This is a genomic window from Pseudoalteromonas sp. SR43-5 (assembly GCF_014163835.1).
Lineage (GTDB): Bacteria > Pseudomonadota > Gammaproteobacteria > Enterobacterales > Alteromonadaceae > Pseudoalteromonas > Pseudoalteromonas distincta.
Genome location: NZ_JACJEA010000029.1, coordinates 1 through 56,127, shown reverse-complemented (window position 1 = coordinate 56,127; position 56,127 = coordinate 1). Strand labels below are relative to the sequence as shown.

Below are 56,127 nucleotides of genomic sequence, written 5' to 3'. Positions count from 1 at the left end.
CGGTAGAGATGTTTTCTCTACCGCCTTTTTATTTGTCCTGTTACAATACCCACCGTTTAAAATTAGCGATTAATTAGCTAAGGCGCTTTTAAATGAGAAACCCAACCTCTATAGCGCAAACTGAATTCTTCTGGCTAGGCCAGCACTGCGATGCCCATTAATTTGCGCTTCGCTCAAAACCTCTTAAGTGAGATGATCAAGATATGAGTAGAACTAAAAAGTCACGCAAAAGCCCAGCAAACGGACCTGTTCGTTTAAGCCAAGATAAGCTTAAAGAAATGCGCGCATTAAAAGAGCAGCGAGTTAAAAAAACCAAAGGCGCAAAGCCCGGTTCTCGTAATGCGCCAGATTTACTAGATAGCGAAAGCCAAAATAGTAATCACGCGCCTAAAGATAAGCGTGTAGGCAGTAAAAAGCCTGTGCCGTTAATCGCAACCGCGCCAGAGCCTAAAGTTGAAATGAAACGCAACTTAAAGCCAACTATTGAGCTGAAAAAAGTAATCGAACCTGAATTTACACCTGAACAAGAGCTAGAAGCACTTGAGAATGATGAACGTTTACTTAAATTAGTAGAGCGTCATGAAAAAGGTGAAATGCTAACAGGTAAAGATGCTAAGTACTTTAATAGTCGCATTGCCCGTCATCAGGCGTTATGTGAAATTCTTGGTATTGAAGATGAGGACGAAGACGAGTTTGAAGATGACCTTGAAAGCCAAGGCAATTCTGATTTCGATCAATACTTATCTGATGATTTAGCCAACGAATGGTTAGATGAAGACGACAAATAGTAAGGATAAATAATGAGTACCTCGGTAATTTTAGCCTTACTTTTAGGCGCTGCTATCATAGCTGGTTTGGCATTTTATGCGGGTCAGTTGCTGTATAAGTTAAATGCGCAAAAAAAGTTAATTGCTAAAACGCAGGCTGAACAAAAGCAAAAGCTTGAAAAGTCGCGTTTAAAGCGAAACGCAAAACTAGCCGATAGTATTCATTTAATCGCACGTGCAATGAATGAAGAGCAGTGTGAGTTTTCTGAAGGCTGTTTACGTATTTGGGTACTTATGTCTCAGTATGCCTTTGAAAGCGAGCGTGATTTAACGACGCAGTATCCTGGTATTTATAAAATGTATCAGGTAGTTAAAGAAATGCCGACGCACGATGCACGTAAAAAATACTCTAAAAAAGAGATTTTTAAGCTAGATAAGGCTCGCTGGCAAGCTGAAAAAACACTTAAAGATGAAGTTAAAGCGGATTGCGCTAAAATTATTATCGAGTTTAAAGCCGCTCCAGGTAGCGATAAAGTCGTTTTTAATTAAAGCTACAACTTAAATACAAAAAGCAGACCTAGGTCTGCTTTTTTTGTGCCGATGTATTTATTATCCAGAGTTCAGGCTAAATCACCCTTGAAAAGCGCGTTGCGTTAATTTGTTTTTGTAAGTGAGCATCGAAGCACATACAAATAATACGAATGAATAAGTTCCCGCTTGGTGTTACGCTAATTTTATTATCAATTATAGTGACTAGTTCATCTTTTATAAGTGGCGCCAGCGCTACTAATGCATCCTCAAAGTAGTCATTAAATATAAGCGCGTGTTTTTCACTAAAGTCTTGTATATCTAATTCAAATTGGCAAATGAGCTGTTTAATTGCATCAGCACGAATTACATCATCATGTGTTAAGTGCATTCCTTTATTAAGAGCACTACCGCTTTGTGTTTCTACGTTGTGGTAATAATGTTTTAATTCTTTTTGATCTTGTAAAATGGCGGTGCCAACTTGTGAAATTGATGACACGCCTAAACCTAATAAATCACAATTTCCATGGGTTGTATAACCTTGAAAGTTACGATGTAACTTGCCTTCATTTTGCGCAACAGCTAGTTCATTATCAGTTTTTGCAAAATGGTCCATACCAATAAATTGATAGCCTGCTTGCGTCATCTGCTCCAGCGTATTTTTAAACATGGTGAGCTTATTATGAGCACTGGGTAAATCTGCATCTTTAATCTTACGCTGTGCAGCAAAGCGCTCTGGTAAATGCGCGTAGTTAAACACTGATACTCTGTCAGGGCTTAACTCAATAAGTTGCTCTATAGTTTTCTTAAAGCTCTCTGGCGTTTGCAGAGGTAGCCCGTAAATCATATCTGCATTAATAGATTGAAATCCTAGCTCGCGAGCTTGTGTAATTAATTGCTTAACGGTATCTGCATTTTGCGGGCGATTAACAGCAAGTTGCACGTCGTCGTTAAAGTCTTGAATCCCAAACGAGACACGGTTAAAGCCAAGCATTCTTAAATCAACAAGCATATTATCGGCAAGTGAGCGTGGGTCTATTTCAATACCGCGCTCTGTTGTGCGTGTAAAATTAAAGTGCTGTTCTAAAAGCTTAATTAAACGGGTCATTTGTTTTGCGGTTAAAAAGGTGGGAGTACCGCCACCTAAATGCAATTGCTCAACCGTGTAGCTTTTAAATAAAGGCGCTTGGGCAGTAATTTCTTTTGCTAAAAAGTCGAGATACGTATCTGCCTTAGATTGATGACGGGTAATTATTTTATTACAGCCACAGTAGTAGCAAAGCTGACTACAAAACGGGATGTGAATATATAAAGAAAGAGAGCGACTTGTTGACGATTCTATAGCGCTTAGTAGGTCTTGTTGCTGATATCCGTCACGCAGTGATAAAGCCGTGGGATAAGAGGTATAACGCGGACCAGACACATTATATTTGTTTATTAGGGTTTCATCCCATTGTGGAAGTTTAATCATCACGCACACCTAAGTATTTATTTATTGGGGATTATAAAAAAGTACTCAGGAAGGCGGTTTGATCTATAACAAAAAAGGTGCCGAAGCACCTTTTTTAATAAAATATAACTTAATACGACCTAATTAATACGTAATAGTATGAGCATCTTTAAGGTATTGAAATAATTCTTTATAACCTTTACCTGGCTTTTCAGCTTTCGCTTCTTTTGCCGCATTACGAACTAATTGGCGCATTTGTTGACGATCAAGAGACGGAAACTGCTCAATAGTCTCATTGATAAGGTCATCACCTTGTTCAATTAAATCTGAACGTAATTGCTCAATTTTTTTGACCAATACTTCAGCTTGGTTATTTTTATTAAGCATCACATCGATAATCGCTTTAATATCATCAATGTTTTCTACAGTACGCAGTGTTTTAGCGATGTAATTTAAGTGGCGGCGGTACGCGTCGCTTTTGTTACTTATTTTATCAGCAACAACCATCGCTTCTTTTAAATCGTCATTTAATGGCAGGCGTTCGCGCTGTTTTTTACCCATTTTGGCAATTTCAGTACCTAACTGATGAAACTCTTGCGCTTCGCGTTTAAGCTCCGTTCTTGATACATATTCAATTTCTTCTTCAATTTCAGCAGGCTTGCCTTTTTTCTTTGCCATGGGGTGCTCTTAAATAAAAATAACTTTTGCCATTATACATGAATATGATACTTAGGAATATTAGCTGATGTGATGCATTGAGTGTGTTAGCATTTAAATATAAGAAATGCGTGCATTATGCCTCTAAGGCTCAGGACTTAATTTATGAAAAGCCAACAAAACGATCCAATTTATTCTCAAATATCGCAAGTTAAAGATGCGGTAGCAGAAGTACTCGAACATGCTAAAAAATTAGGCGCTACAGCTGCAGAAGCTGCGATGTCTAGCACGTCTGGTTTATCGGTTAGTACACGAATGGGTGAAGTAGAAACCATTGAGTTCAACCAAGACGGCGGCTTAGGCATTAGTGTATATGTTGGTAATAATAAAGGCTCGGCGTCAACTGCTGACTTAAATCCAAAAACATTGCGCACGGTAGTCGAAAAAGCGATTGATATAGCCAAATTTACATCTGATGATCCATTTAACGGCGTTGCTGATAAAGAGTTACTTGAATTTAATCCTAAAGATTTAGATTTATATCATCCTTGGGATGTAAGTCCTGAGGAAGGCATTGAGCTTTGTCATGCTGCTGAGCAAGCTGCATTAAATGCGGATGAGCGTATTGTTAACTCTGATGGTGCGAGTTTTTCATCGCATCAGGGATTACGTGTTTATGGTAACAGCCACGGTTTAATTGCAGGTTTTCCGCGCACTCGTCATAGTATTAGTACTATGGTAATAGGTAAAGATGGCGAACACATGCAGCGCGACTCTGCTTATACAGTTGCTCGCGATCAGGCTGGTTTAAATGATGCTGCGGCAGTGGGTCTTGAAGCGGCAGCTGAAACCTTAGCTAAATTAAACAGCCAAAAGTTAGGCACAATGAAAGTGCCTGTTATTTTTAGAGCAGATATTGCAAATTCATTGTTTGGTCACTTGGTGTCGGCAATTGGTGGTGGCGCGCTTTATCGTAAATCAAGTTTTTTACTTGATAGCTTAGGCACTCAGGTATTTAGTAATTGTGTGAATATTGCTGAGCGCCCACATATTTTAAAAGGGTTGGCATCGTCACCGTTTGATAGCGAAGGTGTTAAAACATTCGATAGAGAAATAATTCAAGGCGGCGAGTTACAAACTTATTTATTAGCAAGTTATGCTGCGCGTAAAATGAACATGATGCCAACAGGACATGCTGGCGGTATACATAACTGGCTCGTTGAGCAAACTCATAACGATTTAACTGCACTATTAAAAACCATGGGTACTGGCTTATTAGTTACAGAGCTAATGGGGCAGGGCGTAAATACCGTAACGGGTGACTACTCTCGTGGTGCTGCAGGTTTTTGGGTTGAAAATGGTGAAATTCAATATCCGGTAAGTGAAATTACTATTGCTGGTAATTTAAAAGACATGTTTAAAGGTATTTCTGCCATTGGTGGTGATATAGAACGCCGTGGTGGTATTCAAACAGGCTCAGTACTAATAGAGCAAATGCAAATAGCCGGCGCGTAGTATTAATACGCAGTGTATACTTAGACCCAGAGTATTATCTCTGGGTCTAAGTGAGTTTTTACGAGGTGTAAAATGGCTAAAGATAGATATGCACCAAAACCGCTAACCGATATTATGGCGGGGTTAAATAATCGTTTATCGGCTTATGCAGGCAAAAGCCAAGCACTTGATACACAGCAAACCTTATTAAAAGATTTTTTAGGCCCTAAATTAGGTGATAAATGCCGAGTTAGTAATTACCGAGACGGCACGCTAATGATAGAGGCTGTGTCTGCGCCTATCGCGCTTAGGCTTAATTATTTAAAAATGGATATGCTTTCACACTTTAGAGCAGCTGGAATGGCAGAGCTCGGGCAAATAAAAATAACTGCAAATCCTCAAGCAACTCAGCGATTAAGTACCGCGAATAAATCGGGTAGCCCTACAGTTACCAACTCTCGGAAAATGAGTGAGCAAACCGCTAATTACTTAAATGCGATTGCGGCTTCTGCCCCCCCTTCATTAAAAGAAAAACTAGAGCGTTTAGCGCTCCACGGGAAGAATAAAAGTTAGCCTTAGCCACCCACTATATTGTTATTGGTAGGGCTATTTTTGCAGCTCACCGCATTCAAAATACTTTGTTACATATTCCATTTTATTGTTGGTCTAATGAGGTTTATGATACTGCGTGGTGTGCTTTATTATTTAAAGCTCCCTTGATACCCATTCCATTAAGTAAAAGCGTACAGGCAGTGCTATTTTTACTCCTGCTATATTCAAGAATTTAATGGAGTTGGTATGTGATACCAACCTGCATAAATCTTTGATCAATTTAACGAATTAAATTGCACTATAACGTCGTTAAAAATTTTTTATTTAGAACAACTAGATACAAAAACTTTTGCCTAGTTCTAGCGTAATTTTCTTAACGTTAATTAGACCCCATACATAAGCAGATTGGTATGATTTAATTCTAACTAACAAACGGAATCATTATGAATAAAGTAACAATGGCCGCTGCGAGCATAGCGCTTGCACTTGGTCTAGTAGGTTGTGGTGAAAAACAACAAGAAGCTAAAGTAACCGATACTCCTGTAGTAACAGCACCCGCTGAAAAGCCACTAGAGCTTGGTATTGAACTAGCGAATATGGATAGTTCAGTACGCGCACAAGACGATTTTTATTATCATGTAAATGGACAGTGGTTAGCAAAAACTGAAATACCAGGTGATAAGTCTAACTACGGTTCTTTTTCGCAGCTATATGATGAGTCACAAAAAGCGATGAAAATTGCCCTTGAAAACGCAGCCGCGAATAAGGCCGCTAAAAAAGGCAGTGATGAGTATAAAATTGGCGCATTTTATAAAAGCTACATGAATCAATCTGCGCGTAATGAGCTAGGTATTACGCCATTACAACCGTCATTAGATACGATTGATAGCGTTAAATCTAAAGCTGACTTAGTGGGTTTAATGGCTAAAATTCAAAAACAAGGCGGTACTTTACCGTTTGGTTGGTTTGTAAATAACGATGCTAAAAACTCGAGCGAGTATGCATTGTATTTATCTCAGTCGGGTCTTGGTTTACCAGATCGTGATTATTACTTAAATGATGACGAAAAATTCACTAAAATTCGTGCTTCTTACGAGCAATACATCACAGATGTTTTAGCAAAATCAGGCGTTAAAAATGCAGCAGAAGCTGCCAAGAGCGTACTTGCATTTGAAAATACACTAGCTGATGCTCAGTGGAGCCGTGTGCAAAGCCGTGATGCAACTAAATCTTATAACAAGATGACAGTAGCAGACGCAAGCAAGTTGATGGGCGACCTTGATTTAGCTGCATTCTTTAAAGATGCAGGTGTGAGTGCAAGTGATATTATTGTACGTCAACCAAGCTACTTAGAAGCACTTGCTACTATTTATAAAGATACTGATTTAGCGACGTGGAAAAACTACTTAAAATTTCATTTTGTAAGTGGTTATGCAGAGCTACTTAGCGAAGATTTAGTTAACCTTAACTTTGACTTTTACAGCACAACACTTCGTGGCGTAGAAGAACAAGCACCTCTTTGGAAGCAAGCGGTTGATGCATCTAACAGTGTACTTGGTGAAATTTTAGGTAAGGTATACGTTAAAGATAACTTCCCGCCAGAAGCTAAAGCACGCATGGAGGAGTTAGTTGATAACGTAATTAAAGGTTATGGCGTTGCTATCGAAAATCTTGAGTGGATGAGCCCTGAAACAAAACTTGCAGCGAAAGAAAAATTAGACAAATTTACGCCTAAGATTGGTTACCCAGACACGTGGAAAGATTACTCAGAGCTAGAGATTAACTCAGACGAGCTAGTAGGTAATTACATTCGTTATAGCGAATGGGCATACGCAGATATGATTGCTAAATTGGGTAAACCTGTTGATCGCTCTGAGTGGCACATGACTCCGCAAACGGTAAATGCGTATTACAACCCAGTAAACAATGAAATTGTATTTCCAGCCGCTATATTACAACCACCATTCTTTAATTTAGAAGCGGATGATGCTGTAAACTACGGCGCAATTGGCGCGGTAATTGGGCATGAGCTTGGCCACGGTTTTGACGACCAAGGTGCTAAATACGACGGTGACGGTAACTTACGTAACTGGTGGAGTGAGACTGACCTTAAGCAATTTGAAGAGCGTACAGCGGCTTTAGTTGCACAGTATAACGAATATAAACCATTTGAAGATGCAAGTGTTAATGGTGAGCTAACGCTTGGCGAAAACATTGGTGACTTAGGTGGTTTAACCGTTGCGCATAAAGCGTATATGCTATCTTTAGGTGATAAAAAAGCACCCGTGATAGATGGTTACACAGGCGATCAACGCTTCTTTATGGGTTGGTCACAAATCTGGCGTCGTAACTACCGCGATGAAGAGTTACGTAATCGTTTATTAACAGACCCTCATTCACCAAGCCACTACCGTGTAATCGGTATCTTGTCGAACATGCCTGAGTTTTACGAAGCGTTTGACGTAAAAGAAGGTGATAAAATGTATATCAAACCAGAAGATCGCGTAAAAATCTGGTAATTGCATTGCTATCAATAACAAAAAAACCAGTAAGTTTTTAGCTTACTGGTTTTTTTGTATCTTGAATTTGTTTATCGACTAAGCACGCGTGCATCCATTCTTCGTTACTCAGTATGTTTTTATAAAGCGCGAGTTGGTTTTGTGCTCGCTCTAAATTATGCTCTGCATGAGATACTTTAAAGTACACATCGTTATTTAAGTAATCAGTTAAAAAGCGCACACTTAACATGAGCGGCATTATTTTAGCGCCTAATAATAAGCTTTCTTGCTCTAGTATACTCATGCTATTTTTTAATGGCGTTACATAGCCTTTTACAATGGCTGAAAATATATCTTTTCGAATAACAACGTTGTGTAAGTTTGTTGAATCCTCGGCTTCGGGGGAGCAAAATGTACGTACCATGTCGCCAAAGTCATAAAGCCAAAATCCTGCCATGCAGGTGTCTAAATCAATAACTGCTTTTGCTTTGTGAGTTGTATTACAAAACAGCATATTATTTATTTTTGTATCGTTATGACACACTCTAAGCGGTATGTGTTTAGCTACCTGACTAAGCTCAGTAATTAAATGCTGCTGCGTTAAGCAATATTCTATTTCGTCAGCGCAGTGCTTTACTCTATTAACTACGTTGTTAGTGATTGCGGTATTTAATTGCTCAAAGCGCATCGCTAAGTTATGAAAATCAGGGATTACAGTGTGTAGCTGTTGCGCATCAAAATCTTGTAATGCATGAGCAAATACGCCAAAGGCGTAAGCCGCTTGCTCGCTCTGCTGGGTATTTTTAACAACGTCTTCGCTGTAGCTATCGCTAATATAGTTAAGGACGCGATAATACGCATTATCAATTTTTATTAAGTGTTCGTCGTTTTGTGTAGTTATATGTTTGATTATTTCAAGAGGGTAATTATTTTGCAGTTGTTTAGCATTTAAATGCTGCTCAATTAGTTTTGCATTACTCACTAACTGAGCAGGGTTTTTAAATACCTCAGTATTAAGTTTTTGCACAATAAATTGTTTATCAATACTTGTAAGTAGCCATGTACTATTTATATGACCGCTACCAATCGCACTAACTTGAGTTAACTCAGGGGGCAGTGCTAACAGTTCGCTTAGCTTATTTTGTATTGAGATATTCATTGTGCTCACTTATGTCCTTTTTTTATGCGTATCGGGCAACTATTTTTTCGATAATTTCAGCATTCGCTTCAGGAAAATCATAATTTTCTAATTCAGTAATTGCTACCCATTCGCTAGGTTGCCCTTCAGCGCCATGTGCTTCACCGCTAAAGTTACTTACTACGTGTACATCTAATTTAACGCATTTATCGCCGTAGTCATGTTCAATCACCATCAATTGGCTAGAGCTGTGAATGGTTAGTCCAACTTCTTCAATAAGCTCGCGTTTAAGTGCAACAAACACACTTTCTCCAGCTTCAACTTTACCACCAGGAAATTCCCATAAACCGCCTTGATGTTGTTCATCTGCACGTTTACAAATGAATATAGCGTTATTTTTCTTAATAACACCAACAGCTACATGTACAATTTCTATAGTCATTACTTTAAAACTCCATAAAAAAAAGCGACGCTAGCGCCGCTTTTTAATAAGCTACTGACAATATTGGGTTATTTTAATTTACCGCAACACTGTTTGAATTTTTGACCTGATTTACAAGGACAAGGGTCATTACGACCTACTTTTGGTTCTGTACGAGCCATTACTGTCGCTGTTTCTGGCGCTTCGCCACCTACGTGCTCAGCTTCTTCATGTTGGTATTCGCGAGGAGCATTTTCACTTTTACGGTGTTGCTCTTCTACTTTTTCAACATCTTCTTCTGCGCGTACTTGTACTTTACTTAGAATGCTTACAACATCTACTTTCAAGTTTTCAAGCATTTCGGAGAACAGCTCAAACGATTCACGCTTGTACTCTTGCTTAGGATTCTTTTGCGCGTAACCACGTAAATGAATACCTTGGCGTAAATGATCCATTGCAGCAAGGTGATCTTTCCAATGCTGATCAAGACTCTGTAGCATAATCGCTTTTTCGAATTGACGTAAAACAGAATCGCCAACTTGCTCTTCTTTTTGCTTGTATGAATGCTCAACCGCCTGCTCAATACGCTCACGAAGCTTTTCTTCGTATAGTTTATTGTCATCTGCTAACCACTGAGTAATAGGTAACTCAATTAAGAAGTCTTGTTTTAAACGCTCTTCAAGGCCAGGAATGTCCCACATTTCAGCAAGGCTTTGCGGTGCAATGTACTGATCAATTGTATTGCTAAGTACGTCACCACGAATTGCAGTAATAGTTTCTGAAATATCACCTTCTTCAAGTAGTTCGTTACGCTGAGAGTAAACAACACGACGTTGATCGTTTGCTACATCATCGTACTCAAGTAGTTGCTTACGAACGTCGAAGTTACGTGCTTCTACTTTACGCTGTGCATTTTCAATCGCACGGTTTACCCATGGATGTTCAATTGCTTCACCGCGTTGCATGCCTAATTTACGCATCATGTTAGTCATGCGCTCACCGGCAAATATACGCATTAGCGCATCGTCCATCGATAAGTAAAAACGGCTTGAACCAGCATCACCTTGACGACCAGAACGACCACGTAATTGGTTGTCTATACGACGAGATTCGTGACGTTCAGTACCAATGATATGTAAACCGCCGGCATCAATTACTGCATCATGGCGAATTTTCCAAGCTGCTTTAATTTCAGCAATTTGCTCATCAGTTGGGTTTTCAAGTTTTTCAACTTCACTGTTCCAGTTACCACCTAACACGATATCGGTACCACGACCGGCCATGTTTGTTGCAATTGTTACTGTTCCTGGTAGGCCAGCATCTGAAACGATGTCAGCTTCTTGCGCATGAAATTTAGCATTAAGTACATTGTGCTTAATTTTTTCTTTGCGTAAAAACTGCGATAAATACTCAGAGCTTTCAATTGAAATAGTACCAACAAGCACCGGTTGTCCACGGTCTTGGCAGTCTTTAATATCAATTAAAATAGCTTCGTATTTTTCTTCTTGCGTTAGGTAAACTAAATCGGCGCGATCATCACGAATCATCGGCTTATTAGTTGGCATAACAACGGTATCAAGGCCGTAGATTGACTGAAATTCAAATGCTTCAGTATCGGCTGTACCTGTCATACCTGCTAACGTTTCGTATAAACGGAAGTAGTTTTGGAACGTAATAGAGGCAAGTGTTTGGTTCTCGTTTTGAATTTTTACACCTTCTTTTGCTTCAACAGCTTGGTGTAAACCTTCTGACCAACGACGACCTTCCATTGAACGACCAGTATGCTCATCGATAATAATTACTTCGTTTTCTTTTACAACGTAATCAACATCTTTTTGGTATAGCTTATGAGCACGAAGGGCGGCATAAACATGGCTTAGTAGCGTAATGCTTGCTGCTGAATAAAGCGAATCGCCTTCTTCAATTAAGCCGCGCTCAGTAAGTAGCTCTTCTACTTTAATTTGACCACGTTCTGTTAAATGAACTTGCTTAGACTTTTCATCAATCGTGTAATCGCCATCGCCTTCAATACCTTCTTCGTCTTCTTTTTCTTGAAGCTCAAGTAAAGGAACGATGGTGTTTATTTCAGTGTATAGCTCAGAGCTATCCTCAGCTGGGCCTGAAATAATCAGCGGGGTACGTGCTTCATCTATTAAGATTGAATCCACTTCATCGACTACAGCATAGAATAATGGACGTTGAACTCGTTCATCAATGCTAAAAGCCATGTTGTCACGAAGGTAGTCAAAACCAAATTCGTTATTAGTACCGTATGTAATGTCGGCAGTATAAGCGAGCTTCTTTTGCTGCGGCATCATACCTGGTACGTTACAGCCTACTGTAAGGCCTAAAAATTCAAATAACGCACGGTTGGTTTCAGCATCACGTTTAGCAAGGTAGTCATTCACGGTAATTACGTGAACACCTTTGCCTGTTAAGCCGTTTAGATAAGCTGGTAGAGTAGCTGTAAGTGTTTTACCTTCACCGGTACGCATTTCTGCAATGCGACCTTGATGTAAAACCATACCACCTAATAACTGCACGTCGAAATGACGCATGCCATTTACACGCTTTGACGCTTCACGTACCACAGCAAAAGCCTCTGGTAGAATGTCGTCAAGGCTTTGTCCGTTATCGTAACGTTCTCTAAACTCAGCTGTTTTAGCTCTTAAATCTTCATCAGAAAGCGCTTCAAGTTGCGTTTCTAGCGCATTGATTAGCGCGACCGTCTTTCTTAAGTTTTTAATAGTGCGGTCATTGCGACTACCAAAAAGCTTGGTAAATAAATTAGATATCATGATAAAACCGTTACAATGTATTCTTTGTCAGCCGAGTATCGGCTAACCCATTTTTAACAATTGGTAATTAATATGTGCTTTTAAGTAACACTTAGAACATATTAATTAGCAATTTTGTATTAAACCGTTCAAAAAGCACTGTTTATTACGTGCGCTACTATACCAGACTCTGCCAAACAACAAACTATCTCAATAAAAAGATCGGTGTATAAAATCGAAAAATTTGATCTGGTTCGTAAAAATCACTTTGTATTACTCAATTACAGTAAAAATAGCAGCGAACTGTAAAGATATGGTGCTAAATAAATTAAAAACAAGGGTTATAGTTGCGCTTAAGTTTTACGCTTAAACACAACTATTAAATACATGTTTTATAATTTAAATTGATTAACCGTTTTGTTAAGCGCCGCAGCTAAATCACTTAAGTCACGAGCTTCGTCAGCGAGGGTGTGCGCATGGTCAGCGGTACTGTTCACTAAGTTATTAATTGCAGAAAGGCTCGTATTAATATCTTCAGCAACAACAGTTTGCTCCTCGGTAGATGTGGCTATTTGATGACTTTGGTCTTGTACTTTAGTAACCGACTGCGCAATATTGTGAAGTGAGCTAAGCACTTCTTTAGTTTGAAGCACTGAGCCCTCGGTTTGATCTTGTCCTTGTTGCATCATTACTGAGGCTTGTTGAGCTATTTGCTGCAAGCGCGAAATCATATTTCGAATATCGTCTGTTGATTCTTGTGTGCGACTTGCTAGTGAACGTACTTCATCAGCAACAACGGCAAAGCCTCTACCGTGTTCACCGGCACGAGCAGCCTCTATGGCCGCATTAAGTGCAAGTAAGTTGGTTTGATCAGCAATGGAATTAATTACATCGACTAATGCACCAATGTTATTACTTTCTTGCTCAAGACCTGCAACCACTTTAGATGCTTCGCCAATATGTAATGCCAGTTCAGTCATTACTGTTTGCGCCTGTGTAGAACGGCTAGCTCCTTCAGCTGTAATTGCTTGTACTTCTTCAGCTGCGTTATTTGTGTGTTGTGCGTTACGTGATATTTCAAGCACAGTAGTCGCCATTTCAGTTACCGCTGCGCTCACGCTATCAACTTGCTGTTTCTCTTGCTGAATTTCAGAATTTGTTTTCTCAGAAACACTTCTTAGCTGGGCCGCTGCATTACTTAGTTGTTCTGCTTGCGCTGCGGTATCAAGCATCATGGCGTGCAACTTATCAATAAAAGTGTTCATGTGGTTGGCCAGCTGTCCCACTTCATCTTGACTATTAATATAAATTTTTTGAGTAAGATCGCCTTCGCCCGATGCTATATCACGCATAATGTGCGTAAGCGTTGTAATGGGTTTTGAAATCATGTGGGTAGCCCATAAAATCATGGCTAATATAATGATTAAGATAATAATTACCGCCGTTGTTGTAGCGGTTACTGCAGCATTTACGGGCTCTTCAATCATAGTAGTTGGGATAAGTAGACCTACATACCAATCTATATAAGGCTGCTCTAGCTGCAGACGATGGTAAACCACATAAAACTGCTCACCTTTAAAAGTAACCATTTGGCTGCCTTCAAGGTTATTTCGCATTTGTGTATTTAACTCTTTAAAGCCTGCTGTATTTGTAAATTGTTGCTCAAGCGCATCGAGCCCTTCTTTACCGTTTGCACCTTCATCTGTAATTGAAAGTTTATGCCCAGTGGCCTTTGAAAAATGAACTACTTTTTGATTACCATCGAGTAAAAATCCATAACCTTGGCCGTTAAAGCGAATATTTTCGACCATGTCGTTAATTTTGTTTAATTGTAAATCAACACCGCCCATACCAATGAGTTTTCGCTGAGCGTTATAAACAGGTTGTTGTACTACTGCGGATGCTACGCCTGTGGTTAAATCAACAGAGATTGGACCTACGTAAAGCTTGTTAACTTGCATGGCTTCTTGCCACCACCCACGCTTGTAAGCGTAATAAGGCTGGCCGTTGTAGTGACTTGTACGCTCGTTTTCTTTAAAGTATTCACCGGTGGTTGCTGAGGCAAAAAAGGCCGATAAAATGTTTTCGTCATTTGAGCTTAAACGCACAAAGTCTTGGTTTACTTCGTTGTAACCTGGCGCGCTTTCGAGTGCTTGATCGCGTGTATCCCAATTTTCAAAAAAGTTGATTAAATGTGGGTTATTAACAAAGGTTGATACCATTTTACCGTACATCGCGAAGTAACTTTGCATTGAAAGTTGCTCGGTCTGTAGATAACTTTGTGCTTCGTTTTCTATGTTTTCTCTAGAGAGATTGGCAATGTGTTTAACAAAAAATGTTGAGGCGATAATTAGTAAAACGGTAATTGTTCCACCAATCAATAATAATATTTTCTTCCGTAATGATAAATTATTTAGCATGAGTACACATATTTTTATTATTTATGAAATTATATCTAATCATATCTTACTTAAAATCTCTATAAAGTTAGATAGAAAGAACTAATTATGCGTTTAAAATAAAGGCTTATACAAAAATGACAAAGAAAAGTAATAAATTAGTAGTATTAGGTGCAGGCTGGTTAGGACATGCTTTATGCGTAAGTGCACAAAAAGCTGACTGGCAAGTACAAGGAACGCATAGAACAGATATACACGAGTTTGACTTTGAGCGTCAGTTTACACTTGAAGATGGGCAATTAAGGCATCAAGTTGATTTACAAGATGCTTATTGGGTATGTGCTATTCCACCACGTAGCAGACACAGTGAAAGTAATTATCCTGAAACACTCACCGCAGCGCTTAAGCTTTCAAAGGAGCTAAACGCAAAGGGCTTTTTATTGTGCTCATCAACCGGGGTGTACGATCAAGAGCCTGGTGTATATAGTGAAAGTAGCGATATTTCATGCACAAACGAGCGCCAAATAAAGCTTTACGAAGCTGAAGAGCAAGTGCTTGAACAAGATGGCAAAATACTTCGTTTAGCTGGCTTACTAGGGCCTAATAGAGAGCCGGGGCGTTTTGTGGCAGCTAAAGAGCTCAATACATCAAGTGAGCAAGTGGTAAATATGGTGCATCAACAAGATGTAATTAATGCTATTTTTGCGGTGATAGAGCACTGGCAAGTAGGGCAAAATATTTATAATGTGGTTAATCCTGCGCACCCCACAAAAGCTGAATACTACGCGATGAAGTGTCAGCAACATGGTGGTGAAATGCCAACGTTTACAGGAACTGATTCGGCTGAGCGAAAAATATTAGGCTCAGCCATTGAAGCCTTAGGGTTTAGCTATCAGCACGGTATTTAATATGCTGAAGGCAGGGGACTGCTCTCTATAAAGTCGCATAGCTTACCTTCACTTAGTAATGTATTAGCAGCTTCGATATCGGGAGCAAAGTAGCGGTCTTTATCATAATAACTTACATGCTCGCGTAACAATGCTTTAGCGCTTTGCACTTTATCTGATGGTTCAAGCGGCTTTCTAAATTCTAGCCCTTGAACCGATGCTAACCATTCTATTGCCAAAACACCTTGGGTATTATTGGCCATTTCATCTAAGCGCCTTGCTGCAAAGGTTGCCATAGAAACATGATCTTCTTGATTTGCAGATGTAGGCAAGCTATCAACCGAAGCCGGATGCGCTAATGATTTGTTTTCTGATGCAAGCGCTGCTGCGGTAACTTGGGCAATCATAAATCCAGAATTTACCCCGCCGTTTTCAACTAAAAATGGCGGTAATTTGGATAGGTTTGAATCGATAAGTAATGCAATTCGCCTTTCTGCTAATGCGCCAATTTCTGCAATTGCGATTGCTAAGTTGTCAGCGGCCATTGCAACGGGCTCTGCATGAAAGTTTCCTCCCGATATTATGTCGCCTACATCGGCAAAAACTAGCGGATTATCGGTTACACCGTTTGACTCGCATAGTAACACTTCTGCAGCTTGGCGTATCTGAGTTAGGCAAGCACCTAGCACTTGAGGCTGGCAGCGAAGGCAATAAGGGTCTTGTACTTTTTCACAATTGACGTGGGAGTTACTAATCTGAGAGTGCGTATCGAGTAGCTCTCTAAATACTTGAGCGGTGTCTATTTGTCCGCGCTGTCCGCGAATTTCATGAATACGTGCATCAAATGGCGCGCGACTGCCCATTGCGGCTTCTATACTTATCGAGCCGATAACGCAGCTTTGTGCATATAGGTTCTCGCTTCTAAATAGGCCTTGTAGTGCAAACGCAGTCGACGCTTGTGTGCCATTTAATAATGCTAAGCCTTCTTTGGCTGCAAGGGTAAGGGGTTCAAGTCCCGCTATTTTTAACCCTTGTGCTGCGCTAATTATTTCTCCTTTATGTCGCATTTGACCTTCAGCTAATAAAGGTAGACACATATGTGCAAGAGGAGCTAAATCTCCCGAGGCCCCAACGGAACCTTTTTTAGGCACGCATGGATATACTTCGCTACTAAGCAGCTGCATAAAAAATTGGATCACTTGCAGGCGAATACCCGAGTAGCCACGTGAAAGCGAATTTACTTTTAAGGTGATCATTAACCTTACTGTGCTGTCATCCATGTATTCGCCAATACCCGCAGCGTGTGAAAGTACAATGGAGCGCTGTAATAATTCAAGTTCGTCGTCGGCAATTTTGGTATTGGCTAATAATCCAAAGCCGGTGTTAATTCCGTATACAGTGCGGTGTTCATTAATAACGTTTTGAACGGTTTGCGCGCTGGCTGCTATTTGCGACTCGGCATGCTTTGCAAGGCTTAACTTTACCGGTGAATTATTAATTTTTCTTAGTGTGTTTAAATCAAGTGATCCGGGTGTGAGAGTAAGTTCGAACATGATCATTCCTCGTTTAACATAGGTAGGTCTAAATTTTGTTCTTTAGCGCAGTTTTTTGCTATGTCGTATCCGGCATCAGCATGGCGCATTACACCTGTTGCAGGGTCGTTCCACAGTACGCGAGCAATACGCTCTTTAGCTTCATCAGTACCATCGGCAACAATAACTACACCAGAGTGCTGACTAAATCCCATTCCTACACCGCCACCATGATGAAGCGACACCCAAGTAGCGCCACTTGCGGTATTAAGCAGTGCGTTGAGTAATGGCCAATCTGATACTGCATCTGAGCCATCTTTCATGCTCTCTGTTTCGCGGTTAGGGCTGGCAACTGAGCCAGAGTCGAGGTGATCGCGACCAATAACTATAGGGGCTTTAAGTTCGCCATTTTTAACCATTTCATTAAAGGCCAGTGCAAGGCGTGCTCTATCTTTTAGGCCAACCCAGCAAATGCGTGCAGGTAAACCTTGGAATTGTATGCGTTCCCGCGCCATATCAAGCCAGTTATGCAAATGTGCATCATCAGGAATAAGCTCTTTTACTTTAGCGTCGGTTTTATATATATCTTCAGGGTCGCCTGATAATGCTACCCATCTAAATGGTCCAATCCCTTCACAAAATAAAGGGCGAATATATGCAGGCACAAATCCAGGAAAATCAAACGCGTTGGTAACACCCTCATCAAACGCCATTTGACGAATATTATTACCGTAATCAGTAGTGGCGGCACCGGCTTTTTGTAGTGCTAGCATAGCTTTAACTTGGACTGCCATTGATTGTTTAGCGGCTTTTACTACGGCTTTTGGATCTTGCTCACGCATTTTTGCTGCGTACTCCATTGTCCAGCCTTGTGGTAAGTAACCATTTAATGGATCGTGAGCAGATGTTTGATCTGTGACTACATCAGGGGTAATGCCTGTTTTAACCAGTGTACTAAATACATCGGCAGCGTTACCTAGTAAACCCACTGAGAGGGCTTTACCTTTAACACATGCATTGGTTACTAATTGCAGTGCGTGTTCAAGACTTGTTGCTTTTACATCAACGTAGCCTGTTTTTATACGAAAATCGATACGGCTTTCATCACATTCAACAACCAGTGCACTAAACCCAGCCATTGTAGCTGCAAGTGGTTGCGCACCGCCCATACCACCAAGACCACCTGTTAATACCCATTTACCACTAGCGCTACCTGCAAAATGTTGCTTTGCCATAGCTACAAAGGTTTCGTAAGTTCCTTGTACTATGCCTTGCGAGCCAATATAGATCCAAGAACCCGCCGTCATTTGCCCGTACATCATCAAGCCTTTTTTATCGAGCTCGTTAAAGTGCTCCCAATTTGCCCAGTGTGGAACAAGATTTGAGTTAGCAATAAGCACGCGAGGAGCATTACAGTGGGTTTTAAATACACCAACGGGTTTTCCTGATTGTACAAGCAGGGTTTCGTCGCTTTCGAGCCTATCGAGGGTTTCTATAATTTTGTCATAACTTGGCCAATCACGAGCTGCTCGGCCAATACCACCATATACAACAAGTGCATGAGGATGCTCTGCAACTTCAGGGTCTAAGTTATTCATTAGCATGCGCTTAGCAGCTTCTGTTTGCCAGCTTTTAGCACTTATTTTATCTCCGAGAGGTGCACGTATTACGCGACTTGTGTCGAGTCGGTTGTTCATGTTTTGCTCCTGTTGTATATACAAGGTGATTTGTTATAAAAAAAGCGCAGTAAGCGCTATTGTTTGTTATTTTTTAAATGTTAAGTGGCCACCTAAGCGATATTTACTGCCTGGTGATACAAGGCGCGCAAAGCTTACAATGCCTTTAACAGACCAGGTGCGTCGGATTACTTGTAAGCATGGCTCTTCATTATATAAATTTAACCATTGGCACATTTCGCTGTTTGGCATAATGGCCTCTACTGTATGCCTTGCTTGGGTAAGTGGGGCAACACTAGATAGATATTCATGAGGTGTAAGCATGCTAAAGTCTTGTTGTAAGTAGCCAGTCGCAAGGGCAGGGTTTACAAAACGCTCTTCTAGCTGCAAAGGGCTGTCGTTTTCGTTATGCACAAGTACACTTCGATATACAACACTGTCAACCTCAACACCAAGTGCAATGGCAATAGGTGCTACTGCATTTATTGATTCGAGTATGAGTACACTACAGGTGTAGTTGCCGTTACGCTCTTTTACTTCATCAGCAATATTTTTTATTTCAAGTAACGATGACTGCGATTTAAATGTAGCTACAAATGTACCAAGCCCTTGGCTGCGGGTTAAAATACCTGCCTCGGTTAATTCGCTTAGTGCTCTGCGGGCTGTCATCCTGCTTACACTAAATTGACTACTTAGTTCGTTTTCAGAGGGAACACGTTGGTTTTCTTGCCACGTACCGCTGCGAATTTTATCAACAATGAATTGTTTTATTTGCGCAAATTTAGGTGTCGTCATTAAATTTATGGTTACATTAAAAATAAACTATATAAATAAGATGACACAATTATCTTGTATATACAAGATGGGTTGTTAGACTATATTTTCATCACTCTGGGCGTAAAAAGGGCTAAAAAATGCAAAGCACAACACAAAATTATGAGTTAGAAGAAATCGACTTACTTTTAACTGATGCCAATATTGCCACTATGGATAGCAATATAAATGCCCCTTATGGCGCAATCGAAAATGCTGCTATAGCCATTAAAAATGGTAAAATTGCGTGGATTGGAGAGCAATCAACATTGCCTAGTTTTGATGTGTTTGCAACGCCGACATTGAGTGTAAAAGGACAGTGGTTAACGCCGGGCTTAGTAGATTGCCATACTCACTTAGTATTTGCAGGTTCAAGATCGCAAGAGTTTGAACAGCGTTTGCAAGGCGTAAGCTATGAGCAAATCGCAGCACAAGGCGGTGGCATAGCAAGCACGGTTAAAGCCACAAGAGCAGCCGACCGTGAACAATTGTTTGTAGATGCAAAAGATCGCTTAAATACGTTATTAAAAGAAGGTGTAACCACCGTTGAAATAAAGTCTGGTTATGGGCTAGATACTGAAAATGAGATAAAAATATTAGAAGTCGCTCGTTTATTAGGTCAACATCACCCTATTGATATTAAAACTACTTTTTTAGGGGCGCATGCTCTACCGCCTGAATACAAAGGCCGTGCTGATGAATATATTGATTTAGTGTGTACTGACATGCTTGATCAGGTAGTGGCTAATAATCTTGCTGATGCAGTCGATGTATTTTGTGAAAATGTTGGGTTTAGTTATTCGCAAACCAAACGTGTTTTCCAGGCGGCTAAAAAGCATAACCTCCCAGTAAAATGCCATGCTGAGCAGCTATCTAATCAACAGGGTGCTAAGCTGGTGGCGCAGTTTAATGGCCTTTCGGCGGATCATATTGAGCATCTAGATGAAGAGGGTGTAAAAGCCATGGCAGACGCTGGGACGGTAGCGGTATTATTGCCAGGTGCATTTTATTTTTTAAGAGAAACTAAATTCCCACCTATTGAATTACTTAATCAATATAAAGTACCTATAGCTATTGCGAGTGATTTTAACCCAGGTACTTCACCACTATGCTCAGTGCACTTGATGATGAACATGGCATGCACATTGTTTAGATTAACACCTGAGCAAGCATTAGCTGGTGTTACTCGAAATGCAGCTAAAGCACTAGGTTTAGACGACCGTGGTATTTTAAAGGTTGGCGCAAGAGCTGATATTGCGCATTGGCAAATAAGTCATCCATCACAATTAAGTTACCAATTTGGCGTAAATAAACTGTTAAATTTATGGATTTTGGGTAGAATTAATTAGTTTGTATTATTTTTACCCACATATAACTTGGTTTAAACTTTTTTAGCGAATACGGATGCCGTTAATTTGAACATACTAACCGACAGTAATTTCCCAATATTTTTTAGTGGTGCACTATTAATGGCGATGATCGCCACTTTATTTGCTGTTAAAAATACCAGTATTAAATTTAGTTATTTATGCACAGCTGCTGTTGGTTTAGCTATTTTAAGCAGCGGTGCGGCTTGGCTTGCTATTTTACTAGCCTTTGGGTTTTGTTTTCACTTATGGCAAGCATTTGAGCGAAATAATTGGAGCATGATAATTACCAGCTCAATGGCTGGTCTTTTATTTGTTGTTCTATTTTCAGCTCATTTATTATTGGAAGTTCCGCTATTTTGGGTTGTGTTAGCAATATTATTATTAGCTATTGTTGGCTTTTTAAATGATGAAAGCGCTGAAATAGAAGTCGTTATAGAGCCAGAACCTGAAGGTGATACATTTGTTGAAGAGTCTCCGCTTTCAGTTTTTGCAGATAGAAAACAGTTACGCCAAGGTTACTATGCATGGTGCGACAACAAACAAATAAGCGCAGCGTTAATCGTTATTCGCCTTGAAGGCTTTGAGCAAGTTAACCAGCATATTGGACGCGACTTTGGCGATATACTGTTAGCGCAATCGGCTAATCGAATAAAAGAGCTACTTTCAAGTGACGAAATAGTGACTTTAACTGGACAAGAAAAGCTAGCCCACTTAGGGGGTCTTAACTTTGCATTTATTTGTAGTTTCGCGAATCAAAAACACTTACATGAATTAGTTATTGACCAAATACTGGGTGCAACGCTTAAGCCATTTAATGTTGCTAACTGCACTGTAGAAGTAAAAGCGAGAGCGAGTTATGTTGATTGTAATGAGCAAGATAACAACTTTGATAATTTAATATCGTACGCATATCTGGCACTCGATAGCCACCCAGATCGCAAGGTTGTGCCTTATCATCAACAAATGATGATTGAATTGCGAGAGCAACAAGCGCGACTAAAGGAATTAGCAAATATTGATTTTTCGAGCGAGTTAGAGCTTTATTTTCAGCCTATTATTTGTAACGAAAACGGTCAAATTGAGTTTTTAGAATTACTACTGCGTTGGCAGCACCCTAAGCAAGGGATTTTATCCGCTAACAGGTTTATCGACGACATTAGAATTGCAGGGCTTGGTTATCCACTCGCTAAATTTGTAATAGAGAGAGCTGCTGAGCTTGCAATGGCGCTTAGAATAGAAGGTATTTCTATACCGCTTAGCATTAACGTATTTGGTCCTGAAATGCTTAACGAAGAGTTTATTGAATTTGTTGATGTTGTTTTAAGTGAGCATCACTTGGAAGCTGGCGATTTAATTGTTGAATGCCCTTTGCATATTTTTGCGGGACTAGATGATAAAGGCAGAGGCATGATCGCAAGGCTTAATAACATAGGCTTAAAAGTATGTGTTGATGGACTTGGTGATAACCCGGTACTGCTTTCTAAGTTACCAAGCTTAGCGGTAGAGTATATTAAGGTTTCACCTTCACTGACTGCTGACTTTAGTAATCAAAATAATATACGCAGTTTAGTTAGCGGAATGGTTGAAATGCATAACCAACAAAAAACAAAAGTGATTTTTGAAGGGGTAGAAACACTTGAGCAACTTAAGTTTGTAAAAAGCTTAAAAGGTTATGCTGCCCAAGGTTATTACTTTGGTCACCCGCTAAGTAGTATTGGTTTAATGAGCTGGCTAAAAGAGTGGCGATTAGTTCAACAGCGCTAAGTGTTTTCTTTGGCTTGTAGATAGCTATTCACAAGTGCACTGATCACTTGTCCTACATGGGCAGCACCGGCCTCAACTCCGTTAGGGTGCTGGCTAGGCGCTGCTTCACATAAATGTAAGTACTTAGAGTCGCGATGGTTTGCTGCTAAATGCACAAAGTGCTCAGTGTCATTCACACTAAATCCGCAACATGTGTACGCACTCACCGGCATGTAAGTAATACTATCTAAATCAACTTCAATACCCAGTGGTAAATCGTTAAAATTACTTAATGCGTTTTCAATTGCCTGCGTGAGTGTAGTTTTTCGCTTAACTTGTATTGATTGATAGCTATCAAACGTAAAGTTAGCTTCACTCATTGCATCTATAATTGCTTGATTGTTTTTTATCTCATGTAAGCCAATAACGTGGTAATTACTTAGATGTTGCTCGTTATAAGCGTAGCGAAAGCCATTGCCGCTATGGCGACCTTCACATTCTCTAAAGTCGGCATGAGGGTCAAAGTTGATAGCATTAATAGGTGTATTTTTTGACTTACTCAGGGCACGGATAATTCCCAAGCAATTGTTATGACCTCCGCCAATAACGATTGGCTCAAGCCCTGCTTTAAAAATAAGGCTCAATACCGACTCTACGCGTTCATCAAGCTGTTGGCATAAATCTCGTAATTGAGTTAACTGCTGGCCTTGCTGATTATTAAGCTGGTTGCTTTGCGCCATTAAATCATCAGTATTAACTTCACCCAATAAAAGCACTTTTTGAGTGGCAATAAATTGATTGTGAGGTTGGTTTAAAAAGCGTTTTAAAAAAGCCGGCCATGCTTCGTTTGCACCGCCATTTCCTAAGTTTGCTTTTGGGCCGATATCTTCGCAAATACCCAGAAGTACATAGCGGATACCAAATTGAGCAGCGTCAACAAGTGCTTGTTGCAGGTTTACTTGGGTGTCGAGCAAGGCCATTGATTGCCATGCTTTTTTCTCATTTGCGCGGGTAGAGCAAAGTGTTCTAACCGCGCTTTCATCATATACTTTTAAATGGGAAGTCACGTTATACTTCTACAACTTCCAACTCTAATTCTTCTGCAGATAAAACAATGCCTGTGCTATCAGCATAAATAAAGTCGTCATCAAAAAATGATACCCCAGCAAAGTTAACGCCTATAGCATCTTCACCAGCTCCTTCGCTGTCGGCTGCAACAGGGATTGAAGCAATTGCTTGAATGCCTAAATCAAGCTCTTCAAGCTCATCAACGTGGCGTACTGCGCCGTAAACAACAATACCATTCCAGTTGTTTTCAAGTGCTAGCTCAGCCAGTTCAATGTCGATTAGTGCGCGACGAGTTGAGCCGCCACCATCAATAAGAAGTACTAGGTCTGTACCATCTTGAGAAAGTAATTCGCGGATGAGTTCATTATTTTCAAAACATTTAACCGTTTTAATGCGGCCACCAAAGCTGTGTCGACCACCAAAGTTGATGAACATAGGCTCTAGCACGTCAACCACGTCAGCAAAGTGGTCGCATAAATCAGAAGTGCTGTAATCCATTATTTTATCCTCAAAAGGTACATTAATTTATATCTCAGTATACCCTCCTTATAAGCAATAACAACGACTTAATCGCAGTAAATTTAGGCAAAACAAGCGCTAAATCATTAATCGCAATAATAGTGTATTAAAAGCGTCACTCAATTGTTATTTACAACACATAAGCTAAATCGGTGTTCATATGTTATGCGATGAGGGATGGTGATGAATAATAATATGCTTAAAAAGGTAACTCAGATAGATGAGCAATTATTTTTAACTTTGTTTAATTGCAATTCACCGAGGTGGTTTAAAACAATGGCCTTTGGTTTGTCTAAAAGCGGTGATGGTGGGCTTTATATATTAATATGCTTAGCAGTGTGGTGGCTTAGTAATAATGAACAGCACCAATTATTGCCTGTCACTATATTAATTGGTTTTGCTATAGAAAGACCTATTTACCTACTAGCTAAAAATAGATTTGCTCGGATCCGTCCATGCGACTGCTTAGTAACAAATGCCTATATAGTACCAAGCGATAAATTTAGTTTACCATCGGGTCACAGTGCTGCAGCCTTTTTAGTGGCAATTATATTAAGCCATTTTTTCCCAGAATATGCATTACTACTATTTAGTTGGGCTACCGGCGTTGCTATGTCTCGTGTGGTATTGGGTGTGCACTTTCCTGCTGATATTATAATAGGCGCAACGATTGGTAGTTTTTGTGGTTTATTTGCGTTAGCACTCGTGGTGCCTGCATGAAAATATTGTATGGAGTACAAGGTACCGGTAATGGTCATATAACGCGCGCTCGGGTTATGGCAAGCTGCTTTAATAAGCTCGGTATTGATGTTGATTATGTGTTTTCAGGGCGCGCAAATAAAGATTACTTTGATATGCACGAATTCTCAGATTATAAAGCGTATCGTGGTTTGTCGTTTAGCACTGAAAATGGGCAAGTTAAAAATTTAAAAACACTTAAAAACATGCGAATTTGTAAGTTGGTGAGTGATATAAAATCGCTTGAGATAAAACAGTACGATTTTGTACTTAACGACTTTGAGCCTGTGACAGCATGGGCTGCAAAACGGGCAGGTATACCCGTTATTGGCATTAGTCACCAAGCAGCATTTTTGTCAGATAACGTACCTATGTTTGGTCGTGGCGTACTGAGAAAATCACTTATCAAGCATTATGCACCAGCGACTACCTACTTAGGCGTGCACTGGCAACCATTTGCAAATAATATAATACCGCCTTTTATTGCTCATCATAATCACGACAACCCTGTAGCAGTAATGAACAAGGTATTGGTATATTTACCTTTCGAAAACTTAGATAGCGTTGTTGATTATTTAAAAGACTTTCCCGAAAAAGAATTTTATTGCTATCACCCAAATGCCAGCAATCAGTCTTTTGGACATATACATTTACGAGCCCCTTCACGTTCTGGCTTTTTAAACGACTTAGCAAACACAAGTGGCGTTATTGGTAATGCGGGATTTGAGCTTGCCAGTGAAGCGCTTAAGTTAGGTAAAAAGTTACTATTAAAGCCTTTAGATGGTCAGTTTGAGCAAGCAGCAAATGCACAAACTTTATTTGCCATGGGCATGGCGCATGTTATGAACTATTTAAACCCACAAGCCCTTGATGATTGGAATAGCGCGCCGCAAAACAAGCAAATAAATTACCCCAGCGATCCCGCGCCTTTAATTGATTGGTTGGTTAAACAACAATGGAATAACACACAATCGTTACATAAAGGTTTGTGGGATAGTGTCGCCTTATAGCCATCACATTTAAACTGTTTAGAATTACCAATAATAAAAAGTTAAATTAATTAGTCGCTGTTGATCTATTAGCTATAATACAAATGCATATTTAAAAAAGGCGTTAGCGATGAATTTTTTACAAAACTTAACAATTAAACGACGTTTACAACTAAACGCAGTCGTTGTTGGTTTAGCAATGGTGGTCCTTTTATGCGTGATTATTTTTGAATCACGTACAACCTTGAGCTTAAACAAGACTATTCAATTAGCAGAAGAGCTCAACGTACATGCATTAGCATTGCGTAAACATGAAAAAAACTTTTTGTTTTATAAACAAGAAGACGCGTTAACTGCATTTGAAACGGATTTTGAGCAGTTAAGTGATAAAGTAAAAAAGTTACAACAGTTAATGGCTAACCAAAGTATCGCACAGGAGCAGGTCCAGCGCTTTGAGCAACTAATAAATAGCTATAATAATGATTTTGAAACTGTTGTTAAGCTTCAAAAAGAGATTGGTTTAACCCCGACCGACGGGTTATATGGCAAGCTTAGAAGCTCGGTTCATGAAGTTGAGCAACTATTAAAAGAGCAGCAAAATTACCAACTGCTGTCGTCAATGCTGCAACTAAGACGCTCAGAAAAAGATTTCATGCTGAGATTTGATATTAAGTACCTAGGGCGTTTTAATGAGGGAATTAATACATTTAAGCAGCAGGTAGCTGCAGCACAGCTGCCAAGCGACTATAAAGCACAAATTAATCCTTTGATTGATATATACCAAAGCGAATTTCAAACACTTGTGCAGGCGCAAACTAAGCTAGGGCTAGATCTTGAGTCAGGCGCACTTGGAGTAATGCGTGACAGTGTAGATAAAAGCGACGCCATTGTTTCTAAAATCGTTAAAGACACTAAGTTACAAGTAGAGCAAAGTGTAGAGCAGGCTCAATTTTTAGCTATTTTGGTATTTGTGATTGCAGGTGTGATTGTATTAGCACTCGTTTATTTTACAAGCCACTCCATTATTGTACCTATTGAGCGGGTTTATCACACCATTAACGATATTCGTCGTAATAATGATTTGAGCGTGATGATAGAGCAAACTGGTAAAGACGAAATTACCACCATGACGGTCGACTTTAATAGCTTAATAGGCGATTTTAAGAACTTAATTAACGAAGTTAATGGTGCTTTAAACACGCTTAATGTAGCAACAGAGCATTTATCACAAAGTACCGCAGCAACAAGCTCTGGTATGCAAGAGCAACTACATGAAGCCGACATGGTTGCAACGGCAGCCACCGAAATGCAGGCGACGATTCAGGATATTTCACATAATACTGAGGCGGCTGCGAAAAAAGCAGAGTCAACAAATTTAAGTGCACAACAAGGGCGTAGTGAAGTAGATTCTACCGTTAAGCACATTAGGGCCCTATCTGATTCGCTGGGGAATGCATCAAATGTAGTGTCGCAACTTGAAAAAGATGGTGAAACAATTGGTTCAGTGCTTGATGTAATTCGAGGAATTGCAGATCAAACAAATTTACTTGCACTTAATGCGGCAATAGAAGCGGCCCGTGCTGGTGAGTATGGTCGTGGTTTTGCTGTTGTTGCAGATGAGGTTCGTTCATTAGCAAAGCGTACTCAAGAGTCTACAAGTGAGATTGAAGGTATTATAAGTACCTTACAGCAGCGTACTCAAGAAGTGGTGAGTATTATGCACAAATGTCGCTCTCAAGGTGATGAAAGTGCCTCGCAAGCAATTAAAGCAGGTGAGCTATTAGGCGCAATTACTGAAGATGTACAAACAATAATGGAAATGAGCTCTCAAATAGCGGTTGCTATTGATGAGCAAAGCCAAGTGGCGTCAGAGGTTAATAAAAATGTAGTAAGAATTCGCGATATTGCACAAGACGCAACTGAACACGCTGCTAACAATGCGCAAACAAGTGAAGAAGTCTCTGAGCAGGCTCGCGTTCTGTTCACTGCAATTGATAAATTTAAGGTTTAATAACGCTTAATAGAACGGGCCTACAAAGTTTAAGGAACAAATTTTATAGGCACGCTATCTTTACTTTTTTCGTGTTCAGTTACCCGCGCTAAATATTCACTCCACAATGTATCTTGTTGCTGTTGTAGTTTTTCAAAGTAGCGCCAGCTAAATAGTCCGCTGTTATGGCCATCGTCAAAATCTAAACGAAGTGCGTAATGCCCAACAGGTACAATACTTTTTATTCCTACAGCTTGCTTATTAAGTACTAGCTTCATTGGGCCAGAGCCATGGCCCTGCACTTCAGCTGAAGGAGAGTGTACACGTAAAAACTCACAGCTAAATACAGCTTTACTGTCATCATCAAAGTAAACATCTAGATTTTTACTTACACTGTGGTAATGCACTTTTGTTACGTGTTTCATTTAATATATCCCATTAAAAAGCCCCCAATCTGGAGGCTTTTAGTATAACGTTTATATTCGTTTTATAGAATAAAGCGGCTTAAGTCTTCATCTTCAACAAGTGCACCTAAGTGTTTCTCAACATAAGCGGCGTCGATTACTAATGACGAGCCTGCTTTTTCAGAAGCGTCGTATGAAATTTCTTCCATCAATCTTTCCATTACAGTGTGTAAACGACGAGCACCGATGTTTTCGGTTTTCTCGTTAACTTGCCAAGCTGCTTTGGCAATACGTTCAATTGCATCGTCGCTAAACTCAATCGATACCTGCTCAGTTTTAAGCAGCTCTCGTTGTTGCTCGGTAAGCGATGCATGAGGCTCTGTAAGGATGCGTTTAAAGTCATCTGCAGTAAGTGCTTCAAGTTCTACTCGAATCGGTAAGCGGCCCTGTAGCTCTGGGATCATATCTGATGGCTTTGCCATCTGAAACGCACCAGAGGCAATAAACAGCATATGGTCAGTTTTAACCATTCCGTGCTTAGTATTTACAGTTGAACCTTCAATTAGCGGTAGTAAGTCGCGCTGAACACCTTCTCGGCTCACATCTGGACCTGAAGAATCGCCGCGCTTACAAATTTTGTCTATTTCATCAATAAACACAATACCGTTTTGCTCTACTGCAAAAATAGCTTGCTCTTTTAGCTCTTCAGGATTTACTAATTTAGCGGCTTCTTCTTCCGTTAATAGTTTGAAGGCTTCTTTGATTTTTAGTTTACGCTTAGTGCGCTTATCGCCGCCCATGTTTTGAAACATGCTTTGTAGCTGGTTGGTCATATCTTCCATACCAGGAGGCGCCATAATTTCTACGTTTGGTTGTGCTTGTGCTAAATCGATTTCAATTTCTTTATCATCTAGCTGACCTTCACGTAGCTTTTTACGGAACGTTTGGCGAGTTGATGAGTTATCATCACGCTGCGTTTCGCCGTATTGATCTTTCGCTGGTGGTAAAAGGGCATCTAAAATGCGCTCTTCTGCTGCTTCTTCGGCGCGATGTTTAAATTTCTTAGTCTGCTGTTCGCGAGTCATTTTAATTGATACATCGACTAAATCGCGGATGATAGTCTCAACTTCTTTACCAACATAGCCAACTTCAGTGAACTTAGTCGCTTCTACTTTAATAAAGGGTGCGTTAGCAAGTTTTGCTAATCGGCGGGCAATTTCTGTTTTACCTACACCGGTTGGACCAATCATTAAAATGTTTTTTGGTGTTACTTCGCTGCGTAAATCTTCTTTGAGTTGCATGCGGCGCCAGCGGTTACGAAGTGCGATAGCCACTGCTTTTTTTGCTTTAGCCTGACCTATAATGTGCTGATCTAGCTCGTGAACAATTTCTCTTGGGGTCATATCAGACATGATAGTTCCTATTATAATTCTTCGATTGTTTGGAAGTTATTAGTAAATACGCAGATGTTGCCTGCAATAGTTAAGCTTTTCTCTACTATTTCACGAGCGCTTAAATCTGTATTTTCTAAAAGGGCGGTTGCAGCTGATTGTGCAAAGTTACCACCACTGCCAATTGCAATTAGGTCGTTTTCAGGTTGAACCACATCGCCATTACCGGTAATAATTAAAGAGGCTGTTTCGTCTGCTACAGCGAGCAGCGCTTCGAGTTTTCGAAGTGCACGGTCGCTGCGCCAATCTTTAGCCATTTCTACTGCGGCTTTAGTTAGGTTTCCTTGGTGCATTTCTAATTTGCTTTCAAAGCGTTCGAAAAGAGTGAAGGCATCAGCAGTACCGCCGGCAAAACCAGCGATTACTTTGCCATTATAAAGACGTCGAACTTTGCGGGCGTTGCCCTTCATTACGGTATTACCAAGAGACACTTGGCCATCGCCGCCAATTACAACCTTGTCGCCACGGCGTACACTTACGATAGTAGTCATGTTATTCCTCATCATCGAGCTGCAGAGGCAACTCGTAAAAAACGATTATGAAGAGGTTATATGGGTGAATGGTTTATTTTCAAGTCCAGCCCCAAATTCCGCAGCCGACTATTTTTACACGTTTAAGTTTGTTTTTATCACTTTCGGCTTGGCGTTTGGTTTTATATGGGCCTAAGCGCACTTTATACCAAGTACCATTGCTGCCTTCAGCCTGTTTTATTTCAGAAATGAGGCCTGCAAATGCTATTTTAGCTTTTAGCGATTCCGCTTGTGCGTGGGTTTTAAACGAACCACACTGCATAACGTAAGGACCTTTTTGCTCAAGTTCTTTCACTTCAACTTGAATCTCGTGGTTTCTAATTTCTTTAATAAACTCTGGTGTGCGTGGAATAACCACTTCTACTTTTGCGGGCGCAGTGGGGTTTGCTTGTTTTTCGACAAGTTTTGGATCTGCATTACTTTTAATAAACCATAATGTATAAGCAAAACCACCGACGAGTAAGATGGCTATGACAGCTAAAAGAATAGGAAATGGTTTTTTAGCGGGTGCGTTTTTTTTACTGTTTCTGCCTGCAGGCTTTTTGTTAATATAATCGTGCTGTGCCATGGTGTTATTTTGGCCTTAACCTAAATCATGTCTATAGGGTCTACGTCTAAGCTCCAGCGTACTTTTTGTGCAAGTTTACTTGAACTTAAATAATCAACCATTTGCGCAAGGTACTGATGTAATATGCGACGATCTTGCGCTTGAATATGTAATTGAAAACGATACATACCTGCGACTTTTTCAAGTGGAGCAGGGATCGGACCGAGCAATTGTATACCAGATACCCCATTCACAGGAACCAAATCCGTCAAAAAATCGACGACTAGCTTAATGCTGTGTCCTTGTGCACGGACAATAGCCATATTTGTAATGGGTGGTAAGTCTGCATCATCGCGTTCACTCAGTGCAAAGCGAGCAAAGTCTTGGTAACCATTATTAACTAAGTCTTGTAAAAGCGGGTGTTCTGGAAAGTGTGTTTGTAATAATACTTGCCCAGGCTCCCCTGAACGCCCAGCTCGCCCCGCGACTTGAGTAACTAACTGTGCTAAATGCTCTGTTGCCCTAAAGTCGCATGAGTATAAACCGCTATCTACGTCTAAAATTATAACAAGGCTTACATCTGCAAAGTGATGGCCTTTGGCAAGCATTTGTGTGCCAACTAAAATGCGTGCACCGCCTAGGTTTATTTCATCTAGTGCTTTTTCAAGGCTGCCTTTACGGCGAGTTGAATCGCGGTCTATGCGAGTAACGGGTGTATCTGGAAACTCGGTCGATAAAAACTCTTCAATTTGCTCTGTACCTTTGCCATTTGGAAATATTTGCGTACTTCCACAATCAGGACATTGGTGAGGAACAGGGTATTGATCGCCACAGTGATGACAAATCATTTGCCCAATCGCTTTATGAAATGTGGCGCTGGTACTGCAGCGTTTACATTCACTTAGCCAGCCACATTCATGGCAAATAAGAGTGGGTGAAAAACCTCGGCGATTTAAAAAAACCATAACCTGTTTACCGCGATTTAAGTGTTGGCGCATAGTTGCAAGGCTTGCATGTGCAATACCTGCTTGGTCGGGTTGGCCTTTCATATCGAGTAACTTAAATTGGTTATCTGTCGCAGTTTGCGCGCGCTCGGTTAAACTTAGTAGCTGATATTTGTTATTAATTGCTTTGTGAAGTGTTTCAAGTGCGGGTGTAGCACTGCCTAATATAAGTGGTATTTTATGCTGAAAAGCTCTGTATGCGGCCAAATCACGAGCATGGTAACGAAGGGTATCTTGTTGCTTAAATGATGAATCGTGCTCTTCATCGACAACTATCATACCGAGTTTTAAAAATGGCAGAAAAATACTCGAACGTGTGCCTATAACTATTGCACAACTGCCTTTTTCGCAAAAACGCCATGTTTGCAATCGCTCGTTGTCGGTAAGGGCTGAATGCCAAAGCATAATGGGTGTATCAGGAAAGCGGCGACGAAAACGGTTTACAGTTTGTGGCGTTAAGCCTATTTCTGGCACTAATACTAATGCTTGCTCGCCACGTTTTAATACTTCTTCTAGGCACTGTAAATACACTTCTGTTTTACCACTGCCAGTTACGCCCTCTAATAAAAAGCTGCTAAATCCATTGCTTTGATTTATTGCTGTACAGGCAACCGCTTGTTCTTTATTAAGTACAGGTTTACTACCGACAGTTGGTGCAACGCTTTGCCATTGGTTATCGTGTTCAATAGTTTGCGTAATGAGTTCTTTATCTATTAGGCTATCTATTGTTTTTTTACTAAAGCCAAGAGCTTTTAATTCGGTTAACGATGATTTCCCCGATTGCGACAACTGCTTTAATAAATTGAGTTGTGTTTTGGCTTTTAATGACGGTACTTTTGAGCCTTTTTCTGTCAGAGCAACCATGTTAATACTGGTTTTATCTGGCGATTCACCTTGGCGAAGTGCACTCGGTAGCGCTATGTGAATAGTTTCGCCTAAGGGATAGCAATAATAGCGGGCAGTAAAGCTAAGGAGTTCTAAATGTTGGGCGCTTAAAATAGGGGTGTCGTCTATTACCTCTATAATATTCTTAATTTTATCTAAAGGGACGTCGGTACTGTTTTTAATACCCAGAACAACAGCTACTTTTTTTTGATTACCAAAAGGTACTAAAACCCGCATGCCCGGTAGTATGGGTGTTGATAAGCCACTGAGCTGCTCTTCTATTTTATAATCAAAGGTGCGTGGAAGCGGGACTTTAATAGCAACTTCAACAAAACTCATAACAACTCAACCCGTAAAATTAATGCTGTAATGTACTAAAAATACCGCTAAAAACCTACTAGCAATAGTACTTGAGAAAGAGATTGTTCACTTTTTTAGCGAAAAGATAAATAAATACTTGTGCAGGGGAAGGTTGTTGGATAAAATCCGCCACCAACAAATTTGTTTTAACGACGTATGGTGCCAGACTTCGGGTTTGGAGAGCGATGCGGCCTTAACTAGAGGTTCCTATGAAAGAAGGTATTCACCCTAAGTACGAAGTAATTTCTGCAACATGTTCATGCGGAAACAAATTCGAAACTAGCTCAACTCTTTGTAAAGACATTCACTTAGACGTATGTTCTGCGTGTCACCCGTTTTACACTGGTAAGCAAAAGATTTTAGACACTGGCGGCCGTGTTGATCGCTTCAACAAGCGCTTCGGTGCACTTAGCAGCAAGAAGTAATTATTGCTGTTTAGTTAAAAAAAGCACCTTAGGGTGCTTTTTTTGTGTCTAAAATTTACCACTTCTTATCTTATTTAGCTTGCTCGAGCTACATCACACCTTGCATAACTATTTCCTATTCTTATTCTGAGTATGCATAAACCTTTGCAGACAAATTGATAGATATTCTCTATATTTTAAATAGTACAAATTTTAACTAGGTTGATAAAAGTAGCTAACGTGGGCTTATCTGTTTTTAAAGTAGTGTAGTAGGCTGTTATTTTAAGTTTATGATGATACGTTAAACATACATTTTTTTAATATTTTAATAGACATAAACGCACCTCAAAACTTACTTTTTTGGTGAATTTTTATTTATCAAATGTTTATATAATCCTGCAAAGTTACTGAAAAACCTCTTAAAATTAAAGGATATAGCATATAACAGGATAGACCTGATATTGCTTGGAATTTAAAAATAATAAGGGTATCGTACCCCAAGACTCCACCTCTCACTTTAACTTAAATTGCAGGATACCATCGCGTTATGTCTGACTTTCGTGAACAAGCACTACATTATCACTCACATCCCGTACCTGGTAAAATTAGCATTGAGCTAACAAAACCAGCTGAAACAGTTCAAGACTTAGCCCTAGCTTATAGCCCAGGTGTCGCTGAGCCTGTACGTGAAATTGCCGCAGATCCTGCAAATGCATATAAATATACCGGTAAGGGTAACATGGTTGCGGTTATCACTAATGGTACTGCAATTTTGGGCTTGGGTAATTTAGGTCCTTTAGCGTCTAAACCAGTAATGGAAGGCAAGGCGTTATTGTTTAAACGTTTTGCAGGGCTTGATTCTATTGATATTGAAGTAAAGCACAAAACAACAGAAGACTTTATTAACACGGTTGCCAATATTGCTGACACATTCGGTGGTATTAACCTTGAAGATATTAAAGCACCAGAGTGTTTTGAAATTGAAAAAGCATTAATAGAGCGTTGTAGCATTCCTGTTTTTCATGACGACCAACACGGCACCGCCATTGTTACGGCTGCCGGCATGTTAAATGCACTAGAAGTACAAGGTAAATCAATTGAAGATGCAATAATTGTATGTTTAGGTGCAGGCGCTGCTGCAGTTGCGTGTATGGAACTGTTAATTAAGTGTGGTGCACTGCGTGAACACATTTATATGCTTGACCGCAAAGGTGTTATTCATACTCGTCGCGATGATTTAAATGAATATAAACAGCTTTTTGCTAACAATACCGATAAACGCACATTGCAAGATGTAATTGCAGATGCTGATGTGTTTGTTGGTGTTTCGGGTCCTAACTTGTTAGCTGCCGAAGATTTAAAACTAATGGCAAAAAAACCGGTCGTGTTTGCATGTTCAAACCCAGATCCAGAGATCGATCCTGCACTTGCTCACGGCGCACGCAACGATTTAATTATGGCAACAGGGCGCTCTGATTACCCTAACCAGGTTAACAATGTTTTATGTTTCCCGTTTATTTTCCGTGGTGCACTTGATGTACGTGCAAGCGCGATTAACGATGAAATGAAAATTGCTGCAGTTGAGGCTATTCGTAGTATTGCCAAAGAGCCTGTACCTGCAGAAGTTTTAAAAGCCGCAGGCGTAGATAAGCTAGAGTTTGGTGCGCAGTACATTATTCCAAAACCAATGGATCCGCGTTTACTACCGCGTATAGCTAAAGCTGTAGCACTTGCTGCGGTAGAGTCGGGTGTTGCGCAAATTGACTTGCCTGAAAATTATATGGCGTAATATATAACGCTTAAACAAAAAAACCTCAGCAATGCTGAGGTTTTTTGATTAAAAAGGTAACGATTTATTCTTCGTTTAAAATAGGCACTTCTAAACCCATTTCTTGCATTATCTTTTTAACTTCTTCTGGTACTTTTTCTGCGTTGTCTTTACGTAGGTCATCGTCATTTGGTAAAGGTTGGCCAGTAAATGCATGCAAAAACGCCTCACATAGCAATTCACTATTTGTTGCATGGCGAAGGTTGTTGATTTGACGACGCGTACGCTCATCCGTTAAAACTTTTAATACATTTAGCGGGATCGAAACGGTGATCTTTTTAACTTGCTCTGATTTTTTCCCGTGTTCTGCGTATGGGTGAATATACTCACCATTCCATTTAGCCATAAGATGTATCGTTGCCTCAGATTATTAATTTCTCACACGGTATAAAAAGCGTGTAAATATGCGTGAAATTCTATCGATTTAAAAAAGATAGTCAAATAATAGATACCGATCTATCTTAATAAGCCTATTTGGGATGTAAAAATAAGCTCACTTTTGTGAGCTAAAATGTGGTACTAGCAAACGCCTTACCTAACTTTAGCCATCTAGAGCTTTAAAACCCTTTGACTTATTAAAACGGATAACTTACTCTTTTAGACGTCTAAACATCCAAATTAATCAGGTGACGAATATGAGCGAAAAAAACAAAGCGACCATTGCTGTACGTAACGGCGTTGATGCTGATAAACATCATGGTGCAGTGGTGCCGCCAATTTATTTATCAACGACTTATTCGTTTGCCGACTTTGATACTAAGCGTGAGTATGATTATGGCCGCAGTGGTAACCCTAATCGTGATATTTTAGCAGAGACGCTTGCTAAGCTTGAAGGTGGCGCTCGTGGCATAATTACGGCCACTGGTATGGCTGCCGTGCATTTAGCTACTCAGCTACTTAACAGTGACGACACGTTAGTAATTCCACATGATTGTTATGGTGGAAGCTATCGTTTATTTACATCGTTACAAAAACGCGGACTATTGAAGCTTGAAGTATTAGATTTAACAAAAGAAAAAAGCCTTCAACAAATTTTAGCAATTAAACCTAAGCTTATTTGGATAGAGACTCCAAGTAACCCAGTACTTCGTTTAACCGATATTAAAGCGGTTACCGATGTTGCTAAGCAATGCGGTGCATTGGTTGCCGCAGATAACACGTTTTTGTCTCCTGCCTTACAAAACCCTATTAAGTTTGGTGTAGATATTGTGGTGCATTCAACTACTAAATATATTAACGGGCACTCAGATGTAGTGGGCGGCGCTGTTATTGCTGCAACACAAGAGCTTGGTGATGAGCTTGCTTGGTGGGCAAATAATATTGGTATTACGGGCGCTCCTTTTGATAGTTATTTAACGCTTCGTGGTCTACGTACTTTAAATGTGCGCTTAAGGCAGCACCAAGAAAATGCGCTAGCAATAGCTGAGTACCTTGAAAGCTCCAATTTTGTAAGCCAAGTTTACTATCCTGGACTTGAGTCGCATCCTCAACATGAACTTGCTAAAGCACAACAACTTGGCTTTGGTGGCATGGTTAGTTTTGATATTAAAGGCGATATAAACGACGCGGCAGCATTTTTAACTAGCCTTAAAACGTTTAGTTTAGCTGAGTCACTAGGTGGCGTAGAGAGCTTAATTTGTCACCCTGCAACTATGACGCACGCAGGTATGGAGGCAAAGGCACGTTTAGAAGCGGGTGTGGGCGATACGCTTATTCGTATTTCGGTTGGGATTGAAGATATACACGATTTAATAGCTGACTTTGAACGAGTATTTGAACTTGTAAAACCAGGGCAAAATAAAAATGTTGGCCGTGTAGGCAAAGGTGCTGGCACTTCTGGTGGAAACGTTAAATTAAGTGCAGCCCGTCCAGCGCTTTGGTAATTAATACCAATCCGCAATAATACCTAATCAATTTGAGGGATTAAACCGCACGATAACATCGTTAAAAATTCCTAATATAGAACAACTAAATAACGAAATTTTTGCCTTGTTATCGATACGGTTTTCTTACCTCAAAATAGACAACTTAATTAAGCGAATTGGTATAAATATGGTCAATTGTGTACATAAATTTGGTGGTTCAAGCTTAAGCTCTAGTGAGCGCTATCAAAGCGTAGCTAAAATAATTATTGGGCATACTCAGCCGGGCGACTGTGTTGTGGTGTCTGCTGCAGGTAAAACTACAGATACACTTGTGTCGTTGTGGCAAAGTTATCAGCTGCAAGACACGCAAGCTGTCGCTGATATTTTACTGCAGTTAAATAACCATCAAAGCGATTTAATTGAGCAGTTATTACAAGCTGATTTAAAGCGCTGCGCACTTAGAACACTAAATACCGAGCTTAGTAATATTGCAGAACTTGCTCAAGCTGAGCAGCTAAAAGAGGCTGCGTTACTTGCGCACGGGGAACTGTGGTCAGCACGTTTACTCGCTACTTATTTACAGCAGCTAAATATTGAGGCGTGTGCTCAAGATGCCCGTAGTCTTTTTACCTTAAACGATGGTGAATTAATGCATGCGCAAAATGCGCAGCAATGTCGACAGTCAATTTTGCCTAATAAGATAAATGTTGTTACTGGGTTTATTGCCGCCGATACGAAAGGTGAGACCGTAACACTTGGACGCAACGGTAGCGATTATAGTGCAACACTACTTGCAAATTACTGTAATGCTAAGCAAGTATGTATTTGGACCGATACACAGGGAGTGTTTAGCACTGATCCTCGTAAGGTAAAAAAAGCGATTAAATACGGCAAAATTTGTCGCGGGCAAGCTAATTTATTAGCTCGTTTGGGTAACCCTGTATTACATGCAAAAACACTATCGCCACTTAAAAACACAGATATTAAGCTAGCTGTTCGTAGTAGTTTTGATGTGCAAGCAAGCCCAACAGATATAGTAAAAGAAGGTTCAGCAAAGAAAAAGCGTTTTATAACCACGCTGCAAAATGTTGATTTGTTAATGGTTGAAGGATTAAGTGAAGGTGAGGTCGCAAGCGTTAGTCAGCTTATTCAACATAGCCTTCATCATTTTAACCATAATGGTGAAGTGTATTTAGTAGTACCGGCTGCACAAACATATCAAGTTATTAATTACTTTGCTGGTAGAGCTAATATTAGTGAGTCAAATTTAAATGGCTGTGCAATTATTGCCCCTGAGCAAGACGTTAGCGTATTAAAACTGCAAGCTTTAGAAGTATTAGCTGAGCAGACTATAAAACCGCGTTTTGTGCATCAAGATAATGGTTATGTTTTATTACTAACAGACCAATTTATAGATAGCGATATACAAAGCGCCTTACACGATAAGCTAATCAATAAAGGCCAAGAAATAGCCGTTATAGTTGCGGGCCTTGGCAATGTAGGCGATGCTTTTATTGAGCAGTTATCGGCACAATTTGAGCGTTTATCAGACGACTTTAGTATTAAATTGGTAGCGCTGGTTCGCTCTAAACATATGTTATTTAATGCAAGTGGCATAAATATATCGCAATGGAAAACTCAATGGCAGCATGAGGCGAATAGCTATGAAGCTGCGGATTTACTTAATGCGATAAGCGAGCTTGACTACGAACATAAAGTTTTAATTGATATTACTGCAAGTGAGCAGTTTAGCTTTTTATATACAGATTTTGTAGACCGAGATTGTCATTTAATTAGTGCTAACAAATATGCAGGTACAGCACCTACTTCTTGGTATAAAGCACTTCGTAGTAACCTTGGCGAACGTAATTTACATTGGCGATATAATACAAGTGTAGGTGCAGGCTTGCCTATCAATTTTGCTTTGGCTGATTTGCAAAATAGTGGTGATAAAATTACGCGTATTGAAGGCGTGTTCTCGGGTACACTTTCGTGGTTATGTAGTAAGTATGATGGTACCACTGCTTTTTCTGAGTTGGTATTAGAAGCACAGAAAATGGGGTTCACAGAGCCTGACCCTCGCGAGGATTTATCTGGACGAGATATGCAGCGTAAGTTACTTATTTTAGCCCGAGAGTTAGGTATAGAGCTTGAGCTTGATGATATTAGCTTATCGGCATTAATGCCCGGTGAGCTTGCGCTAGGAAGTTGGGAAGACTTTCTAAACAATAAAGCCCAGCTAGATGCGTTCATTGAAGAGCATGCTGATACAGCAAAAGCTAATAACTCAGTACTGAGATACACAGGCCTATTAGATATAACAAAAACTGAAGTTATCGCTAAAGTAGGAGTTACGTATGTGCCCAATGGGAATGCGTTAGCAAACCTTACACCTGGCGATAATATTTTTGTAATTAATAGCAAATGGTATAGTGATAACGCGCTTGTGATTCAGGGGCCTGGGGCTGGGAAAGAAGTAACCGCTGCGGGTGTACACTCTGACTTATATTGGCTTGTTCAAAACTTAAAATAAGCGATTATTTAAATTAAAACGGCAGCTTAAATAAGCTGCCGTTTTTGTATTACAGAGATATTATTAAAATAGCTCTTCTTCGGTTTTTGTGTCTTCTTCAAATATATCGTTTGGCTGAGATAGCACATACTTTGTCGGTGCAGTGCCTTTTTCGAAGTATTCAAAGCGGCTGGTGTAGTCATTTTTGTGGCTTAGCAAACCAGTGGCTAAATCAATACGAATCGAAACAAGCCCCTCAGGTGGCTCAATTGGCGCTTCAGGTGTTCCCTCAAGTGCGGCTTTCATAAATTCAATCCATGCAGGCTGCGCTGTTTTAGCCCCCGATTCAGCACCAGATATTTGGCTGCTATCTAAGTTGTTATTGTACGTAGAACGACCAAGAGCGTTACCTGGGTTATCAAAGCCCACCCACACAGAAGTCATTACTTTACTGTTAAAACCACTAAACCAGGTGTCTACAGAATCGTTAGTTGTGCCTGTTTTACCCGAAAGATCACGACGTTCTAAAGCTTGTGCGCGCCAACCTGTACCACTCCAACCCGTTTTATGGGCCCAACTACCGCCGCCCCAAATACCACTGTGCATTGCATCAGCAATTAAAAAAGCATTCTGCTTAGAAATAATTCTCGGTGCACATTTTTTTGTTGGCTCCACTTCATCACTACTATTATGAAGTGAGAATTCATTATGTGTTGGTAAAGGCTCTTCGTCACAGGCAAGGGCAGGGTTTGCTTTGAACAATACATTACCGTAAGCATCTTGAATTTCTGAAATAAAGTAAGGTTCAATTAAGTGGCCACCATTGGCAAATGCACTCATGCCACGGGCAAGTTCAAGTGGAGTAATGGAAGCACTACCCAGTGCTAGTGATTCACTGCGATTAATGTCTGAATCTTTAAAGCCAAACTTTAATAAATGATCAGCTGTACGTTGTAATCCAACGCCGCGTAGTAAGCGCACCGAAATAACGTTTTTAGACTGTGCTAAGGCACGGCGAATTCTTATCGGACCATTATATACAGCAGGGCTGTTTTTAGGACGCCATGCTACGCCTTGGCTTTTATCCCATTGGTTTATAGGAGCATCGTTTAATATAGACGCAAGCGTGTAACCTTTTTCAAGTGCTGCTGAATATATAAAAGGTTTTATATTAGAACCTACTTGACGCTTTGCTTGTACCGCTCGGTTATATTGACTTTGCTCAAAGCTGTAACCACCTACAATAGCTTTAATTCTTCCATCTTGTGGGTCGAGTGACACAATAGCACTTGATGCTTCTGGTATTTGGCTTAGTAAGTAGCTGTCATCTTCATTTTTACGCACCCATATTTGCATTCCTGGCGTTAAAATATCTGTAGCTGCTTTTGGAGCAAAACTTTGGCGGTAACGAGTAATATATTTACGCGCCCATTTTAAGTTATCCCAAGTAAGAGTTGTGCGCTCGCCACTTTTAAGTAATACCGACGCTGTTTTATCATTAACACTAAGCACGGCTGCTGCTTTCAAAGTACCCAACTCATTTACGCTTTGTAATTTATTGAGTATTTGTTGCTCAGTTAAAGCAGGTTGTGTTTCAGGGTCCCATAAAACATCTGTTGGTCCTCTAAAACCATGGCGCATATCGTAATTATGTAAGTTGTTTACAAGTGCGTTTTGCGCTGCTTTTTGAACTTTAGACTCTACCGAGGTGAAAATTTTAAATCCTGAGTTGTAAGCTTTATCTATTCCATAACGCGAGACCATTTCAGCGCGCACCATTTCAGAAATATACGGGGCGTATAAATTTATTTCAGCACCATGAAAATAAGCGGTGATAGGTTGGCTCGTTGCTTCGTTATATTCTTCTTGAGTAATATAATTTTCAGTTAATAAACGCCCTAAAACAACATTTCGGCGTGCTTTTGCACGCGTTGGGTTACGAATTGGGTTTAAAGCTGAAGGGGCCTTCGGTAAACCTGCAATCATCGCCATTTGTGCAAGTGTTAAATCTTTTAACTCCTTACCGTAATAAACTTGTGCTGCAGCACCAATACCAAAAGCGCGATTACCTAATTCTATTTTATTAAGGTAAAGCTCTAAAATTTCGTCTTTTGTTAATACACCTTCAATATGTAGCGCTATAAATATTTCTTTAACTTTACGAATATATGCTTTTTCGCGAGTTAAAAAGAAATTACGAGCAAGCTGCATAGTAATAGTACTTGCGCCTTGTTTTTTCTCGCCGGTAGATATAAGAACAATAGCCGAACGCACAATACCTATAGGATCTATGCCTATATGATCGTAAAATCGATTATCTTCTGTCGCTAAAAATGCATTAATGAGTGTTTGAGGAATTTCATCAATAGTCACTGGAATACGACGCTTTTCACCAAATTGATTGATTAAAAGCCCATCTTTTGTGAATACTTGCATAGGAGTTTGTAATTGCACGTCTTTTAAAACTTGCACACTGGGGATATCAGGTTTAACGTAGTAATAAAGACTGACCAAAGTGATCAGACCAATTAACACACAAATGATAAAAAATTGTAAAGTTCGTTTTAATAAAATCACTTATATTTCCCTAAATGGACTCCCAATTGCGAGTTTTGACTGCTAGTATATATTGATTAAAAAATGAATAATATTTTTTCAGATAAAAATTATAACTTGTTTATTATTAAAACAAAGGCCAAGTTGAAACATGCTAAGTCAACTATTTCAAAAACCGTCCCCGATGATGGTAGGAATTGATATTGGATCGCACTCTATCAAAGCGGTGCTTTTACGTGAAATTGAAACTGGATTTCGACTAGAAGCACTTGCAATTGAGCCGATGCCAAAAGGTGCGATGAGTGAGCGCACAATCCAAGATATTGAAGCGATTGGTAACGTTATTACAAAATTAAGAAAAAAATTACCGAAGTCGTTAAAATCTGCTGCAGTGGCTGTTTCTGGCCAAACAGTTATTACAAAAGTGATCTTCATGGATGTATCGTTAACAGATGCTGAACTTGAATCGCAAATTGAAATTGAAGCTGATAGTTTAATCCCTTACCCGCTTGATGAAGTGAGCCTCGATTTTGAGAAGCTTTCTACGAATGAGGCCGATCCTAGCAAAATGAATGTTTTACTTTCAGCTGCTCGTACTGAGAGTGTTGAAGCACGGGTGGGCGCTTTAGAAGCCGCAAATTTAGAAGCCAAAATAGTAGATGTAGAAAGCTACGCATTGAGCCGTGCTATGGACGTTTACTATCAACAATTACCTAGCGATGCATTTAATAAGTGTGTGGCTGTGGTCGATATTGGCGCAGTTTTAATGCTTGTGAGTGTTGTGCAAGCTGGGGAAACCATTTATACCCGTGACCAAGTTTTTGGTGGCGATCAATATACAAATAGTATTGTTGCTTATTATAATAAAGGCTTTGATGAGGCAGAAATAGGCAAAACATCAGGTGATTTACCGCCAAACTATACCTTTGAAGTATTAGCCCCTTTTCAAACTTCGTTGCTTCAACAAGTTCGCAGAGCTGTGCAAATGTTTTTAACAACCAGCGGTAAAGAGCAAATAGATTATATTGTATTAACGGGCGGTACATCGATGATAAAAGGTATCGACCGATTGCTTATTGAAGAACTCGGTATCCACTCAGTTGTTGCAGAGCCTTTTGTAAATATGGAAATTTCCCCAAAGGTAGATCGTAATATAATGCAGCGTCACAAAACGCAGTTTGCAATTGCAACAGGGTTGGCATTAAGGAGTTTTTCAACATGCCACATATAAATCTACTGCCTTGGCGTGAATCACAACGCGAAGAATCGAAAAAGAAATTTGTAACTATACTTGTTGGTGTCGTTATACTTTGTTTTGCAAGTATGTATTTATTAAGCTCTTTTTATAGTGCCTTAAAAGACGGTCAAAACTTAAAGAATAATTATTTAAGCTCAGAAATTAGCATGCTAGATAAAAAAATAAGTGAAATACGAAGCTTAGATAAAAGAAAGGAAAATTTACAACAGCGTATGAGGCTCATTGAAGAATTGCAAAGCAGCCGTAACTTGGGTACGCAAATAATGGATGAAGTTGCCAAAATAGTGCCAGGTGGTGTTTATTTAACAAAACTGGAGCGCAAAGGCAGCCAAATACATGTTTTAGGACGTAGTGAATCTAATAATCGTCTATCAACAATGCTCCGCCAAGTACAAAGCTCATATTTACTAGAGAATCCTTCAATGCAGGGCATTGTTGCAGGCGATCAATCTTCGCGTTTACTTAGTGATTTTAATATGGAATTTTATGTAAAACCATTTGATAAAATTGGTGAGGTTAGCGATGAACCTTGATTTTAAAGCACTGAGTGAAATTGATTGGAATGAAATAGAGCTTGATAACATTGGTGATTGGCCAATTGCTGTTAAAGCAATTTGCTGCACATTTGTTGCGGGCCTTGTATTGTTTTTTAGTTATAGCCTATTAGTTTCTGATGAAATTGACAGCTACCATAGTGCCGTGGCAAAAGAAGTTGAACTACGAACAACTTATCGAACTAAGTATGCAGTAGCGAGCAAGCTTGAAATATATCGTCAACAAATGATTGAAATGGAAGATAAGTTTTCACAGCTATTAAAGCGTCTACCCACTTCGAACGAAACTCCTGGTTTACTTGATGATTTATCATATGTTGGGACAACGAGTGGTCTGACTTTTTTAAAAATAGGTTGGCTGCCAGAAGTTGAAAAAGAATTTTATACCGAGCTGCCTATTAAAATCGAAGTAATAGGTAGCTACCATGAGTTTGGTGAGTTTGTAGGTAAAGTGGCCCAGTTACCCCGAATTGTAAGCTTACATGACTTTTCTATTTTATCATCGGGCGATAAACAGTTAACATTCAGTGTTGTTGCAAAAACATATCGTTATGAAGAAGGGGTTAAAAAATGAAACTCCTTCGCGTAGTACCTTTAGCTATAGCGTTTGTTTTAGCTGGTTGTAATGATGACACTTCTGAGCAAAAAGAATTTATTGATCAGGTAAAAGCAAGCACCACACCAAAGGTTGAGACGATTCCTGAACTGACAAAGTTTGAAATATTTGAGTACAGTGCTGGTCAGCTACGTAGCCCGTTTGTAGCGCCTCAGCCTGAGATTATTCAAAATAAACTAACGCAGGTAAAAAACTGTTTGCACCCAGATCAAGAGCGTCGCCGCGAACCGTTAGAGAAATACCCGCTAGATAATTTAGCAATGAAAGGCACAATTGGCTCTAGTGGACAAATATGGGCATTAATTACAGCAACAGATGACACTTTGCACCGCGTAACGGTAGGGAATTATCTTGGAAGTTATGATGGCAAAGTAAAAAGAGTAAGCAACGACTATATAGAATTAGTGGAATTAATCCCTGATGGGTCTGGCTGTTGGAAAGAGCGCCTGACGAAATTAGAAATGTTAGAGGCGGCAACAGATGGCGCAAATTAATAATAAAAAAGGTAAAAATAGGATGCATAAGGATGTACTTTGGCTTCATCGTATTTCACGGACATTACTGGCTGCTGTTGCTTTAGTCACTGTAAACTCAGCCATAGCTGGGCCATTGCTTTATGATGTTCGTTATAATCCATTACTTAAAGGCGAAACTGAATTACAGCTTGTTTTTGATGAAGAGTTAACCTTTGAACCAAAAGTTCAAGTGTTTAATAGCCCAGCCCGAATCGAAATGTTTTTTGATTCTGCAGAGTTAGAAGTTGGTTTAAATGATGTTGAAGTTAATCAAGCTGGAATTAGCAGTGTTACTAATGTTTTAACTAACAGTGGTTTAAAGGTAACGGTAAACTTAGATAGATTAAAAATTTATGAGACTGAAGTTCATAACAATTTAGTATCGATACGTGTCTCTGATAAACCTCTTACAGAACCTGAAAATGAAGATGTAGTGATGGACTCAGGTGATGAAAGTGGAAATTACATTAACCGTATCCAGTCAATTGATTTTAGACGTGGTGAGAAGGGTGAAGCAAAAGTACTTGTATTTTTACAAGACACTCAAGCTGCAATTGAAGTCCATGAAAGTGGCGGGAAAATTTACGCTGACTTTCATCACACCGATATTTTAGACGATCTACTTTATGAATTAGATGTATTAGATTTTGGAACTGTTGTAAGTAATATCGAGACTTTTAAAGAAGATGGTTTAAGTCGTGTTGTTATCGAACCTAATGCTCAGTTCACGTTTACGTATCAGCAAATAGATAATATTTTAACGTTGACAGTAGAAAAAGATGAAACGCAAAATGCGTACTTAGATGGTGGTGTTGAGTATCAAGGTCGCCCTATGACCTTAAATTTTCAAGATATCTCTGTGCGTGCAGCACTGCAAATTATCGCGGGTTACAACGATTTTAACTTAGTAACCAGTGATTCAGTAACGGGCAATATAACGCTGCGCCTAGATGGTGTACCGTGGGATCAAGCGCTTGACGTAGTACTACGTATTAAAGGGCTAGATAAGCGCATGGATGGCTCTATATTAATGGTAGCGCCTGCAGAAGAACTTGCAGCACGTGAAGCCAAAGATTTAAAAGCTAAACAGCAAGTTGAAGACTTAGAGCCTCTATATAGTGAATACATCCGATTAAACTATGCTAAAGCCGAAAATTTTGCTGATCTATTAAAAACAGATACAAACAGTATTATAACTGCCCGTGGTAGTGTATCTGTTGATCAACGTACAAATACTTTGTTAGTAAAAGATACTGTTAAGAGTATAGGAAACATTCGCCGCATGATTGAAACGCTTGATATTCCAGTGCAGCAGGTTGTAATAGAATCTCGAATGGTAACTGTGCGCGATAACGTTACTGAAGACTTAGGCGTACGTTGGGGCTTTAGTGACCAAGGCAGTAGTGTTGGTATTTCAGGCTCTCTTGAAGGCGCAGAAGGTATTTATAATGCGACATCTACTTCAGATGCACCAAGTATTTCAGACCGATTAAATGTAAATTTACCTATCACTAACCCTGCGGCTAGCATTGGCTTACACATAGCAAAACTGGCTAACGGCACGCTGATTGATTTAGAGCTAAGTGCGCTTGAGGAAGAGAATAAAGGCGAGATTATTGCTAGTCCACGTATAATAGCGGCTAATCAGCAAAAAGCCCGAATAGAGCAAGGTACTGAAATTCCTTATACTGAGTCAGCTTCAAGCGGTGCTACTACCGTAAGCTTTAAAAAAGCGGTACTGAGCTTAGAAGTTACACCTCATATCACACCTGATAATAAAGTAATTCTAGATTTAATTATTACTCAAGATACACGTGGTGATACTGTACAAACAGGTACTGGTGAAGCGGTGTCTATTGATACTCAAGAAATTCAAACACAAGTGTTAGTCGAGAATGGCCAAACCGTAGTACTCGGTGGTATTTTCCAACAGCAAATCATTAATACTACGAGTAAAGTGCCAATTTTAGGTGACATTCCTTACGTAGGAAGACTATTTAAAACCACAAGTGAGTTTAATGAAAAGCGTGAATTACTTATTTTCGTGACACCGAAAATACAAATTGATTAAAATACAGTGGTTTTATGTTAACCAACGGGTGATTATTTAGATTAATTGCTCGTTATATGGCTTTTTATTCTAATTGACTTGAAATACCCCTGCAATTACTGAGATAATCCCCTCCTTAATTTTGGGGCCAGGTCGTTAGGCGGGGTTTTATTTCAAATTTTAGAGTTTGTTTGTACTAAAAGATATGGCTGAGAAACGTAATATATTTCTAGTTGGCCCCATGGGGGCTGGCAAAAGCACGATTGGTCGTCACATCGCTGACCAATTACACCTTGAATTTGTTGATTCTGATCAAGAAATCGAACGCCGCACAGGTGCAGATATTGCATGGGTATTCGATCTTGAAGGTGAAGAAGGCTTTAGACTTCGAGAAGAGTCTGTTATTGGCGATTTAACCGAGATGCAAGGTATTGTACTTGCTACCGGTGGTGGTTCAGTAATGAGCAAAGAAGTTCGAAACAAGCTTTCGGCTCGAGGTATAGTTGTATACCTAGAGACACCTATAGAAAAGCAAGTTGCACGCACGCAACGCGACAAGCGTCGCCCATTACTGCAAACTGAAGAAGCACCTCGTAACGTACTAGAGCGCTTAGCAGAAGAACGCGAGCCCCTATACAAAGAAGTTGCCGATTTTGTTGTACGTACCGATGAGCAAAGCGCTAAAGTTGTTGCTAACCAAATCATCGAGAAATTAGATTTTTAAAAACCAATAATAAGGAAATAACTAAGCATGCTTAAATTAACAGTTAATTTGGACGAGCGAAGTTATCCTATTTATATTGGGCAATCTGCACTTCAAGATAATGGCCGCCTGGTTCACCACATTGGTGATTGTCGGCCTATCATCATTACTAATGACACAATAGCGCCTTTATATTTACAAGCGTTACTTGACTCATTAGCAGATCAAAATCCGCTATCTTTTATTATTCCTGACGGTGAACAATATAAATCACTTGAATGGTTTGAAAAAATATCAGCATTTTTACTACAAAATAACTGTGGCCGAGATACGTGTTTAATCGCGTTAGGTGGCGGTGTTATAGGTGATCTAACTGGTTTTGTAGCAGCGTGTTATCAGCGCGGCGTACCGTTTATTCAAATACCAACGACAGTGCTTTCACAGGTTGATTCATCGGTAGGTGGTAAAACGGCAGTAAATCATCCTTTAGGTAAAAATATGATAGGGGCATTTTATCAGCCTCAAGCGGTTTTTATTGATACACAAACATTACACACCCTACCAGCAAGAGAGTTTGCAGCAGGTATGGCTGAAGTAATTAAGTATGGTCTGATTTACGATACCGAATTATTTGTATACTTAGAGCGAAACGTAGCTAATTTGCAGCAACTAGATGAAACGTGCTTACAGCATATTATTTTTAGATGTTGTGAAATAAAAGCGCTTATAGTTGCGCAAGATGAAAAAGAGCATGGTTTACGTGCTTTATTAAACTTAGGTCATACATTTGCCCATGCAATTGAGGCAGAAATGGGCTACGGCGTTTGGTTACATGGCGAAGCTGTTGCAACAGGCATGGTATTAGCAGCTAAACTTGCCAAGACACGCCAAGATTTAAGCGCAAGTGAAGTTGATCGAATTATTAAGCTGCTTGAACTATATAATTTACCAACAGAAATTCCAAAGCAAATGACTAGCGAGCAGTTCCTAACGCATATGCGTAAAGACAAAAAGAATAAAAGAGGCACTATACGCTTTATTCTACCTACCCAATTTGGCCAGTGTGCATTAGTTGATGATGTCTCTGATGACCAAGTTAGAGACTTAATCGAGCAGTAAATGCAGTCACAAATTTTACCAAGCCGTGCGGCTTTGGTGGATAGAATCGCACTGCAATTTGAGTACGGACAAAATTTAATAGTTTTACTTGGCACATCGGGGCTAGGTAAAAGTTATATGCTCGAAACCTTCATTACAGATAAATACAATGACTTTAATAAAGCGTTTGTGCAAGTAAGTGCACAAATGACTGACGCTCAGCTAATGAGCGATTTATTAGAGCAAAGCTTTAATTCCCCTTTAGTTGATCATAATTTAAGTTTACCTGAAAACTATTACCAGCTGCTTGAGCAACAGCAGTGCGGACCTTGTTTATGGGTGCTTGATGGCGGTAGGCAATTATCTGAAGAGATACTAATTGAGCTTGAGCTGCTTTCTAAAAATAGCCCTAATACGTTGTATATCATAATTGCATCACAGTCTAAAATTGCTTTAAATGACGCTGTCGAAATTTACTTGGAGCCACTGACGCTTCGAGAAAGCAAGATGTTATTGCAGTGGTACTTTACTGATTTACCTTATGATGAAGACCCTGTTTTTAGTACTTTTTTAGCCGAGGCTCATGGTAACCCCAGTTTATTGCTTGCTTGGCAACCTAGTGAGCACATAGCCGATATTATCGTTAAAGATAAAGTATCTTGGCGATTGCACTTATTGATTTTGATGTTGTTAATTATGCTTTTAATTATTGGTCTGCTTTATAAGTCTGATATGACGCAGTGGTGGCAACAATATTATCAGCAGGAAGAAACACAAGTCCTAAATACAGCAATATCTGTAGAGGAAGTAAGTGAGCCGGTTATAAAGCAAAATGACTCAGTAGTTACCTTAAATGACCCAGAAGTAGTTGAGCCAGATATTGAGCCAGAGAGCGTACACATTAATGATGTGCCTGCTATCATGCAAAGTCTTACCGAACCTGCAAATACCGTTAAGGTATTAGATAATGCTATTGATAATAGCGTTAAAAACAAAAGCAGTGAAGCAGGTGACGTTGTATCTAAAGCTCTAAAAGTAGAGAAAGTAAATACAGCAGAGCAAACTCAGATCAGCCAAGATAATATTTGGTACATGCAGCAAGCAGATACAAATAGTGTTATTCAATTATTAGCGGTAACTCAGCAGGAAGTTCGCGATAATTTCATTGCTCAATTCAATCTACAGCAGCAAGCACACACTTACCAAACGAAGCGAAATAATCAAATATGGTGGGTTGTTACATTTGGCAGCTTTGAGAGTATAAACGAGGCAAAATCAGCAATGGATACTTTACCCCCTGGGGTTAGAAAAAATAAACCTTTCTATAAAAAAATTAGTAAAATAAAGCAAGAAATAGCAGTCGTTGATCAGTAAAACACACTGCTTTAGTGTAAAATCGCGCAACACCAGATTGAAGTAAAGAGCCAATGCAGCAAAAAAGTAGAGCCTTCCTTAAATGGGCCGGCGGAAAATACAGCCTAGTTGAAAACATTAATGCGCGATTAAACCAAGCTAGCAAGCATGCTGATACTTTGGTTGAACCTTTTGTTGGTGCAGGCTCTGTGTTTTTAAATAGTGACTTTAAGCACTATATCCTCAATGATATCAATGCAGACTTAATTAACTTATATAAAGAGCTTAAAAGCTCTCCAGATGAGCTTATTAGTGACGCTAAAAAGCTATTTGTTGATTTGAATAATCACGCAGATGCTTATTACGAATATCGTGTGCAGTTTAATCAAAGCCGTGATGTATACGAACGTTCAATCTTGTTTTTATACATGAACCGCCATGGTTACAACGGACTGTGTAGGTATAATTTAAAAGGCATTTTTAATGTGCCTTTTGGTAAGTATAAAAAGCCTTACTTTCCTGAAAAAGAAATGTATTTTTTTGCTGAAAAAGCACAAAAAGCAACGTTCACTTGTTTAGATTACGATGACGTTTTTAAGTTAGTGCCTAACAATGCTGTTATTTATTGCGACCCACCTTATGTGCCATTAAGTAAAACCGCTTCTTTTACGTCATACGCTAAAGGGGGTTTTAATTTAGATGATCAGGCTAACTTAGCTAATTTGGCAGAACAAGCCGCATTTGAAAATAACACGCCTGTGCTTATTTCAAACCACGATACCGTGTGGACGCGTAAAATTTATAGCCAAGCATCGCTTGAACAAATTCAAGTAAAGCGCACTATTAGCCCCAAAGGTGGCTCTAGAAATAAAGTTGACGAGTTGATGGCTATGTATTTAGCACCCAAGCAACCACTGCGTAAATTGCGATAACAAAAGCAACAAATAGTACAATCGCAATTAAAATGATGGATAAAGGGGAGTGTTGTTTAAAATCGACTTGGCGTTTATTTTCAGACTGAACACCAAAAAATGCAGCTAGCACACTTTGCAACGCGCTAAAAAATTGTAGCATTATTTAAAATAAAGGTTTTAAAGAAGGAGCGTTTTTAGAATCTTCAGAACTAGTAAGTAGTTCCAGTAAATCAAGGTAATGAAACTGAGCACTACGGCTATCGCCAGTTAACCACGAAAACCATGATGACTCTTCTTCAGCTTTAATACACGCAGTTAAAGTGTTTTGAGCACTTACCACTTGTGTATTATGACAATTACTCACTGAGCTTAATTCTTGCTCAGAGCTTGAACCAAAGCTAAACGCCCCGATAAGCAGTAATGCCGACGCAATTAATATCCCAATTTTAAAAGCACGCATGATGAAATCCAATAATTTGTTACTTTTTTAATCATAGCAAATATTGGTTAAATATCAAACTTAAAGTTACCTAAAATGGGGGCTATTACGCCATATTACTTGGGTAACATCTTCAATTAAGTTACATTAACGCAATACACTATTTATTGATGGAGTTAATCATGTTTAACCCAGAGCAAAAATATTTAATAGCCCCTTCTATTTTGTCTGCTGATTTTGCAAAGCTAGGCGAAGATGTTGATAAAGTTCTCGAAGCGGGTGCTGATGTGGTTCACTTTGATGTAATGGATAATCACTATGTACCTAATCTCACAATTGGTCCTATGGTGTGTAAAGCACTAAGAGATTACGGTATTACAGCACCTATCGACGTACATTTAATGGTTAAGCCTGTAGATAGCATAATACCTTTATTTGCTGAGGCTGGTGCTTCTATTATTACTTTTCATCCTGAAGCCAGTGAGCACGTCGATCGTACAATACAGTTAATTAAAGATCACGGCTGTAAAGCAGGCTTAGTGTTTAACCCAGCAACAAGCCTAAGTTATTTAGACCATGTTATTGATAAGCTAGATACTATTTTACTAATGTCGGTAAATCCTGGGTTTGGCGGGCAAAGCTTTATCCCTCATACGCTTGAGAAATTACGCCAAGCAAAACAGCGTATTATTGAATCAGGCCGAGATATTCGCTTAGAGGTTGATGGTGGTATTAAAGTCGATAATATTGCAGCAGCGGCTCGAGCGGGTGCTGATATGTTTGTTGCAGGCTCAGCTATTTTTAATCAACCTGATTACAAAGTAGTGATTGATCAAATGCGTGAGCAGCTTGGAAGTGTTAAGTAATGAAGTACGATGTCGCCTTATTTGATTTAGATGGTACTTTGGTTGATAGCGTTTACGACTTGTATATCGCTATTAATTTAACCTTGAGCGATTTTGCTTTTCCTATTGTTAGTCAACGCTTGGTTGAAAGTTGGATTGGTAATGGGGTTGAAGTCCTTGTTAAACGCGCTTTGAGTGGCGATATGCAAGTGAGTGAAAATCTAGATGAGTCACTTAGTGGCAAAGCAATATTACAGTTCTATAAGTATTATGAACAGCAAGTTGGTGAGTATAGTGTTTTGTACCAACATGTAGAAACAGGGCTTGCAGCACTTCGCGGTATGCCTAAAGCATTAATCACTAATAAGTCTCGAATTTTTACAGAGAAACTACTCGAAAAATTGGCACTAACGAGTCATTTTGATGTGGTTGTATGCGGTGACGACATGGCAAAAAAACCATCGCCAGAACCATTGCTATTTGCCTGCAAAAAACTAAATGCGGAGCCTAATAAAGCAATAATGATAGGTGATTCTAAAAGCGATATACTTGCAGCTAAAGCCGCTAATATAGACGTAATTGCACTTAGTTATGGCTATAACCAAGGTGAAAGTCTTGAGGATTATAATCCGCAGTACCTATGCGATAACTTCTTAGATATAATACCTGTTCTAACGCAGCGTTAAATATTATTCATTAAGCAAAATAAAGGAAAATCATGAGTAAACCAGTAGTTTTAAGCGGCATTCAGCCAACCGGTGGTATGACAATAGGCAACTATGTTGGCGCTATTAACCAGTGGCTAAAGTTACAGGAAGACCACGAAAGTTTCTTTATGTTAGTAGACTTACACGCTATTACGGTTCGCCAAGAGCCTGAATTACTGCGCTCTCGAGTGTTAGATGGTATTGCTCTTTACGCGGCATGTGGCATTGATCCTGAAAAATCTGCGTTATTTGTACAATCGCAAGTACCTGAGCACGCACAATTAGCATGGGTATTAAATTGTTACGCGCAAATGGGTGAGCTTAATCGAATGACTCAGTTTAAAGACAAGTCATCTAAGCACGCAAATAACGTAAACGTGGGCTTATTTTCATATCCAGTATTGCAAGCTGCGGATATTTTATTATACCAAGCTGATCAAGTACCAGTAGGGGATGATCAAAAGCAACACTTAGAGCTGACTCGCGATATAGCCACACGCTTTAATAATTTATATGGCGACGTATTTAAATTACCAGAGCCGTACATCCCTGAGTTTGGTGCACGCGTAATGAGCTTGCAAGATCCACTTAAAAAAATGTCTAAGTCTGACGAAAACCCAAATGGTTACATCATGTTATTAGATGAGCCTAAGCAAATTGTGAAAAAGCTTAAAAAAGCAGTAACTGATTCAGATGAACAAGCACGTATATATTTTGATCGCACAGAAAAGCCTGGCGTATCAAACTTGCTTACTTTATTGAGTGTTGCAACTAAGCGCTCAATTGAAGACCTAGTTCCTGAGTATGAAGATAAAATGTATGGCCATTTAAAGAAAGATACAGCAGATGCAGTTGTAAATATGATTGAGCCAATTCAAGCACGCTTTAAAGAGATCAGAGAAGATCAAAACCTACTTGATGGCATAATGAAGTCAGGTGCTGAAAAAGCAAGTGTACGTGCTGAGAAAACATTGAAATCGGTATACGATGCGCTTGGTTTTATTCCTCGCGGGTAAGTTTATTAAAATAAAAAATGCCGCTTGTTAGCGGCATTTTTTATATAGCACATATCAACATGATGGACCCAAATAGAAACAGTAACGATATAGCTAGTTTGTCTGTTTTATCCATTATTCAGCCCCTCTTACTGTTATATCTGCCGTGCTATCAATATCAACTAGAGAAACTTTATAGCCCTTATTTTCAAGTAAGGTAAGTAAACTATCTTGTCCTGCAAGATGGGCAACTCCAACAAGTACAAACTCATTTTTATCGTTGTTAAACATGGCTTCTACTTTTGGTAACCAATCATTATTTCTATCTGTAATGAGTTGTTTATAACTATTCGGATCATTTTTCTGCATATCTTCAAGTGCCACTTTATTCAGTGTGTCTGTATCACCTTTGCGCCAGGCAGCTAAAAGTCCGTTAAACATATCGCCATAGTTGTGCAGCTCGGCTAAGTTATGTTTAATGAAGTCGTTTTCGTTGCCTTGACCCATTGTTTTAAAAAGCTCTAACTGAAATTCCATTGTTTCTAAGTAATTTTTTGTTTTGTTATCTTCAGTCGCTTTTTTAGTAAAATAAGCATCAACACCTTCACCCATTAAATTTTGCTTTTGAAGCTCCATCGACATTAAAACAATACCAACCATAGCAGGGCGAAAGCCATCTAACTTAGCGAGATTAGCGCCAAACTCGTTAAGCTTATTTTCAAGTGAAGCTTTAACCTGGGGTTCTAGCTTTTGACTCAACGTTTCGTTATTTGTATACGATAGCGCACCTAGCATTTGCATTTGTGCATTGGTGTCGGCTGGATCAGGTAACGGTGCTTCTAAAATAATTGTATCTGCTTGTTCATAAGCATGGTTAAACTCAGCGGGCAGTGGCATTTCAGCTTTAGGTAGTATGTGAACTGTACCGCCAATAAATAGTGAGTCATTGCCATTACTTACTTTCCAAACAGAACTTTGAGCCTGTGCTGTATTTGCTAAAAGGCTGCAACTAAGTAATACGCTGGCAGATACTAATTTTTTTGTGAACTTTTTCATGATAATTCCTTAATATAACTTTTAATTTTATTGTTTTTAGTTCGATAACAGATTGCTGAAATATGCAGTAATTGACGATGTTACCTTTGAAAGATTTTTATCAATTTGCGAGTTTATTTTGCTCATTGAAGAGTCAAGCTCAGCTGATATTTGTTCATCCAGTGAAGAAAGTAACGTTTGTGTATCAACATTATTTTTTAAAGACTCAGAAGCGTCTATTTTGTTTGTTTTTTGTAGTTTTTGATTAGCAGGGTTAATTGCCTTTATGCTTTCACCAATCATGCATTTCTCAAAATTATTTTGAACGGTGTCTTGTTTAGTGTCAGCTGCTATAACTGAAGTAGTATTAAAAGCAGTTGCTAGTAGTAAAGCCGGTAGTACTTTTTTCATTGTGCTGTTCATAATTAAACCTTTTATATTTTTAAATGCAGCCAATTTAGAATCACAAATGATTTTTTACTAAGCTGCTTGTTGATGACGGTTTAAAGAATATCGCTGAATTTATTAAGAGTCGCTTATCTAGTTATGAGCAATTAATAGATAAGATTTTAAAGCTAAATAATTCTTTTAATTTAGTATGTTAGCTTTAAACCTTATAATGCTAATATAAGGTTTAAAATGCTTTTCTATAAAATAAAGTATAGATGTGATACGGTTTATAAAAATAAAAAT

Annotated in this window: 49 protein-coding genes; 27 read left to right on the top strand and 22 right to left on the bottom strand. The window is 39.5% G+C overall.

Features of this window, described 5'->3' with window-relative positions; all coding sequences use genetic code 11:
• Positions 1-203 precede the first annotated feature (203 nt).
• Both yihI and H5090_RS16075 read left to right on the top strand, forming a co-directional pair.
• The gene (gene yihI / locus H5090_RS16080; protein WP_002959924.1) at positions 204-788 is read left to right on the top strand and encodes a Der GTPase-activating protein YihI; all 585 of its coding nucleotides are present in this window, start codon (positions 204-206) and stop codon (positions 786-788) included.
• A gap of 12 nt (positions 789-800) precedes the next feature.
• On the top strand, positions 801-1,316 hold the full coding sequence (locus H5090_RS16075; protein ID WP_002959926.1) for a DUF2489 domain-containing protein: 516 nt from the start codon (positions 801-803) through the stop codon (positions 1,314-1,316).
• A gap of 76 nt (positions 1,317-1,392) precedes the next feature.
• Here the strand turns inward: H5090_RS16075 and hemN are convergent, their stop codons facing one another.
• Both hemN and yjgA read right to left on the bottom strand, forming a co-directional pair.
• A complete protein-coding gene (gene hemN, locus H5090_RS16070; protein ID WP_182696202.1) occupies positions 1,393-2,766 on the bottom strand; it encodes an oxygen-independent coproporphyrinogen III oxidase in 1,374 nt (457 codons plus the stop codon).
• 123 nt (positions 2,767-2,889) lie between these two features.
• Entirely contained in the window at positions 2,890-3,423 is a 534-nt protein-coding gene (gene yjgA / locus H5090_RS16065) for a ribosome biogenesis factor YjgA (protein ID WP_002959930.1), read from the bottom strand.
• A gap of 144 nt (positions 3,424-3,567) precedes the next feature.
• On the opposite strand from yjgA, the gene pmbA reads away from it, so the two are divergent.
• The 3 genes from pmbA to H5090_RS16050 all read left to right on the top strand — a co-directional run bounded on the left by pmbA (position 3,568) and on the right by H5090_RS16050 (position 7,967).
• Positions 3,568-4,917, top strand: coding sequence for a metalloprotease PmbA (gene pmbA, locus H5090_RS16060; RefSeq protein WP_165723708.1), 1,350 nt, complete (start codon positions 3,568-3,570; stop codon positions 4,915-4,917).
• Between the two features lie 72 nt (positions 4,918-4,989).
• Entirely contained in the window at positions 4,990-5,469 is a 480-nt protein-coding gene (locus H5090_RS16055) for a DUF721 domain-containing protein (protein ID WP_002959934.1), read from the top strand.
• Between the two features lie 422 nt (positions 5,470-5,891).
• Complete coding sequence (locus H5090_RS16050) at positions 5,892-7,967, top strand: M13 family metallopeptidase (RefSeq protein ID WP_182696201.1); 2,076 nt, start codon at positions 5,892-5,894, stop codon at positions 7,965-7,967.
• Positions 7,968-8,004: 37 nt separating this feature from the next.
• Here the strand turns inward: H5090_RS16050 and H5090_RS16045 are convergent, their stop codons facing one another.
• The 4 genes from H5090_RS16045 to H5090_RS16030 all read right to left on the bottom strand — a co-directional run bounded on the left by H5090_RS16045 (position 8,005) and on the right by H5090_RS16030 (position 14,702).
• The gene (locus tag H5090_RS16045) at positions 8,005-9,105 is read right to left on the bottom strand and encodes a phosphotransferase enzyme family protein (protein WP_182696200.1); all 1,101 of its coding nucleotides are present in this window, start codon (positions 9,103-9,105) and stop codon (positions 8,005-8,007) included.
• A gap of 22 nt (positions 9,106-9,127) precedes the next feature.
• Positions 9,128-9,526, bottom strand: a complete 399-nt coding sequence (gene mutT, locus H5090_RS16040) for an 8-oxo-dGTP diphosphatase MutT (RefSeq protein WP_007377262.1) — start codon at positions 9,524-9,526, stop codon at positions 9,128-9,130.
• Positions 9,527-9,594: 68 nt separating this feature from the next.
• Positions 9,595-12,303 carry a preprotein translocase subunit SecA gene (gene secA / locus H5090_RS16035; protein WP_182672761.1) on the bottom strand — a complete coding sequence of 903 codons (2,709 nt, stop codon included), beginning with the start codon at positions 12,301-12,303 and terminating at the stop codon, positions 9,595-9,597.
• 371 nt (positions 12,304-12,674) lie between these two features.
• The gene (locus H5090_RS16030; protein ID WP_182682813.1) at positions 12,675-14,702 is read right to left on the bottom strand and encodes a methyl-accepting chemotaxis protein; all 2,028 of its coding nucleotides are present in this window, start codon (positions 14,700-14,702) and stop codon (positions 12,675-12,677) included.
• Between the two features lie 116 nt (positions 14,703-14,818).
• Here H5090_RS16030 and H5090_RS16025 point away from each other — a divergent pair, with 116 nt between their 5' ends.
• Positions 14,819-15,589 (top strand): NADP-binding protein, encoded by a 771-nt coding sequence (locus tag H5090_RS16025; protein WP_182696199.1) that lies wholly within the window; start codon positions 14,819-14,821, stop codon positions 15,587-15,589.
• Here H5090_RS16025 and hutH read toward each other — a convergent pair.
• The 3 genes from hutH to hutC all read right to left on the bottom strand — a co-directional run bounded on the left by hutH (position 15,586) and on the right by hutC (position 19,571).
• Entirely contained in the window at positions 15,586-17,121 is a 1,536-nt protein-coding gene (gene hutH / locus H5090_RS16020; RefSeq protein WP_182696198.1) for a histidine ammonia-lyase, read from the bottom strand. The two genes, H5090_RS16025 and hutH, sit on opposite strands and share 4 nt — an antisense overlap.
• Before the next feature lie 2 nt (positions 17,122-17,123).
• Entirely contained in the window at positions 17,124-18,797 is a 1,674-nt protein-coding gene (hutU, locus tag H5090_RS16015) for a urocanate hydratase (RefSeq protein WP_182696197.1), read from the bottom strand.
• A gap of 66 nt (positions 18,798-18,863) precedes the next feature.
• Positions 18,864-19,571, bottom strand: a complete 708-nt coding sequence (gene hutC, locus H5090_RS16010) for a histidine utilization repressor (RefSeq protein WP_002959947.1) — start codon at positions 19,569-19,571, stop codon at positions 18,864-18,866.
• Between the two features lie 119 nt (positions 19,572-19,690).
• On the opposite strand from hutC, the gene hutI reads away from it, so the two are divergent.
• Positions 19,691-20,938, top strand: a complete 1,248-nt coding sequence (hutI, locus tag H5090_RS16005) for an imidazolonepropionase (protein WP_182696196.1) — start codon at positions 19,691-19,693, stop codon at positions 20,936-20,938.
• Between the two features lie 120 nt (positions 20,939-21,058).
• A complete protein-coding gene (locus tag H5090_RS16000) occupies positions 21,059-22,723 on the top strand; it encodes an EAL domain-containing protein (RefSeq protein ID WP_182696203.1) in 1,665 nt (554 codons plus the stop codon).
• Here H5090_RS16000 and H5090_RS15995 read toward each other — a convergent pair.
• Positions 22,720-23,769: a formimidoylglutamase gene (locus tag H5090_RS15995; protein ID WP_165723716.1), complete on the bottom strand. Its 1,050-nt coding sequence runs from the start codon at positions 23,767-23,769 to the stop codon at positions 22,720-22,722. The two genes, H5090_RS16000 and H5090_RS15995, sit on opposite strands and share 4 nt — an antisense overlap.
• Position 23,770: 1 nt before the next feature.
• The gene (gene rraA, locus H5090_RS15990) at positions 23,771-24,268 is read right to left on the bottom strand and encodes a ribonuclease E activity regulator RraA (RefSeq protein ID WP_002959955.1); all 498 of its coding nucleotides are present in this window, start codon (positions 24,266-24,268) and stop codon (positions 23,771-23,773) included.
• A 201-nt stretch (positions 24,269-24,469) separates the two neighbouring features.
• On the opposite strand from rraA, the gene H5090_RS15985 reads away from it, so the two are divergent.
• The 3 genes from H5090_RS15985 to H5090_RS15975 all read left to right on the top strand — a co-directional run bounded on the left by H5090_RS15985 (position 24,470) and on the right by H5090_RS15975 (position 28,027).
• Positions 24,470-25,009, top strand: a complete 540-nt coding sequence (locus H5090_RS15985) for a phosphatase PAP2 family protein (RefSeq protein ID WP_024596307.1) — start codon at positions 24,470-24,472, stop codon at positions 25,007-25,009.
• Entirely contained in the window at positions 25,006-26,037 is a 1,032-nt protein-coding gene (locus H5090_RS15980) for an MJ1255/VC2487 family glycosyltransferase (RefSeq protein ID WP_002958362.1), read from the top strand. The genes H5090_RS15985 and H5090_RS15980 overlap by 4 nt, the downstream gene beginning before the upstream one ends.
• A 109-nt stretch (positions 26,038-26,146) precedes the next feature.
• A complete protein-coding gene (locus tag H5090_RS15975; protein WP_165723718.1) occupies positions 26,147-28,027 on the top strand; it encodes a methyl-accepting chemotaxis protein in 1,881 nt (626 codons plus the stop codon).
• Between the two features lie 29 nt (positions 28,028-28,056).
• Here the strand turns inward: H5090_RS15975 and H5090_RS15970 are convergent, their stop codons facing one another.
• The 5 genes from H5090_RS15970 to priA form a co-directional block, all read right to left on the bottom strand.
• Positions 28,057-28,431, bottom strand: coding sequence for a gamma-butyrobetaine hydroxylase-like domain-containing protein (locus H5090_RS15970; RefSeq protein WP_002958364.1), 375 nt, complete (start codon positions 28,429-28,431; stop codon positions 28,057-28,059).
• Positions 28,432-28,493: 62 nt separating this feature from the next.
• Positions 28,494-29,822 (bottom strand): HslU--HslV peptidase ATPase subunit, encoded by a 1,329-nt coding sequence (gene hslU / locus H5090_RS15965; protein ID WP_024596310.1) that lies wholly within the window; start codon positions 29,820-29,822, stop codon positions 28,494-28,496.
• An 11-nt stretch (positions 29,823-29,833) separates the two neighbouring features.
• Complete coding sequence (hslV, locus tag H5090_RS15960) at positions 29,834-30,352, bottom strand: ATP-dependent protease subunit HslV (protein ID WP_002958366.1); 519 nt, start codon at positions 30,350-30,352, stop codon at positions 29,834-29,836.
• Positions 30,353-30,431: 79 nt separating this feature from the next.
• Positions 30,432-30,959 (bottom strand): SPOR domain-containing protein, encoded by a 528-nt coding sequence (locus H5090_RS15955; protein ID WP_024596311.1) that lies wholly within the window; start codon positions 30,957-30,959, stop codon positions 30,432-30,434.
• A 20-nt stretch (positions 30,960-30,979) separates the two neighbouring features.
• Positions 30,980-33,166 (bottom strand): primosomal protein N', encoded by a 2,187-nt coding sequence (gene priA, locus H5090_RS15950; protein WP_182696195.1) that lies wholly within the window; start codon positions 33,164-33,166, stop codon positions 30,980-30,982.
• 230 nt (positions 33,167-33,396) lie between these two features.
• Here priA and rpmE point away from each other — a divergent pair, with 230 nt between their 5' ends.
• Positions 33,397-33,612, top strand: a complete 216-nt coding sequence (gene rpmE / locus H5090_RS15945) for a 50S ribosomal protein L31 (protein ID WP_002958369.1) — start codon at positions 33,397-33,399, stop codon at positions 33,610-33,612.
• Positions 33,613-34,138: 526 nt separating this feature from the next.
• Positions 34,139-35,380 (top strand): malic enzyme-like NAD(P)-binding protein, encoded by a 1,242-nt coding sequence (locus H5090_RS15940; protein WP_182696194.1) that lies wholly within the window; start codon positions 34,139-34,141, stop codon positions 35,378-35,380.
• Positions 35,381-35,444: 64 nt separating this feature from the next.
• On the opposite strand, the gene metJ is transcribed toward H5090_RS15940, so the two are convergent.
• Positions 35,445-35,765 (bottom strand): met regulon transcriptional regulator MetJ, encoded by a 321-nt coding sequence (gene metJ / locus H5090_RS15935; protein ID WP_002958371.1) that lies wholly within the window; start codon positions 35,763-35,765, stop codon positions 35,445-35,447.
• A gap of 289 nt (positions 35,766-36,054) precedes the next feature.
• On the opposite strand from metJ, the gene metB reads away from it, so the two are divergent.
• Positions 36,055-37,302: a cystathionine gamma-synthase gene (metB, locus tag H5090_RS15930; RefSeq protein ID WP_182696193.1), complete on the top strand. Its 1,248-nt coding sequence runs from the start codon at positions 36,055-36,057 to the stop codon at positions 37,300-37,302.
• A gap of 169 nt (positions 37,303-37,471) precedes the next feature.
• Entirely contained in the window at positions 37,472-39,817 is a 2,346-nt protein-coding gene (gene metL, locus H5090_RS15925) for a bifunctional aspartate kinase/homoserine dehydrogenase II (protein ID WP_182696192.1), read from the top strand.
• A gap of 63 nt (positions 39,818-39,880) precedes the next feature.
• Here metL and H5090_RS15920 read toward each other — a convergent pair whose 3' ends face one another.
• The gene (locus H5090_RS15920) at positions 39,881-42,373 is read right to left on the bottom strand and encodes a penicillin-binding protein 1A (RefSeq protein ID WP_182696191.1); all 2,493 of its coding nucleotides are present in this window, start codon (positions 42,371-42,373) and stop codon (positions 39,881-39,883) included.
• Between the two features lie 130 nt (positions 42,374-42,503).
• On the opposite strand from H5090_RS15920, the gene H5090_RS15915 reads away from it, so the two are divergent.
• From H5090_RS15915 to H5090_RS15875, 9 genes are all read left to right on the top strand, one after another.
• On the top strand, positions 42,504-43,583 hold the full coding sequence (locus H5090_RS15915) for a pilus assembly protein PilM (protein ID WP_024596029.1): 1,080 nt from the start codon (positions 42,504-42,506) through the stop codon (positions 43,581-43,583).
• A complete protein-coding gene (locus H5090_RS15910) occupies positions 43,571-44,143 on the top strand; it encodes a PilN domain-containing protein (protein WP_002958376.1) in 573 nt (190 codons plus the stop codon). Before H5090_RS15915 ends, H5090_RS15910 begins: the two co-directional genes overlap by 13 nt.
• Entirely contained in the window at positions 44,133-44,738 is a 606-nt protein-coding gene (locus H5090_RS15905; protein WP_024596028.1) for a type 4a pilus biogenesis protein PilO, read from the top strand. Before H5090_RS15910 ends, H5090_RS15905 begins: the two co-directional genes overlap by 11 nt.
• Positions 44,735-45,274: a pilus assembly protein PilP gene (locus H5090_RS15900; protein ID WP_002958378.1), complete on the top strand. Its 540-nt coding sequence runs from the start codon at positions 44,735-44,737 to the stop codon at positions 45,272-45,274. Before H5090_RS15905 ends, H5090_RS15900 begins: the two co-directional genes overlap by 4 nt.
• Complete coding sequence (locus H5090_RS15895) at positions 45,261-47,366, top strand: type IV pilus secretin PilQ (RefSeq protein ID WP_182696190.1); 2,106 nt, start codon at positions 45,261-45,263, stop codon at positions 47,364-47,366. Before H5090_RS15900 ends, H5090_RS15895 begins: the two co-directional genes overlap by 14 nt.
• A gap of 184 nt (positions 47,367-47,550) precedes the next feature.
• Entirely contained in the window at positions 47,551-48,069 is a 519-nt protein-coding gene (aroK, locus tag H5090_RS15890) for a shikimate kinase AroK (protein WP_004589350.1), read from the top strand.
• Positions 48,070-48,096: 27 nt separating this feature from the next.
• Positions 48,097-49,167: a 3-dehydroquinate synthase gene (gene aroB / locus H5090_RS15885; RefSeq protein WP_182696189.1), complete on the top strand. Its 1,071-nt coding sequence runs from the start codon at positions 48,097-48,099 to the stop codon at positions 49,165-49,167.
• Positions 49,168-50,520 carry an SPOR domain-containing protein gene (locus H5090_RS15880; RefSeq protein WP_182696188.1) on the top strand — a complete coding sequence of 451 codons (1,353 nt, stop codon included), beginning with the start codon at positions 49,168-49,170 and terminating at the stop codon, positions 50,518-50,520. It abuts the gene before it with no gap.
• Positions 50,521-50,573: 53 nt separating this feature from the next.
• A complete protein-coding gene (locus H5090_RS15875) occupies positions 50,574-51,431 on the top strand; it encodes a Dam family site-specific DNA-(adenine-N6)-methyltransferase (protein ID WP_002958383.1) in 858 nt (285 codons plus the stop codon).
• On the opposite strand, the gene H5090_RS15870 is transcribed toward H5090_RS15875, so the two are convergent.
• Complete coding sequence (locus H5090_RS15870; RefSeq protein ID WP_002958384.1) at positions 51,388-51,573, bottom strand: DUF2970 domain-containing protein; 186 nt, start codon at positions 51,571-51,573, stop codon at positions 51,388-51,390. The genes H5090_RS15875 and H5090_RS15870 overlap by 44 nt on opposite strands.
• A gap of 3 nt (positions 51,574-51,576) precedes the next feature.
• Entirely contained in the window at positions 51,577-51,873 is a 297-nt protein-coding gene (locus tag H5090_RS15865; protein WP_002958385.1) for a hypothetical protein, read from the bottom strand.
• Between the two features lie 161 nt (positions 51,874-52,034).
• On the opposite strand from H5090_RS15865, the gene rpe reads away from it, so the two are divergent.
• Genes rpe through trpS form a run of 3 tightly spaced genes read left to right on the top strand, consistent with a single transcriptional unit; the run spans position 52,035 to position 54,420 of the window.
• Complete coding sequence (gene rpe, locus H5090_RS15860) at positions 52,035-52,718, top strand: ribulose-phosphate 3-epimerase (protein ID WP_002958386.1); 684 nt, start codon at positions 52,035-52,037, stop codon at positions 52,716-52,718.
• Positions 52,718-53,383 carry a phosphoglycolate phosphatase gene (locus H5090_RS15855; protein WP_024606487.1) on the top strand — a complete coding sequence of 222 codons (666 nt, stop codon included), beginning with the start codon at positions 52,718-52,720 and terminating at the stop codon, positions 53,381-53,383. The genes rpe and H5090_RS15855 overlap by 1 nt, the downstream gene beginning before the upstream one ends.
• Positions 53,384-53,415: 32 nt before the next feature.
• Positions 53,416-54,420 carry a tryptophan--tRNA ligase gene (gene trpS, locus H5090_RS15850; RefSeq protein WP_002958388.1) on the top strand — a complete coding sequence of 335 codons (1,005 nt, stop codon included), beginning with the start codon at positions 53,416-53,418 and terminating at the stop codon, positions 54,418-54,420.
• A gap of 114 nt (positions 54,421-54,534) precedes the next feature.
• Here the strand turns inward: trpS and H5090_RS15845 are convergent, their stop codons facing one another.
• Both H5090_RS15845 and H5090_RS15840 read right to left on the bottom strand, forming a co-directional pair.
• The gene (locus H5090_RS15845) at positions 54,535-55,455 is read right to left on the bottom strand and encodes a TraB/GumN family protein (RefSeq protein WP_182696187.1); all 921 of its coding nucleotides are present in this window, start codon (positions 55,453-55,455) and stop codon (positions 54,535-54,537) included.
• 36 nt (positions 55,456-55,491) lie between these two features.
• Entirely contained in the window at positions 55,492-55,857 is a 366-nt protein-coding gene (locus H5090_RS15840) for a hypothetical protein (protein WP_182696186.1), read from the bottom strand.
• Positions 55,858-56,127: the final 270 nt, after the last annotated feature.

What these genes read in the sequence shown, in the direction of transcription:
- rpe (WP_002958386.1), top strand. Translation starts at nt 52,035, where the DNA reads ATGTTTAACCCAGAGCAAAAATATTTAATAGCCCCTTCTATTTTGTCT.
- hutC (WP_002959947.1), bottom strand. Translation starts at nt 19,571, where the DNA reads ATGACGACACCTAAATTTGCGCAAATAAAACAATTCATTGTTGATAAA.
- H5090_RS16025 (WP_182696199.1), top strand. Translation starts at nt 14,819, where the DNA reads ATGACAAAGAAAAGTAATAAATTAGTAGTATTAGGTGCAGGCTGGTTA.
- H5090_RS15840 (WP_182696186.1), bottom strand. Translation starts at nt 55,857, where the DNA reads ATGAACAGCACAATGAAAAAAGTACTACCGGCTTTACTACTAGCAACT.
- hutI (WP_182696196.1), top strand. Translation starts at nt 19,691, where the DNA reads ATGCAAAGCACAACACAAAATTATGAGTTAGAAGAAATCGACTTACTT.
- H5090_RS15865 (WP_002958385.1), bottom strand. Translation starts at nt 51,873, where the DNA reads ATGCGTGCTTTTAAAATTGGGATATTAATTGCGTCGGCATTACTGCTT.
- H5090_RS15970 (WP_002958364.1), bottom strand. Translation starts at nt 28,431, where the DNA reads ATGAAACACGTAACAAAAGTGCATTACCACAGTGTAAGTAAAAATCTA.
- metJ (WP_002958371.1), bottom strand. Translation starts at nt 35,765, where the DNA reads ATGGCTAAATGGAATGGTGAGTATATTCACCCATACGCAGAACACGGG.
- H5090_RS16050 (WP_182696201.1), top strand. Translation starts at nt 5,892, where the DNA reads ATGAATAAAGTAACAATGGCCGCTGCGAGCATAGCGCTTGCACTTGGT.
- H5090_RS15855 (WP_024606487.1), top strand. Translation starts at nt 52,718, where the DNA reads ATGAAGTACGATGTCGCCTTATTTGATTTAGATGGTACTTTGGTTGAT.
- hutU (WP_182696197.1), bottom strand. Translation starts at nt 18,797, where the DNA reads ATGAACAACCGACTCGACACAAGTCGCGTAATACGTGCACCTCTCGGA.
- pmbA (WP_165723708.1), top strand. Translation starts at nt 3,568, where the DNA reads ATGAAAAGCCAACAAAACGATCCAATTTATTCTCAAATATCGCAAGTT.
- secA (WP_182672761.1), bottom strand. Translation starts at nt 12,303, where the DNA reads ATGATATCTAATTTATTTACCAAGCTTTTTGGTAGTCGCAATGACCGC.
- yjgA (WP_002959930.1), bottom strand. Translation starts at nt 3,423, where the DNA reads ATGGCAAAGAAAAAAGGCAAGCCTGCTGAAATTGAAGAAGAAATTGAA.
- rpmE (WP_002958369.1), top strand. Translation starts at nt 33,397, where the DNA reads ATGAAAGAAGGTATTCACCCTAAGTACGAAGTAATTTCTGCAACATGT.
- H5090_RS15870 (WP_002958384.1), bottom strand. Translation starts at nt 51,573, where the DNA reads ATGCTACAATTTTTTAGCGCGTTGCAAAGTGTGCTAGCTGCATTTTTT.
- H5090_RS15875 (WP_002958383.1), top strand. Translation starts at nt 50,574, where the DNA reads ATGCAGCAAAAAAGTAGAGCCTTCCTTAAATGGGCCGGCGGAAAATAC.
- H5090_RS15895 (WP_182696190.1), top strand. Translation starts at nt 45,261, where the DNA reads ATGGCGCAAATTAATAATAAAAAAGGTAAAAATAGGATGCATAAGGAT.
- H5090_RS15915 (WP_024596029.1), top strand. Translation starts at nt 42,504, where the DNA reads ATGCTAAGTCAACTATTTCAAAAACCGTCCCCGATGATGGTAGGAATT.
- hemN (WP_182696202.1), bottom strand. Translation starts at nt 2,766, where the DNA reads ATGATTAAACTTCCACAATGGGATGAAACCCTAATAAACAAATATAAT.
- H5090_RS15975 (WP_165723718.1), top strand. Translation starts at nt 26,147, where the DNA reads ATGAATTTTTTACAAAACTTAACAATTAAACGACGTTTACAACTAAAC.
- priA (WP_182696195.1), bottom strand. Translation starts at nt 33,166, where the DNA reads ATGAGTTTTGTTGAAGTTGCTATTAAAGTCCCGCTTCCACGCACCTTT.
- aroK (WP_004589350.1), top strand. Translation starts at nt 47,551, where the DNA reads ATGGCTGAGAAACGTAATATATTTCTAGTTGGCCCCATGGGGGCTGGC.
- metL (WP_182696192.1), top strand. Translation starts at nt 37,472, where the DNA reads ATGGTCAATTGTGTACATAAATTTGGTGGTTCAAGCTTAAGCTCTAGT.
- trpS (WP_002958388.1), top strand. Translation starts at nt 53,416, where the DNA reads ATGAGTAAACCAGTAGTTTTAAGCGGCATTCAGCCAACCGGTGGTATG.
- H5090_RS16030 (WP_182682813.1), bottom strand. Translation starts at nt 14,702, where the DNA reads ATGCTAAATAATTTATCATTACGGAAGAAAATATTATTATTGATTGGT.
- H5090_RS15980 (WP_002958362.1), top strand. Translation starts at nt 25,006, where the DNA reads ATGAAAATATTGTATGGAGTACAAGGTACCGGTAATGGTCATATAACG.
- H5090_RS15845 (WP_182696187.1), bottom strand. Translation starts at nt 55,455, where the DNA reads ATGAAAAAGTTCACAAAAAAATTAGTATCTGCCAGCGTATTACTTAGT.
- H5090_RS16075 (WP_002959926.1), top strand. Translation starts at nt 801, where the DNA reads ATGAGTACCTCGGTAATTTTAGCCTTACTTTTAGGCGCTGCTATCATA.
- H5090_RS15905 (WP_024596028.1), top strand. Translation starts at nt 44,133, where the DNA reads ATGAACCTTGATTTTAAAGCACTGAGTGAAATTGATTGGAATGAAATA.
- mutT (WP_007377262.1), bottom strand. Translation starts at nt 9,526, where the DNA reads ATGACTATAGAAATTGTACATGTAGCTGTTGGTGTTATTAAGAAAAAT.
- H5090_RS16000 (WP_182696203.1), top strand. Translation starts at nt 21,059, where the DNA reads ATGGCGATGATCGCCACTTTATTTGCTGTTAAAAATACCAGTATTAAA.
- H5090_RS15910 (WP_002958376.1), top strand. Translation starts at nt 43,571, where the DNA reads ATGCCACATATAAATCTACTGCCTTGGCGTGAATCACAACGCGAAGAA.
- hslV (WP_002958366.1), bottom strand. Translation starts at nt 30,352, where the DNA reads ATGACTACTATCGTAAGTGTACGCCGTGGCGACAAGGTTGTAATTGGC.
- H5090_RS15900 (WP_002958378.1), top strand. Translation starts at nt 44,735, where the DNA reads ATGAAACTCCTTCGCGTAGTACCTTTAGCTATAGCGTTTGTTTTAGCT.
- metB (WP_182696193.1), top strand. Translation starts at nt 36,055, where the DNA reads ATGAGCGAAAAAAACAAAGCGACCATTGCTGTACGTAACGGCGTTGAT.
- hslU (WP_024596310.1), bottom strand. Translation starts at nt 29,822, where the DNA reads ATGTCTGATATGACCCCAAGAGAAATTGTTCACGAGCTAGATCAGCAC.
- aroB (WP_182696189.1), top strand. Translation starts at nt 48,097, where the DNA reads ATGCTTAAATTAACAGTTAATTTGGACGAGCGAAGTTATCCTATTTAT.
- H5090_RS16045 (WP_182696200.1), bottom strand. Translation starts at nt 9,105, where the DNA reads ATGAATATCTCAATACAAAATAAGCTAAGCGAACTGTTAGCACTGCCC.
- H5090_RS15940 (WP_182696194.1), top strand. Translation starts at nt 34,139, where the DNA reads ATGTCTGACTTTCGTGAACAAGCACTACATTATCACTCACATCCCGTA.
- rraA (WP_002959955.1), bottom strand. Translation starts at nt 24,268, where the DNA reads ATGGATTACAGCACTTCTGATTTATGCGACCACTTTGCTGACGTGGTT.
- H5090_RS16055 (WP_002959934.1), top strand. Translation starts at nt 4,990, where the DNA reads ATGGCTAAAGATAGATATGCACCAAAACCGCTAACCGATATTATGGCG.
- H5090_RS15880 (WP_182696188.1), top strand. Translation starts at nt 49,168, where the DNA reads ATGCAGTCACAAATTTTACCAAGCCGTGCGGCTTTGGTGGATAGAATC.
- yihI (WP_002959924.1), top strand. Translation starts at nt 204, where the DNA reads ATGAGTAGAACTAAAAAGTCACGCAAAAGCCCAGCAAACGGACCTGTT.
- H5090_RS15955 (WP_024596311.1), bottom strand. Translation starts at nt 30,959, where the DNA reads ATGGCACAGCACGATTATATTAACAAAAAGCCTGCAGGCAGAAACAGT.
- hutH (WP_182696198.1), bottom strand. Translation starts at nt 17,121, where the DNA reads ATGTTCGAACTTACTCTCACACCCGGATCACTTGATTTAAACACACTA.